A 57671-nucleotide genomic window follows, 5' to 3' on the forward strand; every position below is an offset into this window, starting at 1 on the left:
TTTACTACAATTAATGGAAGAGACCGTTGACGGTGACTACCAAAACTTTAAATCAAAAGATGGCGCATACGTACGTGAGCACTTCTTTGGTAAATACCCAGAAACAGCATCATTAGTGGCAACATGGACAGATGAAGAGATTTTTGCTTTAAAACGTGGTGGTCATGACTCATCTAAACTGTATGCTGCATTTAAAAATGCACAGGATACCATGGGTAAACCTACGGTTATCTTAGCTAAGACCGTGAAAGGTTATGGTATGGGCGCTGCGGCGGAAGGCAAAAATATTGCCCATGGCGTGAAAAAAATGAATGAATCACACATCCAAAGTTTACGTGATCGTTTAGGCCTACAGGATCTATTAAGTGATGAGAAAGCCGCAACCTTACCATATTTAACATTACAAGAGGGATCGGCTGAATATAATTATTTGCATGCAAAGCGTGAAGCGTTATTAGGCTATACCCCGAAACGTTCACCTAAGTTTTCTGGTCAATTAGCGGTTCCTTCTTTAGACGAGTTCGCACCGCTTCTACAGGAGCAAAAGCGTGAAATATCAACGACGATGGCTTATGTTCGTATATTAAATATTTTGTTAAAAGATAAAGGTATTGGTAAAAATATAGTCCCCATCATTGCCGATGAAGCGCGTACCTTTGGTATGGAAGGGCTATTCCGTCAAGTGGGTATCTACAACCCACATGGTCAAGAAGAATATATCCCAGAGGATCGCAGTGTCGTTTCCTACTATAAAGAAGCAACATCAGGTCAAGTATTGCAAGAGGGGATTAATGAGCTCGGTTCCATGTCATCTTGGGTAGCCGCTGCAACGTCCTACAGCACTAATGATCTACCAATGATTCCATTTTATATCTACTACTCAATGTTTGGCTTTCAACGTATTGGTGATATGGCTTGGATGGCAGGTGACCAACAAGCTCGTGGCTTCTTGTTAGGTGCGACGGCTGGTCGTACGACGTTAAATGGTGAAGGTTTACAGCATGAAGATGGTCATAGCCACATTCAAGCGAATACTATCCCTAACTGTATCTCCTATGATCCAACTTTTGCTTACGAGTTAGCGGTTATCGTTCAAGATGGTATTGAACGTATGTATGGCGAGAAGCAGGAAAATGTTTTCTATTACTTAACAGTAATGAATGAAAACTATGCAATGCCTGCGATGCCAGAAGGTGCAGAAGAAGGTATTCGCAAAGGTATCTATAAACTTGAGTCCCATCAAGGTGCAAATAAAGTGCAGTTATTGAGCTCGGGAACTATCATGAATGAAGTGCGTAAAGCAGCACAGATCCTCAGTGAAGAGTATAACGTTGCTTCTGATATCTTCTCCGTTACCTCATTTAATGAGTTAACGCGTGAAGGTCAAGCGATTGAGCGTGACAACATGCTTAACCCTGAAGCGCCTGCAAAACAAGCTTATATCACGCAAGTATTAGGTGACGAGCCAACAATCGCAGCCACAGATTATATGAAAAATTATGCAGAGCAAGTGCGTGCTTTCATTCCATCTAATACATACAAGGTGTTGGGTACCGATGGTTATGGGCGTAGTGATAGTCGTGAAAATTTACGTCGTCACTTTGAAGTTAATGCGAGTTATGTCGTTGTTGCAGCGCTTTCTGAGCTTGCAAAACGTGGTGATATTGAGGCATCTGTCGTGACTGAAGCTATTGCCAAATTTGCTATTGATACAAACAAAATCAACCCATTATTTGCGTAAATATAATTCGCTGTTATTGATTAGGAAAATTATTATGTCTGAATTAAAAGAATTTTTACTACCTGATATTGGTGCTGATGCTGCTGATGTTACGGCTATTTTAGTCTCTGTTGGTGATATGGTCGCAGAAGATCAAGATGTGATTTCTCTTGAAGGTGATAAAGCATCAATGGATGTGCCTGCAGCATTTGCAGGTAAAGTTGTTGAAATAAAAATGAGTGTTGGTGATAGTGTTTCTGAAGGTCAGGTTGTATTGGTGCTTGAAGTGGCAGGCTCAGGCTCTGCGGAAGTTGCTACAACACCAGCTGAAACGGCTCCCGTTGCTCCTGCCGCAGCTAATGTTGCTCCGGCGGCAACGCAAGTTAAGGAACTTTGCTTGCCAGATATTGGTGGCGATGAGGTTGATGTAACGGCGGTTTTAGTGGCGGTTGGTGATACCATTGAGGTGGATCAAGATATATTGTCCGTTGAAGGTGATAAAGCATCAATGGATGTACCCGCTCCCTTTGCTGGTGTCGTTAAAGAGATTAAAATTGCCGTGGGCGATAAAGTCTCTGAGGGGACATTAATTTTACTTGTGGAAGTTGAAGGTGTTGCTGCACCAGTAACAACTGCTGCCGTAGAAACCCCAAAAGCGGTAAGCTCGCCTGTTGCCGATGCCCCTCAATCTGCTGCTACACCTGCCGTTCAATTGTCACCATCACAGGTTACCATTGCAGGCTCAATTAAGGCGTCTCCTTCAGTGCGTCGTATTGCACGTGAATTTAACTTAGATCTTGCAGTTATTCCTGCAACAGGTCCAAAAGGGCGTACAACGAAAGAAGATGTACAAACCTATGTTAAAGCACAGTTACTGTTAGCTAAATCAGGCGGTGGTGCTGGTGGTTTACAAGTATTGCCGTATGCTGAGGTTGATTATGCTCGATTTGGTGAAATTGAAGTTAAGCCTCTTTCGCGAATTCAAAAAATATCAGGTCCAACATTACATCGTAACTGGGTAACCATTCCACATGTTACCCAATTTGATGAGGTTGATATTACCGAGCTTGAAGCATTCCGTCAGGAACAAAATGCCATTGCGGCGAAACAAGATCTAGGCTTTAAAATTAGTCCGCTTGTGTTCATGATGAAAGCCGTTGCCAAAGCATTACAACAATACCCTAACTTTAATGCGTCATTATCGACAGATGGTGAAAGCGTCATATTAAAGAAATATATTAATATCGGTATTGCTGTCGATACACCAAATGGCTTAGTTGTACCTGTTGTTAGCGATGTTATCAACAAAGGTATCTATGACCTTTGCCGTGAAATCGGGGAGATATCTAAAAAGGCACGAGCGGGTAAATTAACCGCTAAAGATATGCAAGGTGGTAGCATGACTATCTCTAGTCTTGGCGGCATCGGTGGCACTCAATTTACGCCTATCGTTAATGCGCCTGAAGTGGCTATTTTAGGTGTATCTAAGTCGGCTATAAAACCGCAGTGGGATGGTAAAGAGTTTGCACCGCGATTAATGGTACCACTTGCTCTTTCCTATGATCACCGTGTAATTGACGGGGCTGATGGTGCACGTTTTATCACTGCCATCAACAATTACTTATCTGATCTACGTACGTTGATTTTATAATAATGTTATCAGGTCGGCATTTGTCGACCTTTTGTTTTGCTTTTCATTAACATTTAAATAGACTCAAATTAGTTTTTGATGGAACACTTTTATAGAGGTTTACATGAGTAAAGAAATTAAAGCACAAGTTGTGGTACTGGTTTCGGCCCTGCAGGATATTCAGCGGCCTTTCGTGCAGCAGATTTAGGGTTAGAAACCGTATTAATAGAAAAATATAGCACCCTAGGTGGTGTTTGTTTAAACGTGGGATGTATTCCATCAAAAGCACTTCTACATGTTTCAAAGGTAATTGAAGAAGCTAAGGCGCTATCTGCGCATGGTGTTTTATTTGGTGAACCATCAACGGATGTAGATAAAATTCGCATTTGGAAAGAAAAAGTAGTTTCGCAACTCACTGGCGGCCTAAAAGGCATGGCTAAAATGCGTAAAGTTACCGTGATTAATGGTTTTGGTAAATTTACCGGTGCCAACACGATTGAAGTTCAAGGTGAAGATGAAACAACCATTGTAAATTTTGATAATGCGATTATCGCTGCGGGCTCTCGTCCTGTTAAATTGCCTTTTATTCCTCATGATGACCACCGTGTATGGGACTCTACCGATGCACTTGAACTACGCTGTGTACCTAAACGCCTGCTTATTTTAGGTGGTGGTATTATCGGCTTAGAGATGGGGACTGTTTATAAATCGCTCGGCTCTAGCGTTGATGTGGTTGAGTTTGCCGATCAATTAGTACCAGCTGCCGATATTGATATCGTGCAGGTATATACTAAGAAAGTGAAAAATAAATTCAATATTATGTTGTCAACTAAAGTGACGGCCGTCGATGCTAAAGAAGATGCTCTGTATGTCTCCTTTGAAGGGCACAATGCACCTGCTGAAGCTAAGCCCTATGATGCGGTATTAGTCGCTGTTGGACGTGTACCAAATGGGTTGTCTATTGATGCTGAAAAAGCGGGTATTGCAGTCACTGAACGCGGTTTTATTGAAGTTGATAAGCAGATGCATACCAATGTTCCACATATTCATGCAATCGGTGATATTGTCGGGCAACCGATGTTGGCACATAAAGGTGTGCATGAAGGTCATGTGGCTGCCGAGGTTATCGCTGGCAAGAAACATTATTTCGATCCGAAAACTATCCCATCTATCGCCTATACTGAACCTGAAATGGCTTGGGTTGGTTTGACTGAAAAAGAGGCGAAAGAACAGGGGATTAATTACGAAAAATCTATTTTCCCTTGGGCAGCTTCTGGCCGTGCAATTGCCTCAGACTGTAGTGATGGTATGACTAAGCTTATCTTTGATAAAGAGACACATCGTATTATCGGTGGTGCGGTTGTTGGTACCAATGCAGGTGAATTACTGGGTGAAATTGGTCTTGCGATTGAGATGGGCTGTGATGCTGAAGATATCGCATTGACGATTCATGCGCATCCAACATTACATGAGTCTGTTGGTTTGGCCGCTGAGATTTATGAAGGTTCTATTACTGATTTACCTAATGCAAAAGCGGTAAAACGCAAATAATTTAACTTATTGATTAATCTCATTGTACTTTATAAACCGATGTTCATTGAACCTCGGTTTTTTTATATCTGGAGGATTACGCTTCTTTAGTGGATAGACTTCAGATAAAAAAATGCCCGTCGGCTTTTAACTGATGGGCATATATTACTCAGTGATTGTACTAAGTGTGGTTTATTCTGGGGCTTTAACGATTAACGCGCGCGGAATACGATACGGCCTTTTGATAGGTCATAGGGTGTAAGTTGCACGGTTACTTTATCGCCAGTAAGGATGCGGATGTAGTTTTTACGCATTTTACCTGAGATATGCGCAGTGACCAGGTGGCCATTTTCTAATTCAACGCGAAACATTGTGTTAGGCAACGTATCTAAGATTGTGCCTTGCATTTCAATACTATCTTCTTTTGCCATTGGCGATGGATCCTTTGTATTTTATATATACTCAACTATATGGAGTAAGCTTATCATTTCAATCGGCGCATAATGCCAGAATTATCCATTTGGGTAAAGGATTGTTGATTATTTATTGAGCCATATTGTAGTAAATAAGGTAACTAATCGCTGTTGCTGATAAGTAAATTGCTACTATGCCTGTATTTATAGCTATTTATGCGATCAACAATTTGCAATTCACTCGCTAAGAAATAATTAAAAGTTCATAGGAAAGATAACCATTGCCCATTTATAAAGCGCTGGTGGGGGGTAAATTGCGTTTTATAATTCATCTTTCGGCAATCTTTTATGTAATAGCCTAAATAGAGCCAATCAATATTTTCTTTTTTTGCCAACTTTAATTGTGTGAGTAGCGCAAACTTACCCAGTGAATAGTGGCTGTATGTGGGATCATAAAAACAGTAGAAGGCACTCCATGCGGTGCCCGAAGCCTCAGTAACGATATCGGTAATAGCGACACAGATAAGTCTGTTTTGGTCGTATATTTCAAGAAAAAAACAGTTATTCCAAGATGAATGAATGAATTCATTAAATTGCTGCTGAGTAGCGGGAAACATGACACCATCACTATGTCTCTGATTAATGTAATTTTCATATAAATCATAATAGCAAGCTTTGACTTGTTGGCTTTGTATTATGGTGAAGGCTTTATTTTTATTAGAGAGTCGTTTTTGGCTTCGAGATGGGGCAAAATGACGAATTGGAATGCGAATCGATTGGCAAGCCGAACATTGCTGGCAATGTGGGCGGTAAACTGCATCACCACTACGTCGAAACCCCTGAGCTAATAATAAAGGATAAAAGCGTTTCGCATTATTTTCCGGATCGATGAGCATGAGGAGTTGCTCTTCCTGTTGATCAAGGTAAGAGCAAGGAAATGCTTTGCTGAGACCGATATTTAAAGATGTTTTTTGATCAGACACATGAAACCTAGGTATATTGTATTATTGAAAAATAAACGATTATTCATTGTTAGCCTATCATCGTTCGGCTATCTGAGTTAGCGACGGATCAAGGAGCTTGAGTAAGATGAGTATATTAACCTTTTACAGGAATGTTCAAGATGAAAATAGAAGAAATAATAGAACGTAAAATAAAAAATAATATGCAAGTTGTTTTTTTACAAATTGATAATGAAAGTTATCGTCATTCGGTTCCAAAGGATTCCGAGACCCATTTTAAAGTTGTATTGGTGAGTACTGACTTTGCAAACATGCGCTTACTCGAACGTCATCGTCTAATTAATGACTTACTAAAAGAAGAGTTAGCAGGGCCAGTACATGCCTTGGCATTGCATACTTATACACCTGAGCAATGGCAGCTAAGGGAGCAGCAACTACCTCAATCCAGTCAGTGTTTAGGTGGTAGTAAATAACGTCATTACAAATGGTTAACGCGCTTTTTCATTTGCAGCGAAAATGAATTGTGGGTAAAAATGTCAATGTCTGATTATTTTGTAAATGAATATTACACGAAAATTTGAACTAAAATCACTAAGATGGCACTTTTCCGATATCAATTCATCCTCTTGTAATGCTATTATTCGTTAGAAAATTTGAGTTTACTTGTTGCTGAATTGTTACAGTGTATAAATATATTAGCAGGCAAGTAATTGTTGTTATGCCGCAAGGCTTCTAACTTTTATCCCCGTAAACATAGTGCAAGAGAATATGATTACTATAAAAAAAGGACTGGACCTCCCCATCTTAGGAGCGCCAGAGCAAGTTATTCATGATGGCCCGACCATCTCTGAAGTGGCTGTACTGGGTGAAGAATATGTTGGCATGCGCCCGTCTATGGCAATTAAAGCTGGAGACACAGTAAAAAAAGGTCAACTTCTTTTTAGTGATAAAAAGAATGTTGGCGTTAAGTTTACCGCTCCTGCATCTGGTGTAGTTAAAGAAATTAATCGTGGTGAAAAACGTGTATTGCAATCCGTTGTTATCTCTATTACTGGTGAAGAGAGTCTATCTTTCCCTAAATATGAGAGTGCTCAACTTGCAACTATCGAACGTAGTGCCATTGTAGAGAACTTGGTTGATTCCGGCGCATGGACTGCATTTCGTACACGCCCGTTTAGCAAGGTTCCGCAAATCACCGCTATTCCCTCTTCTATTTTTGTAACCGCAATGGATACTAATCCACTGTCTGCAGATGCGGCATTGATCATTAATGGAAATTCCCAGGGATTTATTGACGGTCTGACGCTATTGTCACAATTGACTAGCGGTACGGTTTTTGTTTGTAAAGGTGAGGCTAGCTTACCTAAATCAACACAAAAAAATGTCCAGGAAGAGCTGTTTACTGGCATGCATCCTGCGGGATTGGCTGGCACCCATATTCATTTTCTTGATCCGGTATCAATCAACAAACAAGTTTGGTCGATTAATTATCAGGATGTGATTGCCTTTGGTAAATTATTTACCAGCGGTGAACTTTATACCCATAAAGTGATCTCTTTGGCTGGCCCAGCAGTAAAAAAACCTCGTTTAATACGGACAATCCTTGGTGCGTCAGTATCTCAATTGACCGAGAATGAGTTGCTTGAAGGCAATAATCGCGTTATATCGGGATCGGTGTTATGCGGTGTTCATGCAACTAAATCGCATGCCTTTTTAGGCCGTTATCATAATCAAATTTCGGTATTGGCTGAAGGTTATGAGAAGGAGTTATTTGGCTGGGGCGTGCCCGGTGCGAATAAATTCTCCGTTGCTAATGTGTTCACCTCTGCACTTAATAAAGCTAAACGTTTTGCTTTTACAACCACAACAGGGGGAAGTGATCGCGCCATGGTGCCGATTGGTCAGTATGAACGTATTATGCCTCTGGATATTCTACCAACCATGTTATTACGTGATCTTATTGTTGGTGATACTGATGGCGCACAGGCTTTAGGGTGTTTAGAGCTAGATGAAGAAGATCTTGCTTTATGTACTTACGTTTGTCCTGGTAAATACGATTACGGCTTAATCTTGCGTGACAACCTAAGCAAAATTGAGAAGGAAGGCTAAGCATGAATCTTAAACATTTATTTGAAAAAATGGAGCCGCATTTTGAGGCGGGAGGGCGCTATGAAAAATGGTACGCACTCTTTGAAGCAACGGCCACTTTTTTCTATACACCCGGATTAGTAACCAAAGGCATTACCCATGTTCGTGATGGGATTGATTTAAAACGAATCATGATTTTTGTTTGGTTAGCGACATTTCCAGCTATGTTTTTTGGTATGTATAATACTGGAGTACAAGCTAACGACGCGATTGTAGCGGGGCTTTCTGCATTTGATGATTGGCGAGTGGCGATTCTTAATGCAATTGGTGTCACGCTTGGATCTGGTGCGGGCGTTATTGATAACTTCTTATTTGGTGCCATGTATTTTGTCCCCATCTATGCCGTTACTTTTATTGTTGGTGGTTTTTGGGAAGTACTTTTTGCCAGTGTACGTAAACATGAAGTTAATGAAGGCTTCTTTGTTTCTTCTGTACTCTTCGCACTTATTGTTCCTGCTACGATTCCACTTTGGCAAGTTGCTTTAGGTATTACCTTTGGTGTTGTTGTTGCTAAAGAGATTTTTGGTGGCACAGGGCGTAATTTTTTAAATCCCGCATTAGCTGGGCGTGCATTTTTGTTCTTTGCTTACCCGACCGATATTTCAGGTGATTCAGTCTGGACAGCTGTGGATGGCTTTTCAGGCGCGACACCACTAAGCCTTGCTTATCAAGGTGGTCTTGATGCAGTCGCGCAGTCGGGATTGTCGTGGATGGATGCTTTCTTGGGGAATATGCAAGGTAGTATCGGTGAGGTTTCTACCTTAGCTATTTTGATCGGCGGTGCATTTATTGTTATTGCCGGTATTGCTTCCTGGCGAATTATTGTGGGTGTCATGGTTGGTATGATTGCTGTCTCGACATTATTTAATATGATAGGTAGCACAACAAATCACATGTTTGAGTTACCTTGGTATTGGCACCTTGTGATGGGCGGTTTTGCTTTTGGTATGGTGTTCATGGCAACGGATCCGGTTTCAGCCTCCTTTACCGATAAGGGAAAATGGGCGTACGGTATTTTAATTGGTGTGATGGTAGTGCTTATTCGCGTGGTTAATCCTGCATTTCCAGAGGGTATGATGCTCGCTATTTTATTTGCTAATCTCTTCGCTCCACTCTTTGACTACTTTGTAGTGCAAGGCAATATCAAACGGAGGTTGTCGCGTAATGTCTAATCAACAAGAAACATTCAGCAGAACCATATTGGTCGTACTAGCTGTTTGCTTAGTTTGCTCAATTATTGTTGCTGGTGCAGCCGTAGGCCTGCGCTCAACGCAACAGGCTAATAAAGAGAAAGATAAGCAAAGCAATATTTTAGCCGTTGCAGGTTTAGAAACGGATAAAAGTATCAAAGAAATATTTGCCACAAATATTAAAACTAAGCTTGTTGATTTAGCAACAGGTGAGTTTGTGGATAATGTTGATGGTGTTTTGCCTAATAATTATGAACAACGCAAAGCGGCTAAAAATCCGAAGGAAAGTATTGCCCTTTCGGAACAAGATAATATTGCTAAAATTGGTCGCCGAGCGAATGTAGCAACGGTTTATCTCGTGTCTAATGATGCCGGTCAATTACAGCGTATTATATTGCCAGTTCATGGCGCAGGTTTATGGTCGACGATGTATGCCTTTGTTGCCATTCAACCTGATGGTAATACAGTTGATGGTATTACTTATTATGAGCAAGGTGAAACACCTGGGCTTGGTGGGGAAGTTGAAAACCCTCGTTGGCGTGCATTGTGGGTTGGTAAGGAACTCTATGATGAACAAGGGCTACCAGCTATTAAAGTTGCTAAAGGTCAAGCTGCTGCCGGTAATAAGCATGAAGTTGATGGCCTATCTGGTGCTACATTAACGAGTGTTGGTGTGCAACATACTTTTACATTCTGGTTGGGTAAACAGGGCTTTGGTCCATTTCTTAGCAAAGTTCGAGAAGGGGAGATGAACAATGGCTAAATCAACGGATATTAAAGCTGTTCTTACGTCGCCAGTCGTTAATAATAACCCGATTGCATTGCAAATATTAGGGGTTTGTTCGGCGTTAGCGGTAACCAGTAAATTAGAAACTGCATTTGTAATGACTTTAGCTGTACTCGTCGTTACGGCTTTTTCTAATTTGTTTATCTCTATGATCCGAAATTATATTCCCAATAGTGTGCGTATTATCGTACAGATGGCAATTATTGCTTCATTGGTTATTGTCGTTGACCAAGTATTAAAAGCCTATGCTTTTTCAATATCTAAACAGTTATCTGTTTATGTTGGTTTGATAATTACTAACTGTATTGTAATGGGGCGAGCAGAAGCCTTTGCCATGAAAAATAGTCCCTTTCCAAGCTTTATGGATGGTATCGGCAACGGTTTAGGTTACGGCTTTATTCTTATGGTTGTTGGTGGTGTTCGTGAATTATTTGGCTCTGGCTCACTATTTGGGATTGAAATTCTACCATTAATTTCCAATGGCGGTTGGTATCAAAGTAATGGTCTATTGCTGCTACCTCCTAGTGCCTTTTTTATTATTGGTGGTTTGATCTGGATTATTCGTACCATTAAACCGGATCAAGTAGAGTCGAAGGAGTAACTTGAATGGAACATTATCTTAGTATTTTTGTACGTTCTATTTTTATAGAGAATATGGCACTCGCCTTCTTTTTAGGGATGTGTACTTTTTTAGCTGTGTCTAAAAAAGTTAAAACCTCTATGGGGTTAGGCGTTGCGGTTATCGTGGTGTTAGGTATTTCAGTGCCCGTTAACCAAGTTATTTATTTTAACCTTTTAGCGCCGGGGGCATTAGCTTGGGCGGGGCTTCCCGATGCTGACCTTAGTTTTCTCGGTTTTATTACCTTTATTGGTGTTATTGCTGCATTGGTACAAATCTTGGAAATGGTGTTAGATAAATATTTTCCAGCACTGTATCAGGCTTTGGGTATTTTCCTTCCCCTTATTACGGTTAACTGTGCCATTTTTGGTGGCGTGGCCTTTATGGTTCAGCGCGAGTACACCCTACTTGAGTCTGCCGTATATGGTATCGGCAGCGGTGTTGGTTGGACGCTAGCTATCGTAGCATTAGCGGGGATCCGTGAAAAAATGAAATATTCAGACGTGCCATCAGGCCTTCGAGGACTGGGTATTACATTTGTAACAGCGGGGTTAATGGCAATTGGTTTTATGTCTTTCTCTGGCATTCAACTTTAGTTAGCTGTTTAAAATTTACGAAATTTGGGAGTTTAGCTCCCTTTAAACAAGGAATGAGTCGATGGAAATATTTCTCGGCGTTGCCATGTTTACCATTATCGTTTTAGCGTTAGTTGTCATTATACTAGCTGCAAAAGCAAGATTGGTAAGTACAGGCGATATAACAATCTCTATTAATGATGATGCATCTAAGAGCATCACAACGCAAGCTGGCAACAAATTACTGGGTGCACTTGCAAATTCTGGTGTATTTGTCTCTTCTGCTTGTGGCGGTGGAGGTACATGTGGTCAGTGTCGCGTGAAAGTTAAATCTGGTGGTGGTGATATTTTGCCAACAGAATTAGATCATATCTCTAAGCGTGAAGCAAAAGAGGGGGAGCGTCTTTCATGTCAGGTCAATGTAAAAGAGAACATGAGCATTGAACTACCAGAGGAGATCTTTGGTGTTAAAAAATGGGAATGTACCGTTATCTCTAATGATAATAAAGCGACTTTTATTAAAGAGTTGAAATTACAAATTCCGGATGGTGAGAGCGTGCCATTTAGAGCTGGTGGTTATATTCAAATTGAAGCGCCTGCACATCATGTTAAATATAGTGATTTTGACATAGAAGAGCAGTACCGTGGTGACTGGGACCATTTTGGATTCTTTAATCTAGAATCAAAAGTAGATGATGAAACTATTCGTGCTTACTCAATGGCTAATTATCCCGATGAAGCGGGTTTAATCATGCTTAACGTGCGTATTGCAACACCTCCACCACATAAATTAAATTTACCTTGCGGTAAAATGTCTTCTTATATTTTTAGCTTAAAACCCGGCGATAAAGTGACAATTTCAGGCCCGTTTGGTGAGTTTTTTGCTAAAGAAAGTGATAGTGAAATGGTGTTCATTGGTGGTGGAGCAGGTATGGCGCCGATGCGTTTCATATCTTTGATCAGTTCCGTCGATTAAAAACCAAGCGTAAAGTGAGCTTCTGGTATGGTGCTCGTTCTAAACGAGAAATGTTCTATGAAGAAGATTTTGATAGTATCGCAGCCGAAAACGATAATTTTGAATGGAATGTTGCCTTAAGTGATCCTCAACCAGAAGATAACTGGGATGGTTATACCGGATTTATTCATAATGTATTGTATGAGCATTATCTGCGTGACCATGAAGCGCCAGAGGATTGCGAGTATTATATGTGTGGTCCACCGGTGATGAATGCCGCTGTCATTGCGATGTTAAAAGAGCTCGGTGTTGAAGATGAAAATATTATGCTTGATGATTTTGGTTGATAGTAATGGTTAAAAGCATAATGTATTGGCTAGCCTTAATAGGGCTAGCCTTTTTTGTTTCTTCCTGCTCGCAAAATAAGCAACAACTGTTGCATATTGAAGGGCAGACGATGGGGACTTATTATCAACTTACCTATGTATTATCTACGGAGCAACAAAAAGACGCTCGTTTAGAGACTGATAAAATACAGGGCGAGATTAATAAGTTACTTGAGCAAGTGAATGAACAAATGTCAACTTATCGACCAGCATCAGAATTGTCACGTTTTAATCAGGCAACTGAATCACTGCTTGTTTCTCCGGCAACGATAAAGGTCGTCACAGCTGCATTACAGTTAAACCATCAGAGTAATGGGGCATTTGATGTAACTGTCGGGCCCTTAGTTAATCTATGGGGCTTTGGTCCAGATAAAAAACCGACCAAAATTCCATCCGATGCAACGATTGCAGAGAAAAAACAGATTGTGGGCAGCCAATATCTCCATGTAGATGGTCAGCGTCTGGTTAAATCAATTCCTCAACTCTATGTTGATTTGTCCTCCATTGCGAAGGGGTATGGTGTTGATGTTGTAAGTGAATACTTGCAACAATTAGGGGTTGATAATTATCTCGTCGATATAGGCGGTGAGCTTAGGGCGAGTGGTTTAAAGCCTAATAATAAAAATTGGACATTAGCGATTGAACGTCCAGTTGCAGGGCGTAATGTACAACGTTTAATTCAGATTGGTACAAATGGGATAGCAACTTCAGGTGATTATCGTAACTATTTTGAATTTGATGGGGTGCGTTATTCACATACGATAGATCCTAAAACAGGGAAACCGATTACGCACAAATTAGCCTCGGTGACTGTTATTGATAAAAGTTGTATGATTGCAGATGGCTTAGCAACAGCGATCACTGTACTCGGCCCTCAAGATGGACTGCGCTTTGCCAAGCAGCATAAAATAGCAGCTTTTTTATTAGTCAAAGAAGGGGATGAATTTGTTGAGTATTTTACCCCAGAGTTTGCGCCATATTTATTAAAGGAAAATGAATGATTTATTTTATTGCTACCTTTATTGTTTTTTTATTGGTCATTGCAGCGATGGCTATTGGTTATATTTTTAAGAAAAAAACAATTAGCGGTAGCTGCGGTGGATTAGCATCCGTCGGGGTAGAGAAAGAGTGCGATTGTCCTGAGCCCTGTGATAATCGCAAAAAAAAGAATCAAGAATTGGCGCGTTTAAATAAACTGAAAAACGATAATAGGATTATTTAAGCGCAGTAAAAAGCAAAAAATAGGTTATTTTTTGCTTTTTTGTTGCTGCAACCATCGATCTAAGGCATTCGCAAAGGCTTGTTTATCTTTATCTGCAAATTTATTTGCTCCGCCAGTGGTTTGCCCAATACTACGTAACTCTTCGGCAATATTACGCATTGCTAAACGTTGGCGAACATTTTCAACACTGTATAGTTCTCCCCTTGGATTTAAAGCCGTAATCCCCTGAGCGACCATTTCTGCTGCTAAAGGTATATCCTGTGTTATCACTAAATCTCCTGATTGGGCGTGTTGGCTAATATAATTATCCGCCACATCAAACCCCTGTGCAACACGTACAGTTTTAACTAAGGGGCGTGTTGCAATTGGTAATGGGCTATTGGCAACGAATATAAGCGCTGTATTAGTGCGTTGACTAGCCCGTAAAGTAATATCCCTAACAGGGACTGGGCAGGCATCTGCATCAATCCAAATTGTCATTTTTTCTCCTTATGAGGTGATTAAAACGCTGTTATCAAACAATAATTGAGCTTTGATCTTTATACTCATGTTATCGCAATATGGTTGGGCAGCGCTAGTTTTTGTATCTCAGCTAACGCTGATTGTAAACAAAAAAAAGTGATTTATTTTGCAAAAAATTCATGTTTTTCGTGGATTTTGATAAATAGCTATTGACAGCTGTGAAGAGATATATATACTCAGATTCAGCTTGTAAGTTCGTTTTATATTTATGTTCGATGTTCCGTATTATGTACCGAATCCTATACTTCATAAGTAATAGTAACACTTCTAGCACACAGCCTTGTTTTTAAAGGTAAAATTACTAATTTATAATAGGATAATATTATTATGTCTACAACTACTGGTACAGTAAAATGGTTCAACGAGTCTAAAGGTTTTGGTTTCATCGAGCAAGAAAACGGTCCTGACGTTTTCGCACATTTCTCTGCAATTGCAAGCACTGGTTTTAAAACTCTTGCTGAAGGCCAAAAAGTACAGTTCACTGTAACTCAAGGTCAAAAAGGTCCTCAAGCAGAAAACATCGTAGCTCTTTAATATTGCTTCGATGAGCTAACTTAGCTCATTCTGATTGAAAAAAAGGTAAGTCATTGACTTGCCTTTTTTTATGCCCGTAAGAAAATAGTTTGCACATCGCTTTATGTGTATAATGCGGTTGATTTTAAGGATTACTTTTCTTACTGGAGAAATAAAATGCGCTTGTGTGATACCCATATCGAAGAATATTTAGATGCAGGGAAGCTAGTTATCACCCCTCGACCACCGCAATCATCAATTTCAGGTGTTAGCGTTGATATCCGCCTAGGCAATGAGTTTCGCGTCTTTAGTGAACATACGACCCCGTTTATAGATCTATCTGGCCCAAAAGAAGAGGTTGCAGCATCGCTTGATCGCGTCATGAGTGATGCCATTGTGATTGACGATGAGCAATCGTTTTTCTTGCATCCTGGTGAATTAGCACTTGCCGTCACCTATGAAGATGTCACTTTACCTGCGGATATTGTTGGTTGGTTAGATGGGCGCTCTTCATTGGCCCGATTAGGCTTGATGGTACATGTTACCGCGCATCGAATTGACCCTGGTTGGTCTGGTAAAATAGTCCTCGAATTCTATAATAGTGGCAAACTTCCATTAGCTTTACGTCCTAAAATGACGATTGGCGCATTAAATTTCGAAACACTCTCAGCACCTGCTGCGCGGCCTTATAATAAACGTAGCAATGCTAAATATAGAGAACAGCAGGGCGCAGTTGCAAGTCGCATCAATCAAGATGGATAGGAATAACTAATACCAATCGGAATAAATAGCTGATCTATTTTACTGGTTAAAATAACTTACTTTTTTGTTGTAAGTTTCGCAAAGGGAACAACCATTTGCGTCAACTTACGCCTCAAATTAAGCTATTTTTCCTGCGCAAAATTTAGATCACATACTTAATCCGATTGGTATAACATTCTATCGCTCGCCTTAGATTAAATGGGTTGTTATTAATTAATCGATTAACAACCCTTTTTTTAGTAAAAACCTAATTCTATTGACGCAATAAACTATTCAATTTCAACTTCTTTATTTAACTCTGTATAATCATTTTATAATTAGCTTAAAACTACCAAGGAATATTAATGTCAGAGCAAGGATTTACAACAAAAATAGTGCATTCAGATCGTTTACTTAATTTGGAATTCGGTGCAGTTCATGCGCCTATCCATAATTCAGTGCCTTACGGTTTTGACGATGTACAAGGTCTGATTAATGTTTTTCAAGGTACTCAAGCAGGACATGCTTACGCACGTTCATCCACGCCAACAATTGATGCTCTCCAGCATAAGATCAAAGAGATGGATAATGGCATATCCTCTTTAGTCTTTTCCTGTGGGATGGCCGCGATTGTAACGACTTTCCTATCTCTTTTAAAAAATGGTGACCATATTATTTGTAGCCGTTTTTTATTTGGTAATACAACGAGTTTAATTGGTACCTTGGAAGGTTACGGGATTGAAGTTAGCTTCGTCGATGCAACGGATATTGAGCAAGTTAAAGCGGCGCAACAGGATAATACACGCCTTATTTTTGTCGAGACTATTGCTAACCCCGCTACACAAATTAGTGCCTTAGATAAAATTGGTGACTTCTGTGAAGAACAGGGGCTTATCTATGTTATTGATAATACGTTAACCTCGAGTTACCTGTTTGATGCGATTAAAGTCAAAGCAAGTATCATTGTGACTTCCCTATCAAAATATGTAGCTGGACATGGTAATGCTTTAGGCGGTTCGGTTACTGACACTGGCTTATTTAACTGGGAAAGTTATCCGAATATTTTTGGCGCTTATCGAACTGGTGACACTAAATTGTGGGGAATAAACCAGATCAAGAAAAAAGGTTTAAGAGATATGGGGGCCTGTATTAGCTCTCAGATAGCACACCTTATCTCTGTTGGTAGTGAGACAATGGAATTACGTATGGAACGTCAATGTGATAATGCTATGGCATTAGCTCTGTATTTGCAGCAACATCCGAAAATTGCCAAAGTTTATTACCCTGGGTTAGATTCTCATCCTCAACATGATACTGCGAAGCGTTTATTTAAAAAATTTGGTGCAATGCTAAGTTTTGACTTAGTCGCTGGTGAAGATTGTTGTGCTTTACTTAATAGATTAAAGGTTGTGATCAGTGCAACTCATCTGGGTGATAATCGCACCCTAGCTTTACCTGTCGCTCCAACGATTTACCATGAAATGGGGCTTGATAATCGTCAAAAAATGGGCATTAGCGAAACGATGGTACGTTGTTCAATCGGTATTGAAAACACAGCAGATCTATTAGCTGATTTTGAACAAGCGCTTGCATAGCTAAGATAATGAAGCTAATTTTTGCATTTTTACTGTTTTTAAGTCTCCTCTCGAATAATGTACATGCTCTTGCAAATGTTGATTTGCAAGAGGATGGTCGGCAATTGGCAAATTATCAGGCTTGTGCGGCGGTTGCTAAGCGTATTAACGATTTAGCTTTACAGCATTACTATGAGGAGATGTTTGAAGATAGTGCTAGTGACATTCGTTACTACCCTCTCAATGAGTCTGAAGTTGTTTACAGAACTTTTTTTAAAAGCGTTAAACTGCTAAAAAAAGTTGCCCCTGCTAGTATGGAAGCTATCTGCCTTAGTCGTTTCGATGCTCTTTCTCGGAAAATGCAAGAGAAAAAATTATACTCATTAGATTAACTATGTGCTTTTAAGGCGTTAAATTGAGCCGCTATTTATATCCCGCTTACGTTTGTGTCACGCTAGCGGGATAGAGCAAATTTAATCGGACTGCTTTGGGGTGCCATAGATATTTAATGCGTTATTAGCATTACTTTTGATGCCATTATTTTCTGAGTGATTAACCTCAGTTTTTAACGTTTCTTTTTTAACTTCTGCTTTTTTCACACGAATAATATTGCCAGCTAATTTATAGCCATTTAGTTTTTGTATGGCAACTTTAGCTTCTCCCGACTTTGGCATTTCAACAAAGGCAAACCCTTTTGATGCCCCCGTTTTATCATCGAGTATTAGGTTACAATATTGAATTGCGCCATATTCGCTAAATAGGGCATAAATTTTTTCTTCATTTGTTGTTTTGGCAAGGTTACGAACAAGTATTTTCATTGGGTACCACTTGATATAAGATATTTTAAGTTTTTATAGTAGCAGATAGTTGTCAATATTTCTGAGCTTGTTACTTTTTTATCGATATTATATTTCAGTCAGATTGGTTGCGTAGCTAACTAATACCATTAATCTGCATAAGTATCTGATTATCTTGTTGATTAAAATAATAGATAACAGCGTTGCATTCAATCGTAATAGCCAGCTATTACAGAATCATGCATATTGCTCTCTATCATTTTTCATCAACAAGCTATTACCATCATATTATGCCAATTGGGATAACCTTTGCGCTGGGTTGAAATGACTATTATCTGAAATAATAATATGTGGATTTGTTTATCCAGCACTGAGGTTAGGTCAATCAAGTGGGGCTATTGTTATGCTTTGTCCTTTAATGATAAAAAGGCGACATTTTCAAGTGTATTTTGAAATAAATCATTGCTTGCATACTGTTGGCTACCAAAGTTAAAGCTGGTTTTGAAAATCAATCCTGTTTTGCTTTTTAAGGTGGCGTTTGCTAACTCTAGTTTAGCATTGGTAATGAAAGAAAAAATATTGTTTACATTTTCATTTTTTATCAAAATAATAAATTGATCATTGCTGTATCTAACAAGATCAAATTCAATCTGCTCATGTTTTAATTTTTTGGTTAAAAATTTTGTAATATAGATAATGACGTTATCGGCAATTAATTGTCCATATTTCTTAGCCAGATAGTTGCAGTCATTCACATCGATTAATACCAGCACGCCATCCTGAAAAAACTTTCCTTCCTTAGTAATAGCATGGTTATATATCCATTTTCGGTTAAAAACTTGTGTTAATGGATCGATATAAATGAGCTCTCTGAGGGAGTTGATTTCTTTTTTCATTGCCAATAGGGATGAGCCAATACTTTTTAGTGACTCGGTATCTTTTTCATCAATGGCTTTTTGTGCATGCTCTGTTACTTCACTTAGCGTATCAATATTATCGATTGTTTTTTTCATATAGTTATTGATACTTTCCCATTCATTTGTAATTACAGTACTAACTTCACTTTCAAATTGAATGCTATTTATATTAACGCTCAAATTCTTGGCATTTTGATCAAATGCTTTAAAGTAAGTTGATGGTAAAATTATCTCATTTTGCAATAGATCACTTACCGTCATATCTGTAATTCTTTTTAAATCATCCTTCACATTTTTCTCCCTTTAATTGCTCTATTGACAAAGGCTTTTGAATGTAATATCCCTGTGAGTAATTAATGCCTAATGATTTGACATATCGTTGTATTTTTATGTTACTAACGTATTCAGCAATGGTTTTAATATTTTGTTTATTACAAAACATAACAATGCTTTTGATTAGGTTCATATAGATATCCTCATCAATTTTTTGTATCAAGCTGCCGTCAATTTTTAGGTAATCAACATTTAATTTCAGGATGTATTCATAATTCGCAAAACCAGTGCCAAAATCGTCAATGGCAATTGTTGCACCATGCTCTTTTACTGTACGGATAAAATCGTTAATGACATCAAAATTTTTAATTCGTTCGCTCTCTAAAATTTCAAGATTAAGATAGTTTCCTATGTTGTGCTGCTGAATTTGAGTCGTTATAAGGTTGCTGATTAAAGGATTAATGATATCTGTATATTCTAAATTAATACTGCAATGAATTTTATATTTCACTATTATGTCAAAAACTTTCTTGATCATAATTATCATCAGGGGCGTATAGAGGCGATAGGTCTTTGCTTTTTCCAAAAACACACCCGGTGAGAGCATATTCCCCTGCTCATCAAAAAGTCTCATAAGAGCTTCGTATTTTACAATTTCATCGGTTGTATTGCAGAGCATGGCTTGAAAGTAGGGGGCTACAGTTTCGTTTTCAATATTGTATTTGATTAATTCGACGAGGCTGTTATTAGAAGTTTCATTTTTGTATAAATCTGCATCAAAAAACATAAACATTTCAAAATTAAGTTTCGCGCCACTTAATGCTTTTTCTGCAAAGATAAATAAATCATTGCAGTGGCTTTTTGAACAACCAATAGTCGTGTTGAGGTTGATTTTTAAATTGGGTTTGGATATATCAAAGGAATAAGAGAGAAGCGCTGTATTGATTATATCTTTTATAGTAAGTATTAGATTATCATGTAAATTTTCATAGATAATAAGTGCAAATACATCGGAGTGGTGCCTAGTGACTCTACTTGTGATTTTTTTGCCATAGGCTTTATTGATTACTTCACTTATCTCTTTTTTTAAAAGAGACTTAATAAATTCCTTAAATTGTTTTAAGACAGCATTACCATTACCAAAACCATAGGAAGCATTAATATCTTTCATGTGTAGAATATCAATTAAAAAAAGCGTTTTGATATCCTTTGTTTTTTTTAATTTGATACATAAATCATCAGGGAACAAAATATTACTATCCTTTTTAATACTTCAATCCATTTATTTTAATTATTATTTAAGGGGGGCTAAAGGAGTAATATGTCCTTTTTTCAGCTAAATAACGTTAAAATAGTTCATTATTTTTTTATTATTTGAACTTTGAGCATCATCGCAATCCTGCTTCATTAAAAATAGGCAGAGAGTCATTTTATTCCGGTAGCTTATTTTTATCTAATTGCAAGAATAAAGACTCTTTTTCATTTAAGCAAGTATTCATAATGACTTGACCAGAGTCATTTTCTATTTTAATGACATTACGCATAGAAATTGTTGTCGCTGCTTGCTAGTTATAAATAGATCTAGTGCGGCTGTTATTGGCGCATAATCGCTTTCTATGATTTTTTATATTCCACGACAGGCGAGGGGTATTTACTGGCCAATTATGAAATATATACCGATGCTGCTTCAAGGTGCTTTGTCAGGTGCTAGCGCTCCGTAGAGCAAGAAAATAGTAGCAACTATTATTGCTGACTTTGTATCTTGAAGTAGCATGGGGATGTCGGAGATGATTTTTCGATTGGCCATTTATACTACTTGTAGTATTTCTGGCATAGCTAAACGCGACTTAGGCAGTGCTGCATTATAATCTTCATCTTGGTGGTGATACCCCATGGCAAGCGCTACATCACAACGATAACCTGCTAATTCCTCTTTAAAAACCTCAGCAATCAAATCGCTATCCACACCTTCCATTGTGGTGGAATCAATCCCTAAACGAGCGAGTACGTGCAGAGCGTTACCAAGAGCAAGGTAAGTTTGTGCTTTGGTCCACGCTGATGTATTTCCTGTGGCATCGGTATTTAAATCTGCAAATGTAAAACTTGCAAAGGCTTGCTCTCTGTTTTCGGCTTTAGTGCGGCCATCTGCAATACCTTTATCTACAACTTTTGCGTAATCAGTTCGCTTATAGTGGGGATTGTAGGCAAACAATATAATGTGTGAAGCTGTTTTGGCATGAACTTGGTTAAATTGGAACTTATTGGCAAAAGTATCATGCAGCCGCTGCTTGGCTGCATCACTTTCAATAACGATAAATTTCCATGGCTGTGAATTGATTGATGAGGCTGACAAACGAATCGCTTCATAAATAACATCAAGGTCGCATTGTGAAATTCGTTTTGAGGCGTCATAACGTTTTGTCGTATAACGGTTTTTTAAGTCAGTGATAATTGGATGAAGCATAATTATATCCTTGTTGGTATTTGTTGCCATTTTAACGGATATGGTGTTGCTGTCTACGCTATTTTAATTTCCATGTTTATCTTTAACGCCATCAGGAACGCTTAATTTATTAAATTTTTATTGCCATTAACATTTATGAATGTTGCTTATATTTTGTTATAGTTGCGCACATTCGATAAAACCTTCCCTATAAAAAAATATTTTGTGCATGTTTGTGTACTATTTTAAGAGAAAATAAAAATGGCAGACGCTAAGTTCCTCGAAGCCGTCAACTGTAGACGTACCTTCGCTATCATCTCTCACCCTGATGCGGGTAAAACAACGATCACTGAAAAGGTATTGTTATTCGGTAATGCACTACAAAAAGCGGGTACCGTAAAAGGTAAAAAATCAGGGCAGCATGCAAAGTCTGACTGGATGGAGATGGAAAAGGATCGTGGTATATCGATCACGACCTCTGTGATGCAGTTTCCTTATAATAACTCCATTGTGAACTTACTTGATACGCCTGGGCATGAAGATTTCTCGGAGGATACCTACCGCACATTGACTGCCGTTGACTCTTGTTTAATGGTCATTGATTCCGCAAAAGGGGTTGAGCAACGGACCATTAAACTGATGGAAGTGACCCGGTTGCGTGATACACCAATTATCACTTTTATGAACAAATGTGACCGTGATATTCGCGAGCCAATTGAGTTAATGGATGAAGTTGAAGATATTTTAAATATTGCCTGCGCTCCCATTACTTGGCCTATTGGCATGGGGAAAGAGTTTAAAGGGGTTTACCATATTCTTCGTGATGAGGTGATCTTATATTCAACCGGGCAAGGCCATACGATTCAAGAAAGTCGTATTATTAAAGGCTTGGATAATCCAGAACTCGATGAAATTTTACCGTTATATGCTAACGACCTGCGTGAAGAAATGGAGCTTGTTTTAGGGGCTTCTAATGAATTTGACTTGGAAATGTTTTTAAAAGGCGAGTTGACCCCTGTTTATTTTGGTACTGCATTAGGTAATTTTGGTGTTGACCATGTATTAGATGGCTTGACGGAATGGGCGCCGAAGCCGTTAGCGCGTGTTGCCCATGAGCGAGTGGTTGACCCCACAGAAACGGAATTTTCTGGATTTATCTTTAAAATTCAAGCGAATATGGACCCTAAACACCGTGACCGTATCGCCTTTATGCGTGTTTGTTCAGGAAAATATGAAAAAGGCATGAAGATGCGTCATGTTCGCACTGGGAAGATGGTTAGCATCTCTGATGCGGTCACCTTTATGGCTGGAGATAGAGCTGCTGCTGAAGAGGCTTTCCCGGGTGATATTATTGGTTTGCATAATCATGGTACGATTCAAATTGGTGATGCCTTTACCAGTGGTGAAGAACTCAAATTTACAGGCATCCCCAATTTCGCACCAGAAATGTTCCGTCGTATACGCTTAAAAGATCCGCTTAAGCAAAAGCAACTGCTCAAAGGTTTGATGCAGTTGTCCGAAGAAGGTGCTGTACAGGTGTTTAGACCATTACGTAGTAATGATTTAATCGTTGGGGCTGTCGGGGTATTGCAATTTGAAGTTGTTGTTCAGCGTCTAAAATCTGAATATAAAGTGGAAGCCATTTATGAGAGCATTAGTGTTGCCACTGCGCTCTGGGTGGACAGTGAAGATCCTATTAAATTTGCTGAGTTCGAGAAAAAAGCCTACGACAATTTAGCCCTTGATGGTAGTAATAACTTGACCTATGTTGCACCAACGATGGTTAATTTAAATCTTGCGATTGAACGTTATCCGGCAATCAGTTTTAGAAAAACGCGTGAACATTAATAGTAAATCCTACTATTGAAGGAATTGCTATGATTAATTAAAAGCATAAAATGTCTTTTAGCCATTTTATGCTTTACGCTCCCCCTATTATTTTTGCTACCTATACCCATGAAGGAAAGCAAATGTTTATTGATAGCCACTGCCACGTGAATTTTGCCTGTTTTGATGAGCAGCGTGATAAATTAATATCCTCTTTAGCGTACCAACAAATAGATAAACTTATTATTCCTGCAACGCATCGTTCTACCTGGCAAGATATTATCGATTTATGCTGTCAGTATCCTAATTTGTATTATTCATTGGGTTATCATCCCCATTTTTTAGACCATTATGAAGATGGGGACCTAATTTATCTACAAGCACTTGTGAATCGCAGAGAAAGGCAATGTATCGCGATTGGTGAGATTGGTTTAGATAAGAGAATCAGTACAGATATGAGGATGCAAGAGGACATTTTTATCGAGCAGGTGAAAATAGCTGAAAAATTTAAATTACCCATTATCTTACATGTTGTTCAGAAACAGGGGCGTGTACTGGAGATATTGCGGCAATTAAAATTTACTCAAGGAGGCGTTTACCATGCTTTTTCTGGTAGTGAAGATATTGCATTAGCTTTCATTGCGCTAGGTTTTAAAATTGGTGTTGGTGGTGTGGTTACCTATCCTAATGCACTAAAAACGAGAAAAACGCTGCGTTTATTACCAGTTGAATCTTTAATACTTGAAACAGATTCACCGGATATGCCAGTTTACAAACAACGTGACAAAGTTAATACACCGCTTAATTTATTACCTATTTTTACTGCCTTGGCGGAATTGCGAAGTGAATCAAAAGAGTGTCTGGCTAAACAATTATATCAAAATACTTTGAATATTTTTTCTTGTAAATAGTTTGAATAATGAAGATTAAACACGAACCAACACGAGACATTTAATGGAATTGGTATAATGTATAAAAAAAGCGTAGAATAACTGCCTTTTTCAAAGGCTAAAAATAGAGCTGCTAGTTACATATAAGGTGATTTTTAATGGTTCAATATCCAATGACAGCTAAAGGTGCTGAAATTTTGCGCGCTGAATTAGAAAATTTAAAAACAGTGAAACGCCCTGAAATTGTCAAGGCAATAGCAGAAGCGCGTGAACACGGTGATTTGAAGGAAAATGCCGAATACCATGCTGCGCGTGAGCAACAGGGGTTTTGTGAAGGGCGTATTCAAGATATAGAGGCTAAGCTATCTAACGCACAGATTATCGATGTCACTAAAATGGCTAATAATGGTAAAGTCATTTTTGGCTCAACGGTGACTATTGTAAATATTGAGACGGATGCCGAAGTGACTTACCGTATTGTTGGTGATGATGAAGCGGATATCAAACGCAATTTGATTTCGATTAGTTCACCTATTGCACGTGGCTTAATTGGCAAAATGCTAAATGATGAAATAGTTATTACAACACCCGGTGGTGTAATCGAGTACGAAATAATTAACGTACAATATGTTGCTTAATGAGGGGATATCAAATCGTGTAGAGTAATGCATAAAACCTGAATAGGTTCGTGTTTTATGCATTTTAGCTCTGTTTGCTTGGGTTATTTACGTGGCAACTCTATCTTTTTGTTTTCGCTAGGGCGGAATAAAACCACAACATGACCAATTTTAGCGATATCAAGTGCTTCAGTTTCACGTACAATTGCATCAATGATAAGTTGCTTCATTTCTCGGTCGTCAGTTGCAACTTTCACTTTAATTAATTCATGAAAGCTGAGTGCGTTCTCAATTTCTGCTAGTACGCCTTCAGTTAAGCCATTTTGGCCAAGTTGCACAATCGGTTTTAAACTATGTGCAAGACCTTTTAAGTGTTGTTTTTGTTTATTTGATAATTTCATACAAATTTCTTTTCATTTAAGGGTTGAAAACAGGGCATTCTACCCTTAATTGATACCCTTTACTATTTTGATTGTTATTTATCCGCTTTATTCATCATAAATAATGGCACAGTAACAATATTGAGGAACCATTTAGATGGGCAAAAAAGTTAATTCCGGCGAAGTGAAATCCGGCGCTACAAAGAAAAATAGCTCGGCTAGCTCTAAACGTTGGATGCAAGAGCACGTTAATGATTTTTATGTAAAAGAAGCGAATAAAAAAGGATTGCGCTCTCGTGCTGTTTTTAAACTCGAAGAGATCAATAACAAAGATAAGTTAATTCGATCAGGAATGACGGTGGTTGATTTAGGTGCTGCACCGGGTAGTTGGTCACAATGGGCTGTTGATACTGTAGGCATGAAGGGCAAAGTGATCGCCTGTGATATTTTGCCTATGGATTCTATCGCTGGAGTCGATTTTTTACAGGGTGATTTCCGTGAAGAGGCCGTGCTAAATGCGTTACTGAAACGTATTGGTGATAACAAAGTTGATGTTGTTTTATCTGATATGGCACCCAATATGAGTGGTAATGCGGCAATGGACCAACCTAAATCAATGTATTTAGTTGAGCTCGCACTAGATATGTGCCGTGCGGTATTGGTTGAAAATGGCAGCTTTATTGTCAAAGTATTCATGGGGGCTGATTTTGAAGCTTTCATGCAAGACGTTCGTGGCGAATTTCGCGCCGTAAAAATTCGTAAGCCTGACTCTTCTAGAGCGCGTTCTCGAGAAGTTTATCTTGTTGCAACGGGATACAAAGGCTAAATAGATTAAAGTGCAGTTGCATTATGTATTTATTCTTCACTGAATGAGTCAAGTATATTTACTGGCGACAGATTTTAATCTGTAGTAATCTACAACACATTATTATTTATTAACATGAGGTTTACATCTTGAACGATATGGCAAAAAACCTGATATTGTGGTTAGTCATCGCAGTAGTATTGATGTCGTTATTCCAAGGTTTTGGAACGGATAGCGCAAAAAAATCGCAAATGGATTACACAACATTCGTCAAAGAAGTTAGCCAAGGGCAAATCCAACAAGTTAAAATTGATGGGCAAGTAATTAAAGGCGTTAAAAGTAATCAAAGCCATTTTGAGACGTATATTCCTGCACCCGATCTTGACCTATTGAATGATCTAATTAAACACGGTGTCCTTGTTGAAGGTACTCCGCCCGAGGAAACTAGCTTTTTAACATCGTTATTTGTTTCTTGGTTCCCGATGCTGTTATTAATTGGTGTTTGGATCTTTTTCATGCGCAATATGCAAGGCGGTGGAAAAGGTGGGGCAATGTCATTTGGCAAAAGTAAAGCCAAATTGATGGGAGAAGATCAAATCAAAACAACCTTTGCTGATGTGGCTGGGTGTGATGAAGCAAAAGAAGACGTTAAAGAGCTTGTTGATTACTTAAAAGATGCGACTAAATTCCAAAAATTAGGTGGGCGTATTCCAACGGGGGTTTTATTAGTTGGCCCTCCTGGAACGGGTAAAACGTTATTGGCAAAAGCAATCGCTGGCGAAGCTAAGGTTCCTTTTTTCTCAATCTCTGGTTCAGATTTTGTTGAAATGTTCGTGGGTGTTGGTGCTTCTCGCGTGCGTGATATGTTTGAGCAAGCCAAAAAATCTGCTCCTTGTATTATATTTATTGATGAAATCGATGCGGTTGGTCGTCAACGTGGTGCTGGTGTCGGTGGTGGTAATGATGAGCGAGAGCAAACCTTAAACCAAATGTTGGTTGAAATGGATGGCTTTGAAGGTAACGAAGGTATTATTGTTATCGCAGCAACCAACCGTCCAGATGTACTCGATGCAGCCCTGTTACGTCCTGGACGTTTCGACCGTCAAGTTGTTGTTGGCCTACCTGATGTGCGAGGCAGAGAGCAGATTCTTAATGTTCATATGCGTAAAGTACCGCTTGCTGGTGACGTTCAAGCCGCTATTTTAGCGCGAGGCACCCCAGGTTTTTCTGGTGCAGATCTTGCGAATTTAGTTAACGAAGCTGCGTTGTTTGCTGCCAGAGGTGATAAACGTACCGTTGATAAGCAAGATTTTGAACAAGCTCGTGATAAAATTTTAATGGGTGCAGAACGCCGCAGTTTGGTTATGCGTGAAGAAGATAAAGAATCGACTGCTTACCATGAAGCAGGGCATGCTATTGTTGCGAAATTAGTACCGCAACATCACCCTATTCATAAAGTGACGATTATACCTCGTGGTCGCGCGCTGGGTGTGACACAATTTTTGCCTGAGGGTGATCAAATTAGCCAAAATCGTACCGAGCTTGAAAGTAGTATTTCCGTTGCCTATGGTGGTCGTATTGCCGAAGAGTTGATCTATGGAGCCGATAAGGTTTCAACGGGTGCTTCTCAGGATATTAAACAAGCATCATATATTGCACGAGCGATGGTTACCGAATGGGGATTCTCTGAAAAATTAGGGCCTATTTTATTAAACGTTGACTCAAATACATTGCGATCTAATGTCGTTTCCCATGAAACTGGCAAAATTATTGATGATGAAGTGAAGTTTTTCATTGAGAAGAATTATACTCGCGCTAAGCAAATATTAACCGATAACATTGATATCTTGCATGCAATGAAAGATGCATTAATCAAATATGAAACGATAGATGCGGAGCAGGTGGATGATTTAATGGCAAGGATTGAGGTTCGCCCCCCTACGGATTGGAACGATGCATTATTGGCAACAACCAAAGTGGATGCTGAAGTTGTGTCTCCGGTAGACAATGAGAATGTCAGTGACGCCGTTGATACCCCCGTAGATACGGTTGAAGAGTCTGCGCCGAATAGTGAAGATAAAAACGATAAACTATAAACATCTCAATGGCTGAGTATCCTTGAAAACCTAAGCTTGCTTAGGTTTTTTATTATCTTAAATTTCAGTGAGAAATTGATGCAATTAAGTAGCGGGCATAAAACACTTAATCTAGATCAACCCAAAGTAATGGGTATTTTAAATGTAACCCCAGATTCTTTCTCTGATGGTGGCCGCTTTGCGAATATCGAGTCAGCTTTTTTACAATCCGTGAAGATGGTTGAACAAGGCGCTGCCATTATTGATATCGGAGGGGAGTCTACTCGCCCAGGTGCTGAGGATGTTAGTACACAAGAAGAGTTAGATCGTGTTATTCCTGTCATTGAGAAAATAGCTAAACGGTTAGATTGCTGGATCTCGATTGATACGAGTAAAAGCCTAATCATGCAAGAGGCAGTCAAAGCTGGCGCCGATTTAATTAATGACATCCGAGCCTTGCAAGCAGCGAATGCTTTGCAGGTTGCGGCTCAGGCAAATGTGCCTGTCTGTTTGATGCATATGCAGGGATTACCTCGTACTATGCAAAATGCACCCGAGTATGAAAATTTAATCGCAGAGGTAAAATCTTTTTTAATGCAACGTGCCGAGCAATGCATGGCTGCGGGTATAAAAAAAGAGAATATTATTTTAGATTTAGGTTTTGGTTTCGGTAAAAAGTTGGAACATAATTATCAATTATTGCAAGCGACTAGACAGTTTGTGGAGCTGGGTTATCCTTTGCTAACCGGCGTTTCTAGAAAATCAATGTTTGGTCAATTGCTAAATCGTGATATAAATGACCGCCTTGCAGGCAGTCTTGCAGGTGCTATAATCGCGCTGCAACAGGGAACGCAAATTATCCGAGTACATGATGTAGCTGAAACAGTTGATGTCATTAAAGTGCTACAAGCCGTTAATTCATATAATTAAAAATTTGAGACGATAATGAAGAAAAAATATTTTGGTACAGATGGTATCCGTGGAAAAGTTGGTGCATCATTAATTACACCTGAGTTTGCTTTAAAATTAGGTTGGGCTGCAGGCAGAGTATTGGCAAAAACAGGATCTCAAAAAGTCTTAATTGGTAAAGATCCACGTATCTCAGGCTATATGTTAGAAGCGGCTCTACAAGCTGGGATCACCGCAGCAGGGCTCCGTCCCGTATTGATGGGGCCGATGCCGACACCTGCTGTTGCCTACTTAACGCGTACTTTTCGTGCATCTGCAGGCATCGTTATCAGTGCTTCACATAATCCCTATGACGATAATGGCATTAAGTTCTTTTCAAATGAAGGTGTTAAATTATCGGAAGAAATGGAACTAGAAATTGAAGCTGAAATTGATAAAGAACTAAAATGTGTTGAATCAAATGAGCTTGGTAAGGCTTCGCGAATTGACGATGCCGCTGGGCGTTATATTGAATTTTGTAAAAGCACCTTCCCCAGTAAATATAATCTAACGGGATTAAAAGTGGTAGTGGATTGTGCAAATGGTGCAACATACCATATTGCTCCTCTGGTTATTAATGAGCTGGGAGCTAAAGTTATCGCTATGGGCGTGGAGCCTAACGGCGTCAATATTAATTTAAATTGTGGTGCAACAAGTATGCAGGCGATCTCCGAACGTGTTGTTCAAGAGAAGGCTGATTTTGGTATTGCCTTCGATGGCGATGGCGATAGGGTGATGATGGTCGACCATACCGGTTATATTCTCGATGGTGATGAGCTACTTTACATTATTGCCCGAGATAAATTGCGAGCAGGGAGATTAAAAGGCGGTGTTGTCGGCACGACGATGTCTAATTTAGGTCTTGAGCAGGCATTGAAAACATTAGGTATTCCATTTGAACGTTCTGATGTGGGTGATCGCCATGTAATGGAGTTAATGAATAAAAATGGTTGGTGTTTAGGTGCTGAAAATTCAGGGCATGTTATTAGCTCTGAGCACCTACCAACAGGAGATGGTATCGTTTCTGGGTTACAGGTGATTAGTGCCATGCAAGCAAGTCGCATGACGTTAAAAGAGCTAAGACAGGGAATGAAAAAATATCCTCAAATTTTAATCAATGTGCGTTTTAATAATGAAATTGACCCATTATCCGACGAGGATGTATTGGCTGAGTGCCGTGCTATTGAAGAGTTGCTGGCTGATAAAGGTCGTGTACTATTGCGTAAATCCGGTACCGAACCTGTTTTCAGAGTTATGGTTGAAGCTGATGCCGATGAAGATGTGGTGCGTAGCTATGCTCAATCGATTGCTGATAAAGTTAAAGTATAAATAAATTACAATTATTGCTTTTTTTTTGAGCGGTTAAATGGTTAATACCCGAAAAGAAAAAAATATCACTTTATTCACTTGTGATTTGTTCTTCTATTGGGTAATATTCGCCCGCTTCTTGGATGGAGCGCGAGAAGTTTTTGTTGAAATATTAGGTATATTCTATGTATGAGATGCTGTTAGTTGTTTATTTGATTGTTGCAATTATTTTAATTGGATTTGTATTAATTCAACAAGGCAAAGGCGCTGGTATGGGGGCATCCTTTGGTTCAGGCGCTTCAAATACTGTATTTGGTGCAAGTGGTGCAGGGAATTTTATGACTCGCACAACAGCAATACTTGCTGTTATGTTTTTCATTTTAAGCCTTGTTCTTGGTAACCTTTCAACAAATAAAGTTTCGGTTAATGATGAGTATTCAGACCTTACCATCCAGGTGCCAGCTGAAGTAGCAAAAGAAGTTGATACTTCTAATCAAATACCAGAATAGAATATTTATTTAATAAATGCGGATATGGTGGAATTGGTAGACACGTAGTCTTGAGGGGGCTATGACTTAGGTCGTGAGAGTTCAAGTCTCTCTATCCGCACCAATTATTTTATAGGTAGTAATAATAGTGATTGCTTAGCCATGGTTAAGTCGATATAATCGCTGTCATTAGATAGAGCTTTTAGTAAGCTTGTCTTATTCGAGTATTCGAATAAACTGAATTAAGCTCCAATTTATTGGGGCTTTTTTGTTATTTGAGAAGTTGAAAATACTATTTCAACTTTACAATATGACAACTTATGTTTGTTTTTAATAAACATAAGTTGTTAATTAAATAGGGCTTATAGCCCTATTTTTGTTTCTGATAGGGGATTAATTTGGCAAGTTTAGAAGAACGTTTAGTTGAAATGCTAAAACCAAGTGTTGAGGGGCTTGGTTATGAATTGGTTGGTATTGAGTATGTTCGTGCTGGCAAGCATTCAACATTACGGATATATATTGATCAAGATGGTGGTATTTTAGTCGATGATTGTGCGGCCGTCAGTCGCCAAGTCAGTGCTATATTGGATGTTGAAGATCCAATTACCAATGAATATACACTTGAAGTTTCTTCACCTGGTTTATAACGTCCTCTATTTACCGCTGCGCAATATGCCAATTTCATCGGCACGGAAGTGCGTATACAGTTAAGAATGCCAGTTCAAAACCGTCGCAAATGGAAAGGTACAATTTCCTCTGTTGAAGGTGAAATAATTTGTATAAGCGTAGACGAAAAAGAAGAACGCTTTGCATTAAGTAATATCCAGAAAGCGAATATTGTTGCAAAATTTGATTAATTAAGGCGATTCAAGATGAATAATAAAGAGATCTTACTTGTCGTAGAGGCAGTATCAAACGAGAAAAGTCTTCCTCGTGAAGCAATTTTTCAAGCATTAGAAAGTGCACTTGCTATTGCTACTAAAAAGAAATATGAAAATGATATTGAAGTGCGCGTTGAAATTGACCGTGAATCGGGTAACTTTAAAACCTACCGTCGCTGGTTAGTATTAGAAATCGATGCAGAAATGGCAAATCCATGTCAAGAGATGACATTTGAAGCTGCTCAATATGATAACCCTGATATTAAAGTGGGTGAGTACATAGAAGACGAAATTGAATCAGTTACCTTTGATCGCATTACAACACAAACTGCTAAACAAGTTATCGTACAGAAAGTTCGTGAAGCTGAACGCGCTCAAGTTGTAGAGCAATATGCAGAACAAAAAGGTGAATTAATCACTGGTGTCGTCAAACGTATGAATCGCGATAATATTCTGCTTGATTTAGGTGGCAATGCTGAAGCTGTTATCTTTCGAGATGAAATGTTACCGCGAGAAAACTTCCGCCCTGGTGACCGTTTACGTGGTTTATTGTATGATGTTCGTCCAGATGCGCGCGGCGCGCAACTTTTTATGACACGTACTCAACCAGAAGTATTAGTCGAATTGTTCCGTTTAGAAGTACCTGAAATTGCAGAAGAGATGATTGACTTAATGGGCGCCGCTCGCGATCCTGGTTCTCGTGCTAAAATTGCAGTTAAATCCAATGACCAGCGTATTGATCCCATTGGTGCTTGTGTTGGTATGCGTGGCGCACGTGTTCAAGCCGTTTCAGGTGAATTAGGTGGAGAGCGTGTTGATATTATCCTTTGGGATGAAAATCCGGCACAATTTGCAATTAATGCAATGTCACCAGCGGAAGTGTCATCAATTGTTGTTGATGAAGATGCTCATAGCATGGATATTGCTGTTGAAGAGGAGAACCTTGCTCAAGCGATAGGTCGTAATGGTCAAAACATTCGTTTAGCGTCTCAACTTACAGGTTGGGAATTAAACGTCATGACGGTTGCTGAATTAAAAGCGAAGCATCAAGCTGAAGCGAATAATGTTATTAATCTATTCACAAACGCATTAGAGATAGATGAAGAGTTTGCATCTGTTTTAGTTGACGAAGGCTTTAGCTCTCTAGAAGAAATTGCTTATGTACCAATCAATGAGTTATTAGCTATTGAAGGGTTAGATGAAGATATTGTTGAAGAGTTACGTACTCGCGCTAAAGATGTCTTAGCGACTAAAGCGCTTGCGCAAGAAGAGACGCTTGAAGGGGCAAAACCTGCTGCGGATTTACTTGCTCTTGAAGGTTTAGATGCGCATTTAGCCTATGTACTTGCCAGTAAAGGCGTTATTACACTAGAAGATCTAGCAGAACAAGCCGTAGATGATCTACTTGAAATCGAAGAGTTGGACGAAGCAAAAGCAGGTAAGCTTATTATGGCTGCGCGCAACATCTGTTGGTTCAGCGAAGATGCTGAATAAGCATCAGATAGGGGAAAAAAATTATGTCAGATATTTTATTGAAAGACCTTGCTAAAGATTTAAATAAATCAGAAGAAACATTACTTAAACAGTTTGCCGATGCAGGTATTACTAAAAAAGCGTCAGACCATGTGACGTTACAAGAAAAAGAGATGCTCACTACGTTTTTACAAAAACAACATGGTGGTGAAGTGAAAAAGAAAATGACTTTACAACGTAAAACAAAAACCGTTTTAAATGTTAAAGGTCAAGCGAATGCTGTTAATGTTGAAGTGCGTAAAAAACGCACCTATGTGCAACGTACTGATACAGAAGCTGCTGCATTAAAAGAAGCAGAAATCGCAGAAAAACAGGCAGCAGAGGAAAAATTACAAGCCGAAATTGCAGCGCAGAAATTAGCGGCAGAGAAGGCGCAAGCTGAAAAATTAGCAGCGAAGAAAGCTGCAGATGAAAAAGCGAAGAAAGCCGCTGTTATTAATAAAGAAAAACAGGCTGCAGCTAAATCTGAAAAAACACCTGAACAAATTCAATTAGAGCAGGAAGCCGCTGAATTACTTAAAAAAGCGGAAAAAGAAGCGTTGTTAAAAGCTGAAAAGAAAGCGGCTGAACAAGCTGAGATAGCTAAGAAACTTGCTGAAGAAAACTCGGCTCGTTGGGCGGCAGAAGAGGAAGCGCGTAAGAAAGCGGCTGAAGCAGACTACCATATGACCTCATCTAAAGCAGCACAAGCAGCTGAAGATGCGCAGGATTCTAAAGAGGAAGGTCCTGCTCGTCGTAAGAAGAAGAAGAAAGCATCAGAACCTGCACAGGAAATTGTGCAAGGACGTCGTGGACGTCGTGGAAAAAAATCAAACCCACATACTCCTTCTGTATTACAGCAAGCGTTTGAAAAACCAGCAGCACCAGTTGAACGTGATGTTAAAATTGGGGAAACAATTACCGTTGCTGAATTGGCTAACAAAATGGCTGTTAAAGCGACAGAAGTTATTAAAGTTATGATGAAAATGGGGGCTATGGCCACCATTAACCAAGTGATTGATCAAGAAACCGCAACTATTGTTGCTGAAGAGATGGGCCATAAGGTTATTTTAACTAAAGAAAATGAGCTTGAAGAGTCTGTGATGGCAGAAGCACAACAGGGTGGTGAATTAACATCTCGTGCACCTGTTGTTACTATCATGGGACATGTTGACCATGGTAAAACATCGCTACTTGATTACATTCGTCGTGCGAAAGTTGCCGATGGCGAAGCGGGTGGTATAACTCAGCATATTGGTGCTTATCATGTAGATACCGATAAGGGTATGATCACTTTTCTTGATACACCAGGACATGCTGCCTTTACATCTATGCGTTCACGCGGTGCAAAAGCGACCGATATCGTTATATTAGTTGTTGCTGCAGACGACGGCGTTATGCCGCAAACTATAGAAGCTATCCAACATGCGAAAGCTGCTAAAGTGCCATTAATCGTTGCTGTCAATAAAATAGATAAAGAAAATGTAGATTTTGAACGTGTTAAGAGTGAACTTTCGCAACACGACATCATTTCTGAAGAGTGGGGCGGTGAAAATATTTTCGCTTATGTTTCAGCTAAAGCTGGTACAGGTGTGGACGAGTTACTAGACAGTATTCTCTTACAAGCTGAAATGCTAGACTTATCAGCGGTAGCAACAGGCCCAGCATCGGGTGTTGTTATCGAATCTCGCCTCGATAAAGGGCGTGGTCCGGTTGCTTCTATTCTTGTTCAACACGGTGAATTAAAGCAAGGTGATATTGTACTTTGTGGCCTTGAATATGGCCGTGTTCGTGCAATGCGTGATGAAAACGGAAAAGCAATTGAAGTTGCTGGCCCATCTATTCCAGTGGAAGTATTAGGCCTTTCTGGTGTGCCTCAAGCTGGTGATGAAGCCACTGTTGTACGTGATGAGAAAAAAGCGCGTGAAGTTGCGCTATACCGCCAAGGAAAATTCCGTGATATTAAACTTGCGCGTCAGCAGAAAGCTAAGCTTGACAATATGTTTGCAAACATGGAATCTGGCGAAGTTTCAGAGCTTAATATTGTTCTTAAAGCAGACGTACAAGGTTCTCTAGAGGCGATTTGTGATTCATTGAGTAAGCTATCGACCGATGAAGTGAAAGTTAATATTATTGGTCGTGGTGTTGGTGGTATTACTGAAACAGATGCCTCACTCGCTTCTGCCTCTGGTGCCATTGTAATCGGCTTTAATGTTCGTGCTGATGCGTCTGCGCGTAAACTTATTGATAACGAAGCTGTCGATTTGCATTACTACAGTATTATTTATGATTTGATTGATGAAGTTAGAGCTGCAATGAGTGGCCTCTTAGCGCCAGAATTCAAACAAGAAATTACTGGTATTGCAGATGTTCGAGAAGTATTCAAATCACCAAAAATTGGTGCTATTGCGGGTTGTATGGTGACAGAAGGTACGATAAAACGTAATAATCCGATTCGTGTTTTACGTGACAATGTCGTTATCTATGAAGGTGTGCTTGAATCATTGCGTCGCTTTAAAGATGATGCGACTGAAGTTCGTAATGGCACCGAATGTGGTATCGGTGTTAAAAATTACAACGATGTTCGCGTTGGTGACCAAATTGAAGTATTTGAAATTATTGAAGTTAAACGTAGTTTATAAAAATACTCAATTTTAGATTATAGAATGGAGGCTGAGTGCCTCCATTCTTATTTAAAAAATAAATTATCATCACTAGGGTGATGAAGGAGTTAAACATGGCCAAAGAATTTAGCCGTACTTCACGTGTTGCACAGCAAGTTCAAAAAGAACTTGCTCGTATTTTACAGCAAGAAGTTAAAGATCCTCGTATTGGTATGGTAACTATTTCTGGTGTTGAAATAACCCGAGATCTTGCCTATGCGAAAGTATTTGTTACTTTTCTAACCATTGGTGAGCAGACTAATGAAGAATCTTTAAAGGGGCTTAATGCTGCATCGGGATATATCCGCAGATTATTAGGTAAAGCAATGCAATTACGCATCGTACCAGAAGTCCGTTTTTGTTTTGATGAAACCTTAACCGAAGGTTTGCGCATTTCTGAGTTGGTAAGCGGTGCGGTCAAAAAAGACAAAGAAAAAATCGTCGAGTCAGGACGTGTTGATGAGGATCAAGAGTAATGGCAAGACGAGGAAAGGGTCGTTCTATCAATGGTATTGTTTTACTAGATAAACCCACAGACATCAGCTCAAATCATGCGTTACAGCGTGTAAAACGTATTTTCTTTGCTAATAAAGCTGGGCATACTGGGGCATTGGATCCTTTAGCAACCGGTATGTTACCTATTTGCTTGGGTGAAGCGACTAAATTTTCTCAGTTTTTATTGGACTCTGATAAGCGTTATATTGTAACGGCTAAATTGGGCGTGCGAACTACCACCAGTGACTCACAGGGTGATGTTGTTACAGAGCGTGCTGTTAATGTTAATAAACAGCAGTTGATGGATGCTTTGGATACTTTTCGGGGCGATATTATGCAGGTGCCCTCGATGTTTTCTGCACTTAAACATCAAGGGCAACCCCTGTATAAATATGCTAGAGAAGGGATCACCATAGATCGAGAAGCAAGACCGATTATAGTTTATGAAATCAATCTATTACGTTTTGAAGGTGATGAAGTTGATTTAGATGTGCACGTTAGCAAAGGAACTTATATTCGTACTATCGTAGATGACTTAGGTGAACTACTTGATTGTGGTGCGCATGTTTCGATGTTACGACGTACACAAGTTGCTGATTACCCTTATGAACGTATGGTCACTATTGAGCAATTAGAAGCATTGGTAGAACAAGCAAATGAATCTGATAGTTGCCCCTATGAATTATTAGATGCGCAGTTGCTTGCCATGGATACCGCGGTTAAACATTATCCTGAAGTGAATATCACTGATGAAATGGGAGACTATGTTTTGCATGGGCAACCGGTACAGGTTTTTGGTGCACCAGATAACACCATCGTTCGTATCACGGTCGGTGATGCGCATACTTTTATTGGTGTTGGGCAAATGAATGATGATGGTTTGATTGCGCCGAAACGTCTAGCCAATCTATAAATGTTGATTTTTATACTATAAAGATAATAGGGTATAACAATGACTAAATTAGACTTTTCTGTAATAAATAAAGCCACTGCTGATTCATTTAATAGGCAACGTAATTTAATAAAAAAATTAGCGAAAGGTGAATTAGTGCTTTGTGATAAATGTAATTCACCATTAGTTTTAAATGTCTCTTCCGTATTGCATGATACTGGTATTACTTGCAGTAAAGGGTGTACAAATATTGAATTGGAAGTTGAAAAATAATCTTTCTTCCCCTTATATTGGACTGGTTTTCATTATATTAAAAAATAGGCGGTTATATAACCGCCTATTTTCATTAAATTAAGTTATTGAATTCGCTTAGCGTTTAACTTCTATTTCACGTTTTCTTAGGTATAAGAAACGAATTAACTCATATTCAAATGCCGAGCCTGAACCGTAATAACGGAATGCGATGTTTTTACGCGTATCAATGGCTCTTAATAAATTAAGTGCTAACACCTCTTCCCATTTCATATCAAGTTGGTCAATTGCAGCGCTAGTGACAAATGAATCTACAACAATCCCACTCGCATCACGTACACTTGATGGACCAAGAAGCGGTAAAACTACATAAGGACCACTGCCAACTCCCCAGTGACCAAGCGTTTGACCAAAATCTTCCTTCTCTTTATACATTCCCATGCGTGTTGCGGGATCCCAAAGTCCTAATACACCAATAGTCGTATTTGTAACAAACCTGCCAGGCTGTAACTAATGCCCTTTCTCCTTTAAGTTGTAATACCGAGTTAAAAAAGGTGTTAATTTCACCTAGATTACTGAAGAAGTTAGTGACGCCGTCTTGCACAATTTCTGGTGTTACCCACTGATAACCATTAACAACAGGTAAGATAACATACTGATCCGCTTTAGCATTGAAGTAATACATATGGCGATTGAATCCTTCCCATGGATTGTTGTTTTTGGAAATGCCGTTATCTGGGATATCTTTGGGTAATGATACAGTAGGTTCAACAGCGTCTTTTTCAAGAACAGGTGTTGAGCTACAAGCTGTTAATATTAATGCAGCAAAAAAGAAAATTATGTTATGTATATATGATTTATGTGTCATGTGTCATCTCCCTACTTATAGGTCTGAGGCGAAAAACGCCAGCATATGTTCAACCCAAACTTTTTCATCCATGTTTCCACAGTGACCACCATAAGGGAAAACTTTCCCTCTATCTCCAAACGTTTTTACTAAAAAAGATAAATCACCTTCGGCTAAAATGATGTCATCAGCATTGGTCACCATTGCTATTTTATTTGATGAACTAAGATAATCAGCAATGCTTTCTAGGCTTAATCTATCTATCATTATTTGCTTGTTCAGTGTTGTATCTTCAGCCTTGTAATAAGGCAACATGCCTTTTTCAAAATAGGTCAGAAAACCAAGTTGAGCGCCGCGAGCAAATGCTGGGCTAATAGACTCAAATTTATCAATAGTATGATTTTTATAAGTAATGGCACCGATATTCTTCATAACATCAATGGCAAAGATCATATCTGTTGAACTAAGGCGAAATGCTAAGCCTATTAATTCAGATAGCTCTTGATCACTAACCTTTGCCGCAACAAACATTTGATAGAGGAAATCAGTGGTTAGTTCAACATGGTCTGCATGAGAAACAGAATCTCCGACACGACTAAAGATGCTATTAACCGTATCTTTAATTTGTTCCGTACCAACGTTATCTACAAATCCATCAAGTATTTGTACTGAGCGATATAAACTAACGGGAGGGTTAACAATAAACACTTTTTTAAAGTTGAATATCTTTTCCTCTTCATCTAGTTTGCTAATAAAAGCGGAATGTGCACCACCAAGGCTGTAACCCGTTAAGTAGTAATCCGTAATTTGTAACTTATCACCGAGCTTGTTTTGTGCGTCTGCGACTGTTTTTTGCATTACGTTATAGAGTTCTTTGGCATCATTATCTAAGTAACCAGGGAACTGATCGACTGAAGCGCCAACAATAAAACTAGCATGAGTCGGTGAACTAATAGATATCACATTATAACCAGCTTGAAAGAAGGTTTTTTCGAGCTGTTTCAGCTTACTGTCGTTATATTTAGCCCCTGTGCCTGCAATAGAAAAAATAAGGGGGGCAGGGTGATCTTGATGGACAACTGAATACTTAAATTCTTCGTGATACCAGAATACCTCGGGCACTTTTCTATCCGGAAGGATATCAACCGTTAAATCTTCTCGATTGATATCAGCAGAAAGTTCCGCCTTATATTCAGTAGGTGTTCCGTATACTGTTGCTTTGAAAGGATCTTTAAATGGAAAATCATAAGTTGAGGTTGCAAAGGAGGTATGCCCAAAAAGCAGTAGCAGCGTTGCTAATAATATCCTTTTCATAATTATATTCCTTAGTAATAAATACATATCAATAAATGCCATTTTGTTGAAGTTAGAAAATATCTAAGTATGTATGAAATTCATTTTTTTTAAAGCTGATAATTAATATTTTTAGCTAATTATTTAATAAGTTAGACTAAAGAATAATAAAAAGGAGAAATAATGAGAATTTTAATTAAAAGAGTATTGATGTGCTGTATAGGCTGAGCAAAAAGTTTGCGTGTAAGTGGCTTTATATAAAAGCCACTTGAAGGGGGTTAATTAATGCAAGGCTCTAGTGGCAACCACCGCAGCATCCATCAGGCGATTTTTCTTTTTTTGTTTCATGTCCGTGCCCACCACAGCATTCATCACCATCTGCATGCTTGCTTTTGTCACCACCACAACATTCATGGTCAGAATCGTGGTCATGCCCATGCCCACCGCAAGAGCTGCCAGCTTGATGGATATGGCCATGTGCCAACTCTTCAGCCGTAGCTTCGCGGATGGACACGACTTCACCAACAAATTGTAGCGTCATGCCTGCTAATGGGTGATTAGCATCAATACTAACATTTTCCGCGTCTACAGCAGTCACTTCAACGGTGCGGGTGCCTTGATCTGTTTCTGCGTGGAATGTCATACCGACTTGAATTTCATCGACACCTTCAAATAAAGAGCGTGGTACCTGTTGTACTAAATCTTCACGGAAAACGCCGTAGGCTTGCTCTGGTTGTAAGGTAACATCAAATTTATCGCCAACAGCTTTGCCTTCAAGCTCTGCTTCTAATCCAGGTACTAAATAATGTGTGCCTTGGATGAATTCAAGTGGTGCGCCATTTTCTGTGCTATCAAGTGCGTGTCCGTCAACTTCAGCAACACCAAAATGGATTGCAACCACTAAATCATTTTTTACTTTCATTCTATTTCTCACTCTATTATAGGTTATTTATCAGATGGATTGAATATTCCGATCATCTGTTCAAATTGGCGGGTTGCGCTCGTTGCTTGTTTGGGTGTTTGTGTTTGTGTATAGCCACAATGCACACAAGTTAGCTTTTCAATGGCATTTTCTAATGTCAGCGCAATAGTGTCAAGTTTGTTACACTCTGGACAGTTTGCTCCTGCAATAAAGCGTTTTTTAGTTTTAGATAGCGTCATTCTAAGATTCTATTAAATTTATGATGATTAATGCTAAGCAAATATGGGATAGATTAACAGTGGCTATAGCTCAAGTTTACAAAATCGGCTATTATCTCCGCCTATTTTTTAATACCGATTGAGAGTTTTAACTATGATTGTGGCAAGTAATATTGAATTTATACGTGGCGGAAAACCACTACTCAAAGATGCTAGTGCAACAATCAACCCACGTCAAAAAGTGGGATTAGTGGGAGCCAATGGGTGTGGTAAATCGAGTTTTTTTACGCTATTGAAGAAACAGACCCATGTAGATAGTGGCGACTTAACCATTCCGCAACATTGGCGACTTGCGAGTGTTGCTCAAGAAACCCCGGCATTAGATGAGAATGCATTACAGTATGTTATTGATGGCGATGTACATTTCCGTGAATTACAGAAGAAATTGACAATAGCAGAAGATAAAAATGACGGTACGTTGATTGCAGAATTACACATACAACTTGATAATGCAGGTGGTTATAGTATTGAATCTCGTGCGGCTGAATTATTGGCGGGACTCGGGTTTTCTGAACAGGCGCAACGCCGTTCAGTGAGTGATTTTTCTGGCGGTTGGCGCATGCGTTTAAACTTAGCTCAAGCATTATTATGCCCTTCAGATCTTCTACTACTGGATGAACCAACTAACCATTTAGATTTAGATGCGGTAATTTGGTTGGAAAAGTGGCTGAAACAATATTCTGGAACATTAATACTTATCTCTCATGACCGAGATTTTATTGATAGTATCGTCGATAAAATTATTCATATAGAACAAAATCAATTACATGAATACACGGGTAATTACAGTAGTTTTGAACGCCAAAGAGCTGAAAAATTAGCGCAGCAACAAGCGACTTTCGAAAAGCAGCAAACACAAATGCAGCATATGCAAAGTTATATTGATCGATTTAGATACAAAGCGAGTAAAGCAAAGCAAGCACAAAGCCGTATAAAAGCATTAGAAAAAATGGAGCAACTATTACCGGCTCATATTGATAGTCAATTTAGTTTTTCGTTTAAAAAACCCGATGCCTTACCGATGCCTTTATTAACATTGGAGAAAGTATCTGCGGGGTATGATGATAAATTAATTTTAGATGAAATAAAGCTAAACTTGGTGCCGGGGAGTCGTATCGGATTATTAGGCCGAAACGGTGCAGGGAAATCGACATTAATTAAGCTGCTTTCTAATCAACTAATGCCCAAGTCTGGTGAAATAGGAATCAATCCTAATGCTAAAATTGGTTATTTTGCCCAACATCAATTAGAGTTTTTACGATTAGATGAATCACCACTACAACATTTAGCTCGATTAGCGCCAGAAGAAAAAGAGTTACCATTGCGTAATTTCTTAGGGCGTTTTGGTTTTCAGGGAGATAAAGCGCTAGAAAAGGTTGCCCCATTTTCTGGTGGAGAAAAGGCGCGATTAGTGTTGGCATTATTAGTATGGCAAAAGCCTAATTTATTATTGCTCGATGAACCGACCAACCATCTCGATCTAGAAATGCGTCATGCCTTGACTATGGCATTACAAGAATTTGAAGGCGCAATGGTCATTGTGTCACATGATCGACATCTTTTACGAACAACGACGGATGATTTATATTTAGTGCACGACCAAAAAGTTGAGCCTTTTATTGGCGATCTCGATGATTATCATAAATGGCTATCAGAGCAACAACGCATCGAAAAACAATCAAATGAAACAGTAAGTGATAAAGAAAGCTCAGTAAATATCAACCGTAGAGAACAAAAAAGGTTAGATGCAGAGTTTAGAAAGAAATTAACGCCTTTTAAAAAACAGTTGAATGAAGCTGAAAAATTAATGGAGACATACTCACTACAGCTGCAAACAATAGAAGAGCAGCTATCCGATGCGGGTTTATATGAACAGTCAGAGAAAGCTCGATTAACCGAGTTGTTAAAATCACAAGCTGAAGTAAAACAAGCATTAGAAGAAGCTGAAATGCAATGGATGGAAGCGCAAGAGACAATTGAATTAATGCAAGTAGAGTTTTCTGTATAGATTAACTGCTTGAGTTTTAAATAATATTATTCATAATCACAAAGTGGATTAACGCATAATTGTAAGGAAATAAGAATGAGCTTTAAAACAAATGAATACTTTGATGGCAATGTGGCATCAATTGCTTTCCAAACTGAAACGCTGCCAGCAACGGTAGGGGTTATGGAAATAGGCGAATATACTTTTAACACTGGGGCTAAGGAGTATATGACTGTTGTAAGTGGAAGTTTGACAATTAAACTTGCAGGTAGTGATGATTGGGTTACTTATAATGCAGGTGAAACATTCCCGGTTGAAGCAAATTCTAGTTTTGATGTACAAGTAACGGTGCAAACTGCTTATTTATGTCTTTATGAAAAATAAATAAAAGTAGTAAATGTAATTAAATCAGGAGCGAAAGCTCCTTTTTTGTGCCCAATAGATATTGAAAATAGAGGTTGGTCATTTGGTTTACAGCTAAAAAAACAGCATATTGGTTGGTAATTCTACAAACGATTGCTTGTTTGGAATAATCTGTCAATAAATGCTTGCCAATGTGATCTGAATCCCTATAATGCGCATCCACAGACACGGGGCGTAACGCAAGTTAGCAACCAGTTTGAGAATAAAACAAACGCATTTATCGCTTCGTAAGAAATGTAAAATAAGACGTTGACATTGTTCGAAAGGCGCGTAATATACGCACCTCGCCGCAAGGCGCGCTCTTTAACAATTTAATCAAACAATCTGTGTGGGCACTTATTGTTGATGTGATTTCAAATAATCAAAAAGTAACGCTTCTGCTTGCAGAAAGTTACACCTAACTTGTTTAGGTAACATCAATAGAAGTGACACACGAATTAATTCATTTACATTGAAAGATTTATCTTTCAATGATTAACAGGCCAAATATTTATATTTGGTGATTAATTCAGAATAACAAGTACTTCGGTACTTAGTTTTAGTCAGTAATATTGAGCTTGGTTAAATTCTACTTCGTAGAAAATAACCTAATTAAACTTTAAATTGAAGAGTTTGATCATGGCTCAGATTGAACGCTGGCGGCAGGCTTAACACATGCAAGTCGAACGGTAACAGAGAATAGCTTGCTATTTTGCTGACGAGTGGCGGACGGGTGAGTAATGCTTGGGAATTTACCTTGTTGTGGGGGACAACAGTTGGAAACGACTGCTAATACCGCATAATGTCTTTTGACCAAAGGTGGCCTCTATTTATAAGCTATCGCGACAAGATGAGCCCAAGTGGGATTAGCTAGTTGGTAGGGTAAAGGCCTACCAAGGCGACGATCCCTAGCTGGTCTTAGAGGATGACCAGCCACACTGGAACTGAGACACGGTCCAGACTCCTACGGGAGGCAGCAGTGGGGAATATTGCACAATGGGGGAAACCCTGATGCAGCCATGCCGCGTGTGTGAAGAAGGCTTTCGGGTTGTAAAGCACTTTCAGCGAGGAGGAAAGGGTGCAGGTTAATACCCTGTATCTGTGACGTTACTCGCAGAAGAAGCACCGGCTAACTCCGTGCCAGCAGCCGCGGTAATACGGAGGGTGCGAGCGTTAATCGGAATTACTGGGCGTAAAGCGCGCGTAGGTGGTTAATTAAGTCAGATGTGAAAGCCCAGGGCTCAACCTTGGAACTGCATTTGAAACTGGTTAACTAGAGTTTTGTAGAGGGTGGTAGAATTTCAGGTGTAGCGGTGAAATGCGTAGAGATCTGAAGGAATACCAGTGGCGAAGGCGGCCACCTGGACAGAGACTGACACTGAGGCGCGAAGGCGTGGGGAGCAAACGGGATTAGATACCCCGGTAGTCCACGCAGTAAACGATGTCTATTAGAAGTTTGTGGCTATATGCCGTGGGTTTCAAAGCTAACGCATTAAATAGACCGCCTGGGGAGTACGGCCGCAAGGTTAAAACTCAAATGAATTGACGGGGGCCCGCACAAGCGGTGGAGCATGTGGTTTAATTCGATGCAACGCGAAGAACCTTACCATCCCTTGACATCCAGAGAATCACCAAGAGATTGATGAGTGCCTTCGGGAACTCTGAGACAGGTGCTGCATGGCTGTCGTCAGCTCGTGTTGTGAAATGTTGGGTTAAGTCCCGCAACGAGCGCAACCCCTATCCTTATTTGCCAGCGGGTCAAGCCGGGAACTCTAGGGAGACTGCCGGTGATAAACCGGAGGAAGGTGGGGACGACGTCAAGTCATCATGGCCCTTACGGGATGGGCTACACACGTGCTACAATGGCAAATACAAAGGGTTGCTAACCTGCGAGGGTATGCGAATCTCATAAAGTTTGTCGTAGTCCGGATCGGAGTCTGCAACTCGACTCCGTGAAGTTGGAATCGCTAGTAATCGTGGATCAGAATGCCACGGTGAATACGTTCCCGGGCCTTGTACACACCGCCCGTCACACCATGGGAGTGGGCTGCACCAGAAGTCATTAGCTTAACCTTCGGGATGGCGATGACCACGGTGTGGTTCATGACTGGGGTGAAGTCGTAACAAGGTAGCCCTAGGGGAACCTGGGGCTGGATCACCTCCTTACGTAAAGAAATTCACAATAATGAGTGCTCACACAGATTGTTTGATTAGACTGAAGAAGTGCAGAAGTTCTATGTCCCCATCGTCTAGAGGCCTAGGACACCGCCCTTTCACGGCGGTAACAGGGGTTCAAATCCCCTTGGGGATACCACTACGATAAAAAAGATATTCAATCTTTTTAACCATCCATTGGTAGGAACTGAGTTTACGTTTTAAGTGAAAGTCACTTTATAAACATTAAGTTTTAATGCTTATAAAGTGTTTTTTAACACTGCTCTTTAACAATTAGGAAAGCTGATAAAGTTCTGTTTGAACGTATGGATATAGATATCAATATGTTTAAACGAAACGAAATTGTTCTCAATGATTAATTTATTAATCATTGTAATCAAGCAAAAATAAAAGTTCATTTTTCACGTAGTGAAATGTGAACAGTACGTATCTACTCAATCTTATGATTGATAGGTGCACGAAAAACGAATGTTGTTTTTTGTATTGTAAAATATGAGAAATCGCAAGCGTCTTGGAAACGACATACAAAACAAAAATCAGTATTAAGTAGTGATGCCAAATGGTGTTGCCCACTCAGACATTGACAAAAAGACGTCAATCTCTTGTTGGGAACAATACCTAAAACGCGTCACTGCGTGACACTTTTTAGGTGTTGTATGGTTAAGTGAATAAGCGTGCACGGTGGATGCCTAGGCAATTAGAGGCGATGAAGGACGTGGTAATCTGCGATAAGTCCAGGGGAGTTGATAACAAGCGTTATATCCTGGAATTTCCGAATGGGGCAACCCGGCACTTAGTGTCATCGTTAAGTGAATACATAGCTTAACGAAGCGAACGAGGGGAACTGAAACATCTAAGTACCCTTAGGAAAAGAAATCAACCGAGATTCCGAAAGTAGCGGCGAGCGAAATTGGAACAGCCCTTAAGCTGTTTAGAAGTTAGTAGAATGGTCTGGAAAGTCCGACGATACAGGGTGATAGTCCCGTATATGACAACTTCTTTACAGTGAAAACGAGTAAGACGGGACACGAGAAATCCTGTTTGAATATGGGGGGACCATCCTCCAAGGCTAAATACTCCTAATTGACCGATAGTGAACCAGTACCGTGAGGGAAAGGCGAAAAGAACCCCTGTGAGGGGAGTGAAATAGAACCTGAAACCGTGTACGTACAAGCAGTAGGAGCCGACTTAGTTCGGTGACTGCGTACCTTTTGTATAATGGGTCAACGACTTAATTTCAGTAGCAAGGTTAACCGTATAGGGGAGCCGTAGGGAAACCGAGTCTTAACTGGGCGAATAGTTGCTGGGATTAGACCCGAAACTTGGTGATCTAGCCATGAGCAGGTTGAAGGTTGAGTAACATCAACTGGAGGACCGAACCCACTAATGTTGAAAAATTAGGGGATGACTTGTGGCTGGGGGTGAAAGGCCAATCAAACCAAGAGATAGCTGGTTCTCCTCGAAAGCTATTTAGGTAGCGCCTCGTGTATCACTGTTGGGGGTAGAGCACTGTTTGGGCTAGGGGGTCATCCCGACTTACCAACCCCATGCAAACTCCGAATACCAACAAGTGCAATCACGGGAGACACACGGCGGGTGCTAACGTCCGTCGTGGAAAGGGAAACAACCCAGACCGCCAGCTAAGGTCCCAAAGTATATGTTAAGTGGGAAACGATGTGGGAAGGCTTAGACAGCTAGGAAGTTGGCTTAGAAGCAGCCATCTTTTAAAGAAAGCGTAATAGCTCACTAGTCGAGTCGGCCTGCGCGGAAGATTTAACGGGGCTAAACATATCACCGAAGCTGCGGATGCTTATTTATAGGCATGGTAGAGGAGCGTTCTGTAAGCCGTCGAAGGGAAAGCTGTAAGGCATCCTGGAGGTATCAGAAGTGCGAATGTTGACATGAGTAACGATAAGGGGGGTGAAAAACCTCCCCGCCGGAAGACCAAGGGTTCCTGTCCAACGTTAATCGGGGCAGGGTGAGTCGACCCCTAAGGCGAGGCCGAAAGGCGTAGTCGATGGGAAACGGGTTAATATTCCCGTACCCTTATATTTTGCGATGGGAGGACGGAGAAGGCTAGGTGGGCCTGGCGATGGTTGTCCAGGTTCAAGTATGTAGGTGGAAGACTTAGGTAAATCCGGGTTTTCTTAACACTGAGATACGATGTCGAGTCACTAAGGTGATGAAGTCATTGATGCCATGCTTCCAGGAAAAGTCTCTAAGCTTCAGAAATATAAGGATCGTACCCCAAACCGACACAGGTGGTCAGGTAGAGAATACCAAGGCGCTTGAGAGAACTCGGGTGAAGGAACTAGGCAAAATGGTACCGTAACTTCGGGAGAAGGTACGCCGCTGACGGTGAAGTCCCTTGCGGATGGAGCTATTGGCGGCCGAAGATACCAGATGGCTGCAACTGTTTATTAAAAACACAGCACTGTGCTAAATCGCAAGATGACGTATACGGTGTGACGCCTGCCCGGTGCCGGAAGGTTAATTGATGGGGTTAGACTTAGGTCGAAGCTCTTGATCGAAGCCCCGGTAAACGGCGGCCGTAACTATAACGGTCCTAAGGTAGCGAAATTCCTTGTCGGGTAAGTTCCGACCTGCACGAATGGCGTAATGATGGCCATGCTGTCTCCACCCGAGACTCAGTGAAGTTGAAATCGCTGTGAAGATGCAGTGTACCCGCGGCTAGACGGAAAGACCCCGTGAACCTTTACTACAGCTTAGCAGTGAACTTAGAGCCTACATGTGTAGGATAGGTGGGAGGCTATGAAGCGTTGTCGCCAGATGACGTGGAGCCAACCTTGAAATACCACCCTTGTATGTTTTGAGTTCTAACCATGGCCCCTGAATCGGGGTTTGGGACATTGTTTGGTGGGTAGTTTGACTGGGGCGGTCTCCTCCCAAAGAGTAACGGAGGAGTACGAAGGTTGGCTAATCACGGTCGGACATCGTGAGGTTAGTACAATGGTATAAGCCAGCTTAACTGCGAGACAGACACGTCGAGCAGGTACGAAAGTAGGTCATAGTGATCCGGTGGTTCTGAATGGAAGGGCCATCGCTCAACGGATAAAAGGTACTCCGGGGATAACAGGCTGATACCGCCCAAGAGTTCATATCGACGGCGGTGTTTGGCACCTCGATGTCGGCTCATCACATCCTGGGGCTGAAGTCGGTCCCAAGGGTATGGCTGTTCGCCATTTAAAGTGGTACGCGAGCTGGGTTTAGAACGTCGTGAGACAGTTCGGTCCCTATCTGCCGTGGGCGTTTGAGAATTGAGAGGAGCTGCTCCTAGTACGAGAGGACCGGAGTGGACGAACCGCTGGTGTTTGGGTTGTCATGCCAATGGCATTGCCCAGTAGCTACGTTCGGAATCGATAACCGCTGAAAGCATCTAAGCGGGAAGCGAGCCTCAAGATGAGTTCTCACTGGGACTTTAAGTCCCCTGAAGGGCCGTTGGAGACTACAACGTTGATAGGCAAGGTGTGTAAGTGCGGTAACGTATTGAGCTAACTTGTACTAATTACCCGTGAGGCTTAACCATACAACACCTAAGACGTGTTGATGTAACCAAGAAAAAGTACGTTTGCGACAACATATTTTACAACTTGCAAGATTAAAGAATAATAGACAGCTTTTCTAATTAACTTTTTAGCTTGGCGAACATAGCGCTGTGGTCCCACCTGATCCCATTCCGAACTCAGAAGTGAAACGCAGCTGCGCCGATGGTAGTGTGGGGTCTCCCCATGTGAGAGTAGGTCATCGCCAAGCGCCTAATAAACGAAAAATCCCTGTTGACGATGTCAGCAGGGATTTTTTCTTTTTAGGGTACTGACGAGGATGACCTGCTCGAGAGTAGGGCGAGTATCGCGATAGCGATGTGTCACGAGCTTCGGTGCTCTGCGACGACTTTCCATTGCTAGACACCTATTTAGAAGAAGCCCTGATAGAAATATCAGGGCTTTTTTGCTTTTTAGAGATGATAAAAGTGGCCCATCAACGTCAAGTAATACCAACTCCGGTAAGTATGTGATCTAAATTTTGCGTAGGAAAATCAGCTTAATTTAAGGCGTAATTTGACGTAAATGGTTATTCCCTTTGCGAAAATTACAACGCAGCAGTAAGTTGTTTTAACCAGTAAAATAGATCAGCTATTTATCGGAATTGGTATAAGGTTGCGTTAGTCCACTGGACTAACGGACCTTGCTCTCCTTCCCATTCCGAACTCAGAAGTGAAACGCAGCTGCGCTGATGGTACTTAGTTGCATCTTGTTTCCTTGACCCCCCCCCCCTAACTAGATTTCAAAATTACAGGGATTGGTATATGCCCTGCCCACAAAAATTTAGTGTTATCGGAGTAAAGCTTTTTTGTTTGTTTTTTAGACCTTTCTCATAGAACAACAGTAAGATACTCTTATTTCTATGAGCTATTCTCCATAGCAGTGATAATTTATAGTTCTTTTTTACGTGTTACTCTGTTGTTTTGCTAGGCTAATGAAAATAGCGATTGGCGATAAAAAATCAGATGATTGATTTCCGATGGTGCATTTTATTGCAGACTTAAAGTTTTACCTCACCAGTTTATTCTTAACTATAAGGTTTTCACATGGTTCCTTTTAATGCCTTACATTGCATTTCTTCAGCTTTTATCGAACGGCCAATGCCTCAGCTCTGGTCATATATATCAGCGCTTTATATGATTGACGAGTCCGCTTGGATGTCTGAACTTTTATCTGTTGTCACAGAAGATCCATTTAAAAATGCACAAACTAAATTAGTGGCAAAAGATATTATTTCTCGCGTAAGAGCGGATAAAAAAGCAATACATATGATTGATGCAGTGTTACTTGAATATAGCTTAGATACTCAAGAGGGTATTCAATTAATGTGCCTTGCTGAAGCACTTATGCGTATTCCTGATTCAGCCACTGCCGATGAGTTGATTAGAGATAAACTAGGTTCAGCCGATTGGCAATCACATTTAAAGCACTCAGACTCTATTTTTGTTAATGCATCCACCTGGGGATTGTTAATAACGGGGAAAATTTCTCGTATTGACGTGACACACGACGGAGATGTCGGACATGTTATTAACCGTTTGATACATAAAATGTCTGAGCCTGTAATACGTCAAGCTATTTATCAAGCGATGAAAATAATGGGACAACAATTTGTACTAGGTAGAAACATAGAGGAGGCGCAAAAAAAGAGCGAGTATTTCACGAACCAAGGTTTTAGTTACTCCTACGATATGTTAGGTGAATCTGCATTAACGCGGAGTGATGCTCGCCATTACTTTGATTCATACATGTCAGCTATCGAATCCATTGGGCAAAATCAACTTAACCTTGCCAATAAATGTAATGCAGCAACAGTTTCCATTAAATTATCTGCTTTACATCCCCGTTATGAATTTACTAATAAGGATAATATATTAAAAGAGCTATTTGATACGGTTCTATTGCTGGTTAAACATGCTAGGTCAGTTGGTGTTGCAGTAACCATCGATGCTGAAGAAGCTGACCGTCTAGAGTTGTCATTACTTCTATTTGAACAATTATATCGGCATCCACTATGTCGCGGCTGGGGAAAATTAGGTGTCGTTATTCAAGCTTATAGTAAACGTGCCTTAGCAGTTTTGGCTTGGCTGGCTGCACTGGCCAAGCAGCAGGGTGATTGTATCCCTGTGCGCTTGGTAAAGGGGGCATATTGGGATAGTGAGATAAAGTTATCACAGCAGCATGGTTATGATGCATACCCTGTTTATACACGCAAAGAAGGCACGGATGTTTCTTATTTAGCATGTGCTAGATTTTTGTTAAGTGACCATATCAAAGGTCTTATTTACCCTCAGTTTGCGACTCATAATGCGCATACGGTTGCTGCAATTTCATTGATCGCAAAGCATAAAAAATTTGAGTTTCAGCGTTTGCATGGGATGGGGGAAGCTTTATATAAACAAGTTGTTTTTTTGCTCAATATTCCTGTCCGTATTTATGCGCCAGTCGGTAGCCATAAAGATTTATTACCCTATTTGGTTAGGCGTTTATTAGAAAATGGTGCTAATAGCTCTTTTGTGCATCGACTTGTTGATGCTAACTGCCCTATTGATGAATTAACAAAACATCCTGCCGATATATTAATGCAACGGCCAACATTACATAATGGCTTAATTGCATTGCCTCCCAATATTTTCTCTGATCGTAAAAATTCGCACTCTATTAATATTCATATTAATGATCAGGCCCGTTCTTTACAGTGTTGTGTTGACGTTTTTATAGACTCTTATTGGCATTCTGGTGCGATTGTCGATGGTCGTAAGTATTACCCATGTGATGATCAGTTACAGGATCACCATACTATTTATGCTCCCTATGACCGTAATGTTGAGGTTGGCAGAGTACAGTTTGCGAATCCTTGCATTGTTGAAAAAGCGCTGCATAGCGCTTATCAATATCGTTATCAATGGCAACAAAAAACGGTTGTAGAGCGGGCAAACTGCCTATTGGTATTGGCTGATCTACTAGAAATACACATGCCAGAATTGATCGCTTTGTGTCATAAAGAAGCGGGTAAAACGATACAAGATAGTATTGATGAGGTACGCGAAGCAGTTGATTTTTGTCGTTACTATGCCAAACAAGCGATACACCACTTTGAGTCTATTGGCACGGTTATTGGTTATGATGGTATAAAAAGGCAAGTCAAAATGGAGGGAAAAGGGGTGTTTGTCTGTATCAGCCCCTGGAATTTTCCGCTTGCAATTTTTATTGGGCAAATTAGTGCCGCTTTAGTTGCGGGAAATACGGTTTTAGCTAAACCTGCTGAGCAAACGTCACTAATCGCTGCGCGTGCCGTAGAGCTTATACTTGCCGCAGGGGTTCCTGAAAAAGCAATTCATTTATTACCCGGAGTTGGTAGTGAGGTTGGATCTATTCTAACGAGCGATTTGAGAGTATCTGGTGTGGTTTTTACAGGTTCAACGATAACCGCACAAGCAATAAATCGCGCTTTAGCCGCGCGTGGTAGTGCTGAGTTTACTTTTATTGCTGAAACAGGGGGGCAAAATGCGATGATAGTGGACAGTACAGCTTTACCTGAACAAGTGGTAAGAGATGTTATTCGCTCGGCCTTTGCTTCTGCCGGGCAGCGCTGCTCTGCATTACGTGTTCTATTCATTCAGGAAGAGATAGCTGAGCGTGTTATCACCTTGATTAAAGGTTCAATGCAAGAGTTAAAGGTTGGTTTACCTTATTTACATAGCACTGATATCGGTCCTGTTATTGATAGCAGGGCGAAAGCTAAATTACTTTCGCATATTGCAAGTCTTTGTAATGATAATCATAAATTAATCGCTACCGGGATATTAGATGACAGTTGCTTAGATGGGAATTTTGTTGCTCCAACGGCTATCGAAATTGATAATTTAGGACAATTACAAGCTGAAAATTTTGGGCCCGTCTTACATGTTATTCGTTTTAACTCAGCGCAGCTAGATAAGGTAATCGATCAAATAAATGGTACAGGTTTTGGCTTGACTATTGGCATACACAGTCGCAATGAAAAACGTTATTTGTCGATTGCCAAACGAGCTAGAGTCGGTAATTGTTATATTAATCGCGATCAAGTTGGCGCTGCGGTTGGTGTACAACCTTTTGGTGGGCAAGGGCTTTCTGGTACGGGGCCTAAAGCTGGCGGACCCCGTTACTTGTATCGTTTTGTTGATCAAGTTGACAATAATCGTTCTGCCGAAGATGGTCTTTCATAGGAAATAAGTGATGTTAAGTAATACCCAACTAGCTTTGCGTAAGGCATTAAATATTTACCCATCTTGGAGTGCATTAAGCGTAACAATAAGAGCGCAATGCTTACAACGTTGGGCTGAACTATTACCGAAACAACTTACTGTTGAATGTGTCGATTCATTAGTTATAAAAATGATTGAATATCAATCGAGTAGAGCGATTGAACTGATTTCTCAGGCGCAAATAATGACCGGCCCCACGGGAGAAATTAATGAGTTATCTACCGCTGGTCGGGGGGTATTTCTTATTGCTGCTGAGCGTGAAGTTCCTCTGACAGCCATTGTGGGGTTTATAAGTTGTGCACTGGTGGCAGGTAATACAATATTGCTCTCTTTAGCAGAGCGGGAGTCACTGGCGGACCGTTTATGTAGTAGTTTAATGGCTGCTGGGCTAAGTGAATCTATTGTAACGACAGTTAACTATAGGGAAGTTGATAGCGTAATAAACAAAAGTACAATTGCCGGCGTTGTATTCATGGGGGATCAGTCTAAGGCGGTTAATATTAAAAAAGATTTAGCCTGTCGTGAAGGGGCTATTGCCCCATTAATTGTAGAAACAGATTTACTGCGCTTAACAACGCTCTTGGACAGTTATCTATTATTGCGTTTTATTACTGAAAAAACACAGACAATCAACGTTACCGCTATAGGGGGAAATGCAACATTGATGGCATTGGGTTGTGGTGATTAATGGTTTGTTGGTTGATTTTTAATCACATATAGACGCTATTTTTTCAGTTTAATTCATCATTTAAAATTAATCGAGCGAACTGTAATGTGATATGCCAAAACAGCGCTATAGATACCAAGGGTTGGGACTTTTTGTTGTTTTTTTACGAAGTAATAACAGACTATAATCGCTCTATTTTTTAATCCTTACAAAGACTTATACTATGCTCTGTTTGAGAACTTGCCTTAATTTTGATACAGTATTCACAATGTTAAAAAATTAGCATTGACATTATGAATGTAAAATTAACTTGAAATTAGGATTAAGTGGCTAAAATGCATGATGCGATTACATGTTTTTTAAACTGTCATACAGTCATTTTCCTAAGTTAATTCAGTGATAAATTATACCTAAGGAGAGTGTATGAATTTAGTAAAGAAAGTTTCATTAGTTATTACTTCAATTGCCGTTATTGGATCGATTTCTGCCGCTAATGCAGACAAACTTGATGACGTTATCAATCGAGGCACTTTAAATTGTGGTGTTGTTCTTGACTTCCCGCCGATGGGTTATACCGATAAAGACAACAAACCCGCAGGTTTTGACGTTGACTACTGTAACGACTTAGCTAAAGCGATAGGCGTAAAATCAAACGTGATCAACCTGACTTGGGGAGATCGAATTCCTTCATTGATCTCTGCTAAAACAGATGTGGTGGTTGGTTCAACTTCAGATACATTAGAGCGTGCCAAATCAGTTGGATTTACTTACCCCTATTTTGTCTTTAAGTTTCAAGTATTATCGAAGAAAGGTGTGAAAATGATATCTTTTGATGATCTTAAGGATGTGAAAGTTGGTGCTGCATTAGGTACAACATACGAAAGCGAGTACTTTAAATATGCGGATTCGAAAGGATGGGGGCGTGATAATTACACCTCTTTTAAATCAGAAAATGATGCGTTTTTAGGGCTATATCAAGGTAAAGTTGATGCATTAATTTCCACTAACACCAATATAGCCACCAAGCTCACTTCTGGTCAGTTTGACGATTTCGTTGCTGGACCTTATGTACCAAATTATGATGATGTTGTTGGGCTTATTGCAAAACGCAATGAACTTGCTTGGATAAATTACCTTAATCTATTTTTAGTTCATCAAATTAGAGACGGTCGCTTAAATGATCTACATATGAAACATTTTGGCACGCCAGTATCGCCAGATATGGTTCAATCTTTAATTGATAATAAGTAACTTTATCGAATCTTGAATCAAAAGCAATAAACCTCCAGCTAAGCTGGAGGATCTTTAGGCTCCTCAGTCATGATCAAACAAATCATACCGTCCGGTAAGGAGGCTGATAAAGAGGAAATATGGACAATTATGAATTTCATTGGAATGTCGTCTTTGATGCATTTCCACAACTTTTAACTGGTGCATTTACAACTTTACACGTCTCTGTTTTATCAATGCTTGTTGGTATCGCCATTGCAGTGTTATTAGCACTAGGAAAAATGTCAACATCGAAAGTTTTTTATCATGCCGCCAATATTTGGGTGGAGATTGCAAGAAATACTCCCGCACTTTTTTTAATATATATGGCCTATTTTGGCTTAGGTGCCTACGGTATCCACCTTAGCCCCTATGTTGCTGTTTTTTCTGCATTAGTTTTTATCAATGCGGGATATTTAGCGGAAACATTTCGCGGTGGTTTTCTCTCAATTCCAACGACGCAGTATAGCGCTGCTAAATCTTTAGGTATGAACAATATACAAGTCTATCGCTATGTTATTTTGCCACAAATGTTTAGGAGAATATATCACCCGATGACCAATCAGTTTGTTTGGTCAATATTAATGAGCTCTCTTGGCATATTGGTTGGTATGGATGAGCTTTCAGGTGAAACACAACGGTTACAGTCAACCTCTTTTCGAACATTAGAATTTTTTATAGTCGCTGCGGTTATCTATTTTGTGATCACCAAAATCGTGCTTATTTCGTCTGGCTTAATTGCCAATAAAATGTTTAAAGGGGAGATTTCATAATGAATTTATTTACTCCCCTATCATGGAATGATGCTGGATTTATATTAACAGGTATATTAAACACCGTTTATATATCCGTTGTGGCAATCATTGTGGGTAGTTTGTTGGGCTTGCTGGTTGGTTTTGTACGAGCTGAATCTAATAAAGCGGTAAATGTATTGTTGGGTGCATTTTTAGATATTCTGCGATCAGTTCCCCTGATTATTCAACTTATCCTATTCAGTACTTTTATTGGTGCGATGGGTTATCCACTCGACCCCTTTGAAGCGGGGGCGATTATATTATCTCTTTATACTATGGCATTTATGAGCGAAGTGTTTAGGAGTGGTTTTGAGAGTGTTTCTCCTGCCATGATAAATGCTGCTAGATCATTAGGAATGAATTATTTACAGGCCGTTCGCCACGTTAGAATTCCCATTGGAATGAGAGCGGTCTTTCCCTCTTGGTTGGGGGTCGCACTGAGTGTGATAAAAGACTCTGCACTTGTTTCTGTGATTGGTTATATGGAGCTTTTAAGAACAGCCGAACAGCTAATATCAAGAACACAACAACCGCTAATGATACTAATAGGTGTGGGGGTGTTTTATTTTGTTATTTCTTACCCCTTATCGCGTTATGGAAAATATGTAGAAAGGAAAATGGAAATATGATTGAAATTAAAGGAGTTCATAAATCTTTTGGTGATTTGGAAGTGTTAAAAGGTATTGACTTAAATGTAAATCGCGGTGAGGTTGTGAGTATCATTGGTGCCAGTGGGAGTGGTAAGTCGACACTATTGTATTGCATTAATGCCATCGAAAAAATTAATAGTGGCAAGATCATTGTTGATGGTGTCGATGTCCATGATAAAAATACTGATATCAATAAATTAAGACAAAATTTAGGGATGGTTTTCCAACAGTGGAACTCTTTTCCTCATTTAACCGTGTTGGAAAATGCCGCCCTAGCTCCACAGATAGTTAAAGGTTTTAGTAAAGAAAAGGCACAGGAAATTGCGCGAAAAGAACTTATTCACGTAGGCCTTGGTGACAAACTTAATGAGTATCCGACTAAAATGTCTGGTGGTCAGCAACAACGGCTTGCTATTGCTAGAGCATTGGCGATGGAGCCCCCTTATATGTTATTTGATGAAGTGACTTCAGCACTCGATCCGGAGCTGGTGGGGGAAGTGTTAGATACATTAAGATTATTACGTGATGATGGTATGACCATGATTTGTGTGACCCATGAGATTGCATTTGCAAAAGAGGTTTCTGATAAAGTGGCCTTCTTCCATAAAGGGTTAATTGAAGAGATAG

At 39.9% G+C, this 57671-nt stretch carries 48 protein-coding genes, 2 tRNA genes, 3 rRNA genes and 3 pseudogenes (2 of these 56 running past the window's edge); 43 read left to right on the top strand and 13 right to left on the bottom strand.

Features of this window, described 5'->3' with window-relative positions:
• The 3 genes and pseudogenes from aceE to lpdA all read left to right on the top strand — a co-directional run.
• Nucleotides 1-1741, top strand: partial view of a pyruvate dehydrogenase (acetyl-transferring), homodimeric type gene (gene aceE, locus AB2N10_RS00485; RefSeq protein ID WP_369434161.1) — the 3' portion only. Its footprint begins 926 nt before the window's first position; only the last 1741 of its 2667 coding nucleotides appear in the window; its start codon lies off the left edge, out of view; its stop codon occupies nucleotides 1739-1741.
• 34 nt (nucleotides 1742-1775) lie between these two features.
• Nucleotides 1776-3371 (top strand): dihydrolipoyllysine-residue acetyltransferase, encoded by a 1596-nt coding sequence (aceF, locus tag AB2N10_RS00490; RefSeq protein WP_354624615.1) that lies wholly within the window; start codon nucleotides 1776-1778, stop codon nucleotides 3369-3371.
• 103 nt (nucleotides 3372-3474) lie between these two features.
• Nucleotides 3475-4901 (top strand): annotated as a pseudogene (gene lpdA / locus AB2N10_RS00495) (dihydrolipoyl dehydrogenase).
• A gap of 191 nt (nucleotides 4902-5092) precedes the next feature.
• Here lpdA and infA read toward each other — a convergent pair.
• Together infA and AB2N10_RS00505 are read right to left on the bottom strand one after the other, a co-directional pair.
• Complete coding sequence (infA, locus tag AB2N10_RS00500) at nucleotides 5093-5311, bottom strand: translation initiation factor IF-1 (RefSeq protein WP_354624617.1); 219 nt, start codon at nucleotides 5309-5311, stop codon at nucleotides 5093-5095.
• A gap of 245 nt (nucleotides 5312-5556) precedes the next feature.
• Nucleotides 5557-6276 carry an arginyltransferase gene (locus AB2N10_RS00505; protein WP_354624618.1) on the bottom strand — a complete coding sequence of 240 codons (720 nt, stop codon included), beginning with the start codon at nucleotides 6274-6276 and terminating at the stop codon, nucleotides 5557-5559.
• A gap of 140 nt (nucleotides 6277-6416) precedes the next feature.
• On the opposite strand from AB2N10_RS00505, the gene AB2N10_RS00510 reads away from it, so the two are divergent.
• The 9 genes and pseudogenes from AB2N10_RS00510 (at nucleotide 6417) to nqrM (ending at nucleotide 14137) form a co-directional block, all read left to right on the top strand.
• Nucleotides 6417-6728 carry a BolA/IbaG family iron-sulfur metabolism protein gene (locus AB2N10_RS00510; RefSeq protein ID WP_354624619.1) on the top strand — a complete coding sequence of 104 codons (312 nt, stop codon included), beginning with the start codon at nucleotides 6417-6419 and terminating at the stop codon, nucleotides 6726-6728.
• 295 nt (nucleotides 6729-7023) lie between these two features.
• Nucleotides 7024-8364 (top strand): Na(+)-translocating NADH-quinone reductase subunit A, encoded by a 1341-nt coding sequence (locus AB2N10_RS00515; protein WP_354624620.1) that lies wholly within the window; start codon nucleotides 7024-7026, stop codon nucleotides 8362-8364.
• A gap of 2 nt (nucleotides 8365-8366) precedes the next feature.
• Complete coding sequence (locus tag AB2N10_RS00520; protein WP_354624621.1) at nucleotides 8367-9575, top strand: NADH:ubiquinone reductase (Na(+)-transporting) subunit B; 1209 nt, start codon at nucleotides 8367-8369, stop codon at nucleotides 9573-9575.
• Nucleotides 9568-10356, top strand: a complete 789-nt coding sequence (locus AB2N10_RS00525) for a Na(+)-translocating NADH-quinone reductase subunit C (RefSeq protein WP_369434162.1) — start codon at nucleotides 9568-9570, stop codon at nucleotides 10354-10356. The genes AB2N10_RS00520 and AB2N10_RS00525 overlap by 8 nt, the downstream gene beginning before the upstream one ends.
• The gene (locus AB2N10_RS00530) at nucleotides 10349-10981 is read left to right on the top strand and encodes an NADH:ubiquinone reductase (Na(+)-transporting) subunit D (protein ID WP_354624622.1); all 633 of its coding nucleotides are present in this window, start codon (nucleotides 10349-10351) and stop codon (nucleotides 10979-10981) included. The genes AB2N10_RS00525 and AB2N10_RS00530 overlap by 8 nt, the downstream gene beginning before the upstream one ends.
• A 5-nt stretch (nucleotides 10982-10986) precedes the next feature.
• Nucleotides 10987-11595: an NADH:ubiquinone reductase (Na(+)-transporting) subunit E gene (gene nqrE / locus AB2N10_RS00535; RefSeq protein ID WP_354624623.1), complete on the top strand. Its 609-nt coding sequence runs from the start codon at nucleotides 10987-10989 to the stop codon at nucleotides 11593-11595.
• A 61-nt stretch (nucleotides 11596-11656) separates the two neighbouring features.
• Nucleotides 11657-12876: pseudogene (nqrF, locus tag AB2N10_RS00540) on the top strand (NADH:ubiquinone reductase (Na(+)-transporting) subunit F).
• Between the two features lie 5 nt (nucleotides 12877-12881).
• On the top strand, nucleotides 12882-13916 hold the full coding sequence (locus tag AB2N10_RS00545) for an FAD:protein FMN transferase (protein WP_354624625.1): 1035 nt from the start codon (nucleotides 12882-12884) through the stop codon (nucleotides 13914-13916).
• Nucleotides 13913-14137, top strand: coding sequence for a (Na+)-NQR maturation NqrM (nqrM, locus tag AB2N10_RS00550; RefSeq protein ID WP_369434163.1), 225 nt, complete (start codon nucleotides 13913-13915; stop codon nucleotides 14135-14137). The genes AB2N10_RS00545 and nqrM overlap by 4 nt, the downstream gene beginning before the upstream one ends.
• A 24-nt stretch (nucleotides 14138-14161) precedes the next feature.
• Here the strand turns inward: nqrM and AB2N10_RS00555 are convergent, their stop codons facing one another.
• Nucleotides 14162-14617 carry a YaiI/YqxD family protein gene (locus tag AB2N10_RS00555; RefSeq protein WP_354624627.1) on the bottom strand — a complete coding sequence of 152 codons (456 nt, stop codon included), beginning with the start codon at nucleotides 14615-14617 and terminating at the stop codon, nucleotides 14162-14164.
• A gap of 369 nt (nucleotides 14618-14986) precedes the next feature.
• On the opposite strand from AB2N10_RS00555, the gene AB2N10_RS00560 reads away from it, so the two are divergent.
• The 4 genes from AB2N10_RS00560 to AB2N10_RS00575 all read left to right on the top strand — a co-directional run bounded on the left by AB2N10_RS00560 (nucleotide 14987) and on the right by AB2N10_RS00575 (nucleotide 17879).
• Complete coding sequence (locus AB2N10_RS00560; RefSeq protein WP_019613006.1) at nucleotides 14987-15193, top strand: cold-shock protein; 207 nt, start codon at nucleotides 14987-14989, stop codon at nucleotides 15191-15193.
• 156 nt (nucleotides 15194-15349) lie between these two features.
• Nucleotides 15350-15934, top strand: a complete 585-nt coding sequence (gene dcd / locus AB2N10_RS00565; RefSeq protein WP_369434164.1) for a dCTP deaminase — start codon at nucleotides 15350-15352, stop codon at nucleotides 15932-15934.
• Nucleotides 15935-16278: 344 nt separating this feature from the next.
• Nucleotides 16279-17508, top strand: a complete 1230-nt coding sequence (locus tag AB2N10_RS00570; RefSeq protein ID WP_354624628.1) for a cystathionine gamma-synthase family protein — start codon at nucleotides 16279-16281, stop codon at nucleotides 17506-17508.
• Between the two features lie 8 nt (nucleotides 17509-17516).
• Nucleotides 17517-17879, top strand: a complete 363-nt coding sequence (locus tag AB2N10_RS00575) for a hypothetical protein (protein WP_354624629.1) — start codon at nucleotides 17517-17519, stop codon at nucleotides 17877-17879.
• An 81-nt stretch (nucleotides 17880-17960) separates the two neighbouring features.
• Here AB2N10_RS00575 and AB2N10_RS00580 read toward each other — a convergent pair whose 3' ends face one another.
• From AB2N10_RS00580 to AB2N10_RS00595, 4 genes are all read right to left on the bottom strand, one after another.
• Nucleotides 17961-18305 carry an RNA-binding protein gene (locus AB2N10_RS00580; RefSeq protein WP_354624630.1) on the bottom strand — a complete coding sequence of 115 codons (345 nt, stop codon included), beginning with the start codon at nucleotides 18303-18305 and terminating at the stop codon, nucleotides 17961-17963.
• 380 nt (nucleotides 18306-18685) lie between these two features.
• Nucleotides 18686-19492, bottom strand: a complete 807-nt coding sequence (locus AB2N10_RS00585) for a GGDEF domain-containing protein (protein ID WP_354624631.1) — start codon at nucleotides 19490-19492, stop codon at nucleotides 18686-18688.
• Entirely contained in the window at nucleotides 19482-20723 is a 1242-nt protein-coding gene (locus AB2N10_RS00590; RefSeq protein ID WP_354624632.1) for a GGDEF domain-containing protein, read from the bottom strand. Before AB2N10_RS00590 ends, AB2N10_RS00585 begins: the two co-directional genes overlap by 11 nt.
• 558 nt (nucleotides 20724-21281) lie before the next feature.
• Nucleotides 21282-21938 (bottom strand): NAD(P)H-dependent oxidoreductase, encoded by a 657-nt coding sequence (locus AB2N10_RS00595; RefSeq protein ID WP_354624633.1) that lies wholly within the window; start codon nucleotides 21936-21938, stop codon nucleotides 21282-21284.
• A 240-nt stretch (nucleotides 21939-22178) separates the two neighbouring features.
• On the opposite strand from AB2N10_RS00595, the gene prfC reads away from it, so the two are divergent.
• The 3 genes from prfC (at nucleotide 22179) to greA (ending at nucleotide 25272) form a co-directional block, all read left to right on the top strand.
• Nucleotides 22179-23765, top strand: coding sequence for a peptide chain release factor 3 (gene prfC / locus AB2N10_RS00600; RefSeq protein ID WP_369434165.1), 1587 nt, complete (start codon nucleotides 22179-22181; stop codon nucleotides 23763-23765).
• 122 nt (nucleotides 23766-23887) lie between these two features.
• Entirely contained in the window at nucleotides 23888-24655 is a 768-nt protein-coding gene (locus AB2N10_RS00605) for a TatD family hydrolase (RefSeq protein ID WP_354624634.1), read from the top strand.
• A gap of 137 nt (nucleotides 24656-24792) precedes the next feature.
• On the top strand, nucleotides 24793-25272 hold the full coding sequence (greA, locus tag AB2N10_RS00610) for a transcription elongation factor GreA (protein ID WP_354624635.1): 480 nt from the start codon (nucleotides 24793-24795) through the stop codon (nucleotides 25270-25272).
• Between the two features lie 83 nt (nucleotides 25273-25355).
• On the opposite strand, the gene yhbY is transcribed toward greA, so the two are convergent.
• Complete coding sequence (yhbY, locus tag AB2N10_RS00615) at nucleotides 25356-25652, bottom strand: ribosome assembly RNA-binding protein YhbY (protein WP_354624636.1); 297 nt, start codon at nucleotides 25650-25652, stop codon at nucleotides 25356-25358.
• A 136-nt stretch (nucleotides 25653-25788) separates the two neighbouring features.
• On the opposite strand from yhbY, the gene rlmE reads away from it, so the two are divergent.
• From rlmE to AB2N10_RS00675, 12 genes and pseudogenes are all read left to right on the top strand, one after another.
• Nucleotides 25789-26457, top strand: a complete 669-nt coding sequence (rlmE, locus tag AB2N10_RS00620) for a 23S rRNA (uridine(2552)-2'-O)-methyltransferase RlmE (protein ID WP_354624637.1) — start codon at nucleotides 25789-25791, stop codon at nucleotides 26455-26457.
• 128 nt (nucleotides 26458-26585) lie between these two features.
• The gene (gene ftsH, locus AB2N10_RS00625) at nucleotides 26586-28532 is read left to right on the top strand and encodes an ATP-dependent zinc metalloprotease FtsH (protein ID WP_369434166.1); all 1947 of its coding nucleotides are present in this window, start codon (nucleotides 26586-26588) and stop codon (nucleotides 28530-28532) included.
• A 78-nt stretch (nucleotides 28533-28610) separates the two neighbouring features.
• Nucleotides 28611-29441: a dihydropteroate synthase gene (gene folP, locus AB2N10_RS00630; protein ID WP_369434167.1), complete on the top strand. Its 831-nt coding sequence runs from the start codon at nucleotides 28611-28613 to the stop codon at nucleotides 29439-29441.
• Nucleotides 29442-29453: 12 nt separating this feature from the next.
• Nucleotides 29454-30788 carry a phosphoglucosamine mutase gene (gene glmM / locus AB2N10_RS00635; protein WP_369434641.1) on the top strand — a complete coding sequence of 445 codons (1335 nt, stop codon included), beginning with the start codon at nucleotides 29454-29456 and terminating at the stop codon, nucleotides 30786-30788.
• Between the two features lie 164 nt (nucleotides 30789-30952).
• Nucleotides 30953-31276: a preprotein translocase subunit SecG gene (gene secG, locus AB2N10_RS00640; RefSeq protein ID WP_354624639.1), complete on the top strand. Its 324-nt coding sequence runs from the start codon at nucleotides 30953-30955 to the stop codon at nucleotides 31274-31276.
• An 18-nt stretch (nucleotides 31277-31294) separates the two neighbouring features.
• Nucleotides 31295-31379, top strand: a tRNA-Leu gene (locus AB2N10_RS00645).
• Between the two features lie 274 nt (nucleotides 31380-31653).
• Nucleotides 31654-32112: pseudogene (rimP, locus tag AB2N10_RS00650) on the top strand (ribosome maturation factor RimP).
• Between the two features lie 15 nt (nucleotides 32113-32127).
• Nucleotides 32128-33630 carry a transcription termination factor NusA gene (nusA, locus tag AB2N10_RS00655; protein ID WP_354624641.1) on the top strand — a complete coding sequence of 501 codons (1503 nt, stop codon included), beginning with the start codon at nucleotides 32128-32130 and terminating at the stop codon, nucleotides 33628-33630.
• Between the two features lie 23 nt (nucleotides 33631-33653).
• Nucleotides 33654-36290, top strand: coding sequence for a translation initiation factor IF-2 (infB, locus tag AB2N10_RS00660; protein ID WP_354624642.1), 2637 nt, complete (start codon nucleotides 33654-33656; stop codon nucleotides 36288-36290).
• Nucleotides 36291-36385: 95 nt separating this feature from the next.
• Nucleotides 36386-36787 (top strand): 30S ribosome-binding factor RbfA, encoded by a 402-nt coding sequence (gene rbfA, locus AB2N10_RS00665; RefSeq protein WP_354624643.1) that lies wholly within the window; start codon nucleotides 36386-36388, stop codon nucleotides 36785-36787.
• Nucleotides 36787-37719, top strand: a complete 933-nt coding sequence (gene truB, locus AB2N10_RS00670) for a tRNA pseudouridine(55) synthase TruB (protein ID WP_354624644.1) — start codon at nucleotides 36787-36789, stop codon at nucleotides 37717-37719. The genes rbfA and truB overlap by 1 nt, the downstream gene beginning before the upstream one ends.
• 39 nt (nucleotides 37720-37758) lie before the next feature.
• Nucleotides 37759-37971 (top strand): hypothetical protein, encoded by a 213-nt coding sequence (locus AB2N10_RS00675; protein WP_354624645.1) that lies wholly within the window; start codon nucleotides 37759-37761, stop codon nucleotides 37969-37971.
• Nucleotides 37972-38067: 96 nt separating this feature from the next.
• Here AB2N10_RS00675 and AB2N10_RS00680 read toward each other — a convergent pair whose 3' ends face one another.
• The 5 genes from AB2N10_RS00680 to AB2N10_RS00700 all read right to left on the bottom strand — a co-directional run bounded on the left by AB2N10_RS00680 (nucleotide 38068) and on the right by AB2N10_RS00700 (nucleotide 41251).
• Complete coding sequence (locus tag AB2N10_RS00680) at nucleotides 38068-38391, bottom strand: MlaA family lipoprotein (protein ID WP_354624646.1); 324 nt, start codon at nucleotides 38389-38391, stop codon at nucleotides 38068-38070.
• Entirely contained in the window at nucleotides 38378-38818 is a 441-nt protein-coding gene (locus tag AB2N10_RS00685) for an MlaA family lipoprotein (protein ID WP_369434168.1), read from the bottom strand. Before AB2N10_RS00685 ends, AB2N10_RS00680 begins: the two co-directional genes overlap by 14 nt.
• A 15-nt stretch (nucleotides 38819-38833) precedes the next feature.
• Nucleotides 38834-40111, bottom strand: coding sequence for a hypothetical protein (locus AB2N10_RS00690; protein WP_354624648.1), 1278 nt, complete (start codon nucleotides 40109-40111; stop codon nucleotides 38834-38836).
• Between the two features lie 274 nt (nucleotides 40112-40385).
• A complete protein-coding gene (gene slyD, locus AB2N10_RS00695) occupies nucleotides 40386-41012 on the bottom strand; it encodes a peptidylprolyl isomerase (RefSeq protein WP_354624649.1) in 627 nt (208 codons plus the stop codon).
• Nucleotides 41013-41035: 23 nt separating this feature from the next.
• Nucleotides 41036-41251, bottom strand: a complete 216-nt coding sequence (locus AB2N10_RS00700) for a YheV family putative zinc ribbon protein (RefSeq protein WP_354624650.1) — start codon at nucleotides 41249-41251, stop codon at nucleotides 41036-41038.
• A gap of 133 nt (nucleotides 41252-41384) precedes the next feature.
• Here AB2N10_RS00700 and AB2N10_RS00705 point away from each other — a divergent pair, with 133 nt between their 5' ends.
• The 12 genes from AB2N10_RS00705 to AB2N10_RS00760 form a co-directional block, all read left to right on the top strand.
• Nucleotides 41385-43298 (top strand): ABC transporter ATP-binding protein, encoded by a 1914-nt coding sequence (locus AB2N10_RS00705; RefSeq protein WP_369434169.1) that lies wholly within the window; start codon nucleotides 41385-41387, stop codon nucleotides 43296-43298.
• 75 nt (nucleotides 43299-43373) lie between these two features.
• Nucleotides 43374-43661, top strand: a complete 288-nt coding sequence (locus tag AB2N10_RS00710; RefSeq protein WP_354624652.1) for a pyrimidine/purine nucleoside phosphorylase — start codon at nucleotides 43374-43376, stop codon at nucleotides 43659-43661.
• 639 nt (nucleotides 43662-44300) lie between these two features.
• Nucleotides 44301-45845: ribosomal RNA gene (locus AB2N10_RS00715) — 16S ribosomal RNA — on the top strand.
• A 72-nt stretch (nucleotides 45846-45917) separates the two neighbouring features.
• Nucleotides 45918-45993, top strand: a tRNA-Glu gene (locus AB2N10_RS00720).
• A 519-nt stretch (nucleotides 45994-46512) separates the two neighbouring features.
• Nucleotides 46513-49401, top strand: a 23S ribosomal RNA gene (locus tag AB2N10_RS00725).
• A gap of 111 nt (nucleotides 49402-49512) precedes the next feature.
• Nucleotides 49513-49628: ribosomal RNA gene (gene rrf, locus AB2N10_RS00730) — 5S ribosomal RNA — on the top strand.
• Together the 16S, 23S and 5S rRNA genes with 1 tRNA gene alongside form the textbook arrangement of a ribosomal RNA operon.
• An 835-nt stretch (nucleotides 49629-50463) precedes the next feature.
• The gene (gene putA / locus AB2N10_RS00735; protein ID WP_369434170.1) at nucleotides 50464-53625 is read left to right on the top strand and encodes a bifunctional proline dehydrogenase/L-glutamate gamma-semialdehyde dehydrogenase PutA; all 3162 of its coding nucleotides are present in this window, start codon (nucleotides 50464-50466) and stop codon (nucleotides 53623-53625) included.
• A 10-nt stretch (nucleotides 53626-53635) separates the two neighbouring features.
• Nucleotides 53636-54352, top strand: coding sequence for an aldehyde dehydrogenase family protein (locus tag AB2N10_RS00740; RefSeq protein ID WP_369434171.1), 717 nt, complete (start codon nucleotides 53636-53638; stop codon nucleotides 54350-54352).
• Between the two features lie 402 nt (nucleotides 54353-54754).
• Nucleotides 54755-55582: a transporter substrate-binding domain-containing protein gene (locus tag AB2N10_RS00745; RefSeq protein WP_369434172.1), complete on the top strand. Its 828-nt coding sequence runs from the start codon at nucleotides 54755-54757 to the stop codon at nucleotides 55580-55582.
• A gap of 119 nt (nucleotides 55583-55701) precedes the next feature.
• Nucleotides 55702-56373 (top strand): amino acid ABC transporter permease, encoded by a 672-nt coding sequence (locus AB2N10_RS00750; protein WP_354624658.1) that lies wholly within the window; start codon nucleotides 55702-55704, stop codon nucleotides 56371-56373.
• The gene (locus AB2N10_RS00755) at nucleotides 56373-57023 is read left to right on the top strand and encodes an amino acid ABC transporter permease (RefSeq protein WP_369434173.1); all 651 of its coding nucleotides are present in this window, start codon (nucleotides 56373-56375) and stop codon (nucleotides 57021-57023) included. Before AB2N10_RS00750 ends, AB2N10_RS00755 begins: the two co-directional genes overlap by 1 nt.
• Nucleotides 57020-57671, top strand: the 5' portion of a protein-coding gene (locus AB2N10_RS00760) for an amino acid ABC transporter ATP-binding protein (protein WP_354624660.1). Its footprint extends 71 nt past the window's final position; only the first 652 of its 723 coding nucleotides appear in the window; it begins with the start codon at nucleotides 57020-57022; its stop codon lies beyond the right edge, outside the window. The genes AB2N10_RS00755 and AB2N10_RS00760 overlap by 4 nt, the downstream gene beginning before the upstream one ends.

Origin of the sequence: Psychromonas sp. MME1 (assembly GCF_041080865.1) — a bacterium.
Taxonomy (GTDB): Bacteria; Pseudomonadota; Gammaproteobacteria; order Enterobacterales; family Psychromonadaceae; genus Psychromonas.

Excerpts from the sequence above, each read along its gene's own strand:
- aceF (WP_354624615.1), top strand. The coding sequence starts at position 1,776 with ATGTCTGAATTAAAAGAATTTTTACTACCTGATATTGGTGCTGATGCT.
- infA (WP_354624617.1), bottom strand. The coding sequence starts at position 5,311 with ATGGCAAAAGAAGATAGTATTGAAATGCAAGGCACAATCTTAGATACG.
- AB2N10_RS00510 (WP_354624619.1), top strand. The coding sequence starts at position 6,417 with ATGAAAATAGAAGAAATAATAGAACGTAAAATAAAAAATAATATGCAA.
- AB2N10_RS00515 (WP_354624620.1), top strand. The coding sequence starts at position 7,024 with ATGATTACTATAAAAAAAGGACTGGACCTCCCCATCTTAGGAGCGCCA.
- AB2N10_RS00520 (WP_354624621.1), top strand. The coding sequence starts at position 8,367 with ATGAATCTTAAACATTTATTTGAAAAAATGGAGCCGCATTTTGAGGCG.
- AB2N10_RS00525 (WP_369434162.1), top strand. The coding sequence starts at position 9,568 with ATGTCTAATCAACAAGAAACATTCAGCAGAACCATATTGGTCGTACTA.
- AB2N10_RS00530 (WP_354624622.1), top strand. The coding sequence starts at position 10,349 with ATGGCTAAATCAACGGATATTAAAGCTGTTCTTACGTCGCCAGTCGTT.
- nqrE (WP_354624623.1), top strand. The coding sequence starts at position 10,987 with ATGGAACATTATCTTAGTATTTTTGTACGTTCTATTTTTATAGAGAAT.
- AB2N10_RS00545 (WP_354624625.1), top strand. The coding sequence starts at position 12,882 with ATGGTTAAAAGCATAATGTATTGGCTAGCCTTAATAGGGCTAGCCTTT.
- nqrM (WP_369434163.1), top strand. The coding sequence starts at position 13,913 with ATGATTTATTTTATTGCTACCTTTATTGTTTTTTTATTGGTCATTGCA.
- AB2N10_RS00555 (WP_354624627.1), bottom strand. The coding sequence starts at position 14,617 with ATGACAATTTGGATTGATGCAGATGCCTGCCCAGTCCCTGTTAGGGAT.
- AB2N10_RS00560 (WP_019613006.1), top strand. The coding sequence starts at position 14,987 with ATGTCTACAACTACTGGTACAGTAAAATGGTTCAACGAGTCTAAAGGT.
- dcd (WP_369434164.1), top strand. The coding sequence starts at position 15,350 with ATGCGCTTGTGTGATACCCATATCGAAGAATATTTAGATGCAGGGAAG.
- AB2N10_RS00570 (WP_354624628.1), top strand. The coding sequence starts at position 16,279 with ATGTCAGAGCAAGGATTTACAACAAAAATAGTGCATTCAGATCGTTTA.
- AB2N10_RS00575 (WP_354624629.1), top strand. The coding sequence starts at position 17,517 with ATGAAGCTAATTTTTGCATTTTTACTGTTTTTAAGTCTCCTCTCGAAT.
- AB2N10_RS00580 (WP_354624630.1), bottom strand. The coding sequence starts at position 18,305 with ATGAAAATACTTGTTCGTAACCTTGCCAAAACAACAAATGAAGAAAAA.
- AB2N10_RS00595 (WP_354624633.1), bottom strand. The coding sequence starts at position 21,938 with ATGCTTCATCCAATTATCACTGACTTAAAAAACCGTTATACGACAAAA.
- prfC (WP_369434165.1), top strand. The coding sequence starts at position 22,179 with ATGGCAGACGCTAAGTTCCTCGAAGCCGTCAACTGTAGACGTACCTTC.
- AB2N10_RS00605 (WP_354624634.1), top strand. The coding sequence starts at position 23,888 with ATGTTTATTGATAGCCACTGCCACGTGAATTTTGCCTGTTTTGATGAG.
- greA (WP_354624635.1), top strand. The coding sequence starts at position 24,793 with ATGGTTCAATATCCAATGACAGCTAAAGGTGCTGAAATTTTGCGCGCT.
- yhbY (WP_354624636.1), bottom strand. The coding sequence starts at position 25,652 with ATGAAATTATCAAATAAACAAAAACAACACTTAAAAGGTCTTGCACAT.
- rlmE (WP_354624637.1), top strand. The coding sequence starts at position 25,789 with ATGGGCAAAAAAGTTAATTCCGGCGAAGTGAAATCCGGCGCTACAAAG.
- folP (WP_369434167.1), top strand. The coding sequence starts at position 28,611 with ATGCAATTAAGTAGCGGGCATAAAACACTTAATCTAGATCAACCCAAA.
- secG (WP_354624639.1), top strand. The coding sequence starts at position 30,953 with ATGTATGAGATGCTGTTAGTTGTTTATTTGATTGTTGCAATTATTTTA.
- nusA (WP_354624641.1), top strand. The coding sequence starts at position 32,128 with ATGAATAATAAAGAGATCTTACTTGTCGTAGAGGCAGTATCAAACGAG.
- infB (WP_354624642.1), top strand. The coding sequence starts at position 33,654 with ATGTCAGATATTTTATTGAAAGACCTTGCTAAAGATTTAAATAAATCA.
- rbfA (WP_354624643.1), top strand. The coding sequence starts at position 36,386 with ATGGCCAAAGAATTTAGCCGTACTTCACGTGTTGCACAGCAAGTTCAA.
- truB (WP_354624644.1), top strand. The coding sequence starts at position 36,787 with ATGGCAAGACGAGGAAAGGGTCGTTCTATCAATGGTATTGTTTTACTA.
- AB2N10_RS00675 (WP_354624645.1), top strand. The coding sequence starts at position 37,759 with ATGACTAAATTAGACTTTTCTGTAATAAATAAAGCCACTGCTGATTCA.
- AB2N10_RS00680 (WP_354624646.1), bottom strand. The coding sequence starts at position 38,391 with ATGGGAATGTATAAAGAGAAGGAAGATTTTGGTCAAACGCTTGGTCAC.
- AB2N10_RS00685 (WP_369434168.1), bottom strand. The coding sequence starts at position 38,818 with ATGACACATAAATCATATATACATAACATAATTTTCTTTTTTGCTGCA.
- AB2N10_RS00690 (WP_354624648.1), bottom strand. The coding sequence starts at position 40,111 with ATGAAAAGGATATTATTAGCAACGCTGCTACTGCTTTTTGGGCATACC.
- slyD (WP_354624649.1), bottom strand. The coding sequence starts at position 41,012 with ATGAAAGTAAAAAATGATTTAGTGGTTGCAATCCATTTTGGTGTTGCT.
- AB2N10_RS00700 (WP_354624650.1), bottom strand. The coding sequence starts at position 41,251 with ATGACGCTATCTAAAACTAAAAAACGCTTTATTGCAGGAGCAAACTGT.
- AB2N10_RS00705 (WP_369434169.1), top strand. The coding sequence starts at position 41,385 with ATGATTGTGGCAAGTAATATTGAATTTATACGTGGCGGAAAACCACTA.
- AB2N10_RS00710 (WP_354624652.1), top strand. The coding sequence starts at position 43,374 with ATGAGCTTTAAAACAAATGAATACTTTGATGGCAATGTGGCATCAATT.
- putA (WP_369434170.1), top strand. The coding sequence starts at position 50,464 with ATGGTTCCTTTTAATGCCTTACATTGCATTTCTTCAGCTTTTATCGAA.
- AB2N10_RS00740 (WP_369434171.1), top strand. The coding sequence starts at position 53,636 with ATGTTAAGTAATACCCAACTAGCTTTGCGTAAGGCATTAAATATTTAC.
- AB2N10_RS00745 (WP_369434172.1), top strand. The coding sequence starts at position 54,755 with ATGAATTTAGTAAAGAAAGTTTCATTAGTTATTACTTCAATTGCCGTT.
- AB2N10_RS00750 (WP_354624658.1), top strand. The coding sequence starts at position 55,702 with ATGGACAATTATGAATTTCATTGGAATGTCGTCTTTGATGCATTTCCA.
- AB2N10_RS00755 (WP_369434173.1), top strand. The coding sequence starts at position 56,373 with ATGAATTTATTTACTCCCCTATCATGGAATGATGCTGGATTTATATTA.